At 46.6% G+C, this 47,727-nt stretch carries 43 protein-coding genes (1 of these 43 running past the window's edge); 21 read left to right on the top strand and 22 right to left on the bottom strand.

Annotation, left to right across the window (positions count from 1 at the left end; genetic code table 11):
- Nucleotides 1-130 precede the first annotated feature (130 nt).
- The gene (locus L0659_RS14365) at nt 131-457 is read right to left on the bottom strand and encodes a hypothetical protein (RefSeq protein ID WP_235126829.1); all 327 of its coding nucleotides are present in this window, start codon (nt 455-457) and stop codon (nt 131-133) included.
- A 57-nt stretch (nt 458-514) separates the two neighbouring features.
- Nucleotides 515-685: a hypothetical protein gene (locus L0659_RS14360; RefSeq protein WP_235126828.1), complete on the bottom strand. Its 171-nt coding sequence runs from the start codon at nt 683-685 to the stop codon at nt 515-517.
- 240 nt (nt 686-925) lie between these two features.
- Here L0659_RS14360 and L0659_RS14355 point away from each other — a divergent pair, with 240 nt between their 5' ends.
- The 3 genes from L0659_RS14355 (at nt 926) to L0659_RS14345 (ending at nt 7,111) form a co-directional block, all read left to right on the top strand.
- Nucleotides 926-4,033 (top strand): TonB-dependent receptor, encoded by a 3,108-nt coding sequence (locus L0659_RS14355; protein ID WP_235126827.1) that lies wholly within the window; start codon nt 926-928, stop codon nt 4,031-4,033.
- A 29-nt stretch (nt 4,034-4,062) separates the two neighbouring features.
- A complete protein-coding gene (locus tag L0659_RS14350; RefSeq protein WP_235126826.1) occupies nt 4,063-5,655 on the top strand; it encodes a RagB/SusD family nutrient uptake outer membrane protein in 1,593 nt (530 codons plus the stop codon).
- A 76-nt stretch (nt 5,656-5,731) separates the two neighbouring features.
- A complete protein-coding gene (locus L0659_RS14345; RefSeq protein WP_235126873.1) occupies nt 5,732-7,111 on the top strand; it encodes a sulfatase in 1,380 nt (459 codons plus the stop codon).
- A gap of 98 nt (nt 7,112-7,209) precedes the next feature.
- Here L0659_RS14345 and L0659_RS14340 read toward each other — a convergent pair whose 3' ends face one another.
- Nucleotides 7,210-8,694, bottom strand: coding sequence for an FG-GAP-like repeat-containing protein (locus tag L0659_RS14340; protein WP_235126824.1), 1,485 nt, complete (start codon nt 8,692-8,694; stop codon nt 7,210-7,212).
- Nucleotides 8,695-8,873: 179 nt separating this feature from the next.
- On the opposite strand from L0659_RS14340, the gene L0659_RS14335 reads away from it, so the two are divergent.
- Both L0659_RS14335 and L0659_RS14330 read left to right on the top strand, forming a co-directional pair.
- Nucleotides 8,874-10,127: a sodium:proton antiporter gene (locus tag L0659_RS14335; protein WP_235126822.1), complete on the top strand. Its 1,254-nt coding sequence runs from the start codon at nt 8,874-8,876 to the stop codon at nt 10,125-10,127.
- Between the two features lie 103 nt (nt 10,128-10,230).
- On the top strand, nt 10,231-10,824 hold the full coding sequence (locus tag L0659_RS14330) for a pentapeptide repeat-containing protein (RefSeq protein WP_235126820.1): 594 nt from the start codon (nt 10,231-10,233) through the stop codon (nt 10,822-10,824).
- 78 nt (nt 10,825-10,902) lie between these two features.
- Here the strand turns inward: L0659_RS14330 and L0659_RS14325 are convergent, their stop codons facing one another.
- A complete protein-coding gene (locus L0659_RS14325) occupies nt 10,903-12,147 on the bottom strand; it encodes a hypothetical protein (RefSeq protein WP_235126819.1) in 1,245 nt (414 codons plus the stop codon).
- A gap of 232 nt (nt 12,148-12,379) precedes the next feature.
- On the opposite strand from L0659_RS14325, the gene L0659_RS14320 reads away from it, so the two are divergent.
- The 3 genes from L0659_RS14320 to msrA all read left to right on the top strand — a co-directional run bounded on the left by L0659_RS14320 (nt 12,380) and on the right by msrA (nt 16,152).
- Nucleotides 12,380-14,833 carry a PAS domain S-box protein gene (locus tag L0659_RS14320; protein ID WP_235126818.1) on the top strand — a complete coding sequence of 818 codons (2,454 nt, stop codon included), beginning with the start codon at nt 12,380-12,382 and terminating at the stop codon, nt 14,831-14,833.
- Nucleotides 14,834-14,923: 90 nt separating this feature from the next.
- A complete protein-coding gene (locus L0659_RS14315) occupies nt 14,924-15,580 on the top strand; it encodes an SRPBCC domain-containing protein (protein ID WP_235126817.1) in 657 nt (218 codons plus the stop codon).
- A gap of 80 nt (nt 15,581-15,660) precedes the next feature.
- A complete protein-coding gene (gene msrA / locus L0659_RS14310) occupies nt 15,661-16,152 on the top strand; it encodes a peptide-methionine (S)-S-oxide reductase MsrA (protein ID WP_235126816.1) in 492 nt (163 codons plus the stop codon).
- Nucleotides 16,153-16,227: 75 nt separating this feature from the next.
- On the opposite strand, the gene L0659_RS14305 is transcribed toward msrA, so the two are convergent.
- Together L0659_RS14305 and L0659_RS14300 are read right to left on the bottom strand one after the other, a co-directional pair.
- The gene (locus tag L0659_RS14305; protein WP_235126815.1) at nt 16,228-16,701 is read right to left on the bottom strand and encodes a hypothetical protein; all 474 of its coding nucleotides are present in this window, start codon (nt 16,699-16,701) and stop codon (nt 16,228-16,230) included.
- Between the two features lie 69 nt (nt 16,702-16,770).
- A complete protein-coding gene (locus L0659_RS14300; protein WP_235126814.1) occupies nt 16,771-18,009 on the bottom strand; it encodes a sorbosone dehydrogenase family protein in 1,239 nt (412 codons plus the stop codon).
- A gap of 187 nt (nt 18,010-18,196) precedes the next feature.
- Between L0659_RS14300 and L0659_RS14295 the strand changes: the two genes are divergently transcribed.
- Both L0659_RS14295 and L0659_RS14290 read left to right on the top strand, forming a co-directional pair.
- Nucleotides 18,197-18,619: an SRPBCC family protein gene (locus L0659_RS14295; protein ID WP_235126813.1), complete on the top strand. Its 423-nt coding sequence runs from the start codon at nt 18,197-18,199 to the stop codon at nt 18,617-18,619.
- Nucleotides 18,620-18,704: 85 nt separating this feature from the next.
- Nucleotides 18,705-19,166 carry a hypothetical protein gene (locus tag L0659_RS14290; protein WP_235126812.1) on the top strand — a complete coding sequence of 154 codons (462 nt, stop codon included), beginning with the start codon at nt 18,705-18,707 and terminating at the stop codon, nt 19,164-19,166.
- 17 nt (nt 19,167-19,183) lie between these two features.
- Here the strand turns inward: L0659_RS14290 and L0659_RS14285 are convergent, their stop codons facing one another.
- On the bottom strand, nt 19,184-19,945 hold the full coding sequence (locus L0659_RS14285) for a helix-turn-helix transcriptional regulator (protein WP_235126811.1): 762 nt from the start codon (nt 19,943-19,945) through the stop codon (nt 19,184-19,186).
- Nucleotides 19,946-20,062: 117 nt separating this feature from the next.
- Here L0659_RS14285 and L0659_RS14280 point away from each other — a divergent pair, with 117 nt between their 5' ends.
- From L0659_RS14280 to L0659_RS14265, 4 genes are read left to right on the top strand one after another with little or no spacing between them, the layout of a single operon-like run.
- Nucleotides 20,063-22,450 carry a TonB-dependent receptor gene (locus L0659_RS14280; RefSeq protein ID WP_235126809.1) on the top strand — a complete coding sequence of 796 codons (2,388 nt, stop codon included), beginning with the start codon at nt 20,063-20,065 and terminating at the stop codon, nt 22,448-22,450.
- Nucleotides 22,451-22,478: 28 nt separating this feature from the next.
- Nucleotides 22,479-23,717 (top strand): hypothetical protein, encoded by a 1,239-nt coding sequence (locus L0659_RS14275; protein ID WP_235126808.1) that lies wholly within the window; start codon nt 22,479-22,481, stop codon nt 23,715-23,717.
- Between the two features lie 26 nt (nt 23,718-23,743).
- Nucleotides 23,744-24,919 (top strand): PepSY domain-containing protein, encoded by a 1,176-nt coding sequence (locus L0659_RS14270; protein WP_235126807.1) that lies wholly within the window; start codon nt 23,744-23,746, stop codon nt 24,917-24,919.
- A gap of 18 nt (nt 24,920-24,937) precedes the next feature.
- Nucleotides 24,938-25,138 (top strand): hypothetical protein, encoded by a 201-nt coding sequence (locus L0659_RS14265; RefSeq protein WP_235126806.1) that lies wholly within the window; start codon nt 24,938-24,940, stop codon nt 25,136-25,138.
- An 8-nt stretch (nt 25,139-25,146) separates the two neighbouring features.
- Here the strand turns inward: L0659_RS14265 and L0659_RS14260 are convergent, their stop codons facing one another.
- Nucleotides 25,147-26,019, bottom strand: a complete 873-nt coding sequence (locus tag L0659_RS14260) for a DUF1080 domain-containing protein (protein WP_235126805.1) — start codon at nt 26,017-26,019, stop codon at nt 25,147-25,149.
- Between the two features lie 116 nt (nt 26,020-26,135).
- Between L0659_RS14260 and L0659_RS14255 the strand changes: the two genes are divergently transcribed.
- Complete coding sequence (locus L0659_RS14255) at nt 26,136-26,972, top strand: helix-turn-helix domain-containing protein (protein ID WP_235126804.1); 837 nt, start codon at nt 26,136-26,138, stop codon at nt 26,970-26,972.
- A 14-nt stretch (nt 26,973-26,986) separates the two neighbouring features.
- On the opposite strand, the gene L0659_RS14250 is transcribed toward L0659_RS14255, so the two are convergent.
- Together L0659_RS14250 and L0659_RS14245 are read right to left on the bottom strand one after the other, a co-directional pair.
- Nucleotides 26,987-28,369, bottom strand: coding sequence for a bifunctional class I SAM-dependent methyltransferase/glycosyltransferase family 2 protein (locus tag L0659_RS14250; protein ID WP_235126803.1), 1,383 nt, complete (start codon nt 28,367-28,369; stop codon nt 26,987-26,989).
- Nucleotides 28,366-29,874 (bottom strand): DUF2079 domain-containing protein, encoded by a 1,509-nt coding sequence (locus tag L0659_RS14245; protein ID WP_235126802.1) that lies wholly within the window; start codon nt 29,872-29,874, stop codon nt 28,366-28,368. Before L0659_RS14245 ends, L0659_RS14250 begins: the two co-directional genes overlap by 4 nt.
- A 106-nt stretch (nt 29,875-29,980) precedes the next feature.
- Between L0659_RS14245 and L0659_RS14240 the strand changes: the two genes are divergently transcribed.
- Both L0659_RS14240 and L0659_RS14235 read left to right on the top strand, forming a co-directional pair.
- Complete coding sequence (locus L0659_RS14240) at nt 29,981-31,531, top strand: alkaline phosphatase family protein (protein ID WP_235126801.1); 1,551 nt, start codon at nt 29,981-29,983, stop codon at nt 31,529-31,531.
- 80 nt (nt 31,532-31,611) lie between these two features.
- Nucleotides 31,612-31,923: a hypothetical protein gene (locus tag L0659_RS14235; protein ID WP_235126800.1), complete on the top strand. Its 312-nt coding sequence runs from the start codon at nt 31,612-31,614 to the stop codon at nt 31,921-31,923.
- Between the two features lie 160 nt (nt 31,924-32,083).
- Here L0659_RS14235 and L0659_RS14230 read toward each other — a convergent pair whose 3' ends face one another.
- From L0659_RS14230 to L0659_RS14200, 7 genes are all read right to left on the bottom strand, one after another.
- Nucleotides 32,084-32,638 carry a YceI family protein gene (locus tag L0659_RS14230; RefSeq protein WP_235126799.1) on the bottom strand — a complete coding sequence of 185 codons (555 nt, stop codon included), beginning with the start codon at nt 32,636-32,638 and terminating at the stop codon, nt 32,084-32,086.
- Nucleotides 32,639-32,785: 147 nt separating this feature from the next.
- Complete coding sequence (locus L0659_RS14225; RefSeq protein ID WP_235126797.1) at nt 32,786-33,463, bottom strand: TrkA family potassium uptake protein; 678 nt, start codon at nt 33,461-33,463, stop codon at nt 32,786-32,788.
- 11 nt (nt 33,464-33,474) lie between these two features.
- Nucleotides 33,475-35,244, bottom strand: a complete 1,770-nt coding sequence (locus L0659_RS14220) for a TrkH family potassium uptake protein (protein ID WP_235126795.1) — start codon at nt 35,242-35,244, stop codon at nt 33,475-33,477.
- Nucleotides 35,245-35,299: 55 nt separating this feature from the next.
- Nucleotides 35,300-37,003 (bottom strand): DUF4832 domain-containing protein, encoded by a 1,704-nt coding sequence (locus L0659_RS14215; protein ID WP_235126793.1) that lies wholly within the window; start codon nt 37,001-37,003, stop codon nt 35,300-35,302.
- A complete protein-coding gene (locus L0659_RS14210) occupies nt 36,966-38,429 on the bottom strand; it encodes an MBOAT family protein (protein WP_235126791.1) in 1,464 nt (487 codons plus the stop codon). The genes L0659_RS14215 and L0659_RS14210 overlap by 38 nt, the downstream gene beginning before the upstream one ends.
- Nucleotides 38,430-38,455: 26 nt before the next feature.
- On the bottom strand, nt 38,456-39,406 hold the full coding sequence (locus L0659_RS14205) for a hypothetical protein (RefSeq protein WP_235126789.1): 951 nt from the start codon (nt 39,404-39,406) through the stop codon (nt 38,456-38,458).
- Nucleotides 39,406-40,428 carry a hypothetical protein gene (locus L0659_RS14200; RefSeq protein WP_235126788.1) on the bottom strand — a complete coding sequence of 341 codons (1,023 nt, stop codon included), beginning with the start codon at nt 40,426-40,428 and terminating at the stop codon, nt 39,406-39,408. Before L0659_RS14200 ends, L0659_RS14205 begins: the two co-directional genes overlap by 1 nt.
- Before the next feature lie 309 nt (nt 40,429-40,737).
- Between L0659_RS14200 and L0659_RS14195 the strand changes: the two genes are divergently transcribed.
- Entirely contained in the window at nt 40,738-41,154 is a 417-nt protein-coding gene (locus tag L0659_RS14195; RefSeq protein ID WP_235126787.1) for a response regulator, read from the top strand.
- 12 nt (nt 41,155-41,166) lie between these two features.
- Here the strand turns inward: L0659_RS14195 and L0659_RS14190 are convergent, their stop codons facing one another.
- From L0659_RS14190 to L0659_RS14175, 4 genes are all read right to left on the bottom strand, one after another.
- Nucleotides 41,167-41,973, bottom strand: a complete 807-nt coding sequence (locus L0659_RS14190) for an ATP-binding protein (protein ID WP_235126786.1) — start codon at nt 41,971-41,973, stop codon at nt 41,167-41,169.
- On the bottom strand, nt 41,967-42,383 hold the full coding sequence (locus tag L0659_RS14185) for a PAS domain-containing protein (protein WP_235126785.1): 417 nt from the start codon (nt 42,381-42,383) through the stop codon (nt 41,967-41,969). Before L0659_RS14185 ends, L0659_RS14190 begins: the two co-directional genes overlap by 7 nt.
- Nucleotides 42,384-42,395: 12 nt before the next feature.
- Nucleotides 42,396-43,190, bottom strand: coding sequence for an alpha/beta fold hydrolase (locus tag L0659_RS14180; protein WP_235126784.1), 795 nt, complete (start codon nt 43,188-43,190; stop codon nt 42,396-42,398).
- A 106-nt stretch (nt 43,191-43,296) separates the two neighbouring features.
- Entirely contained in the window at nt 43,297-44,121 is an 825-nt protein-coding gene (locus tag L0659_RS14175) for a class I SAM-dependent methyltransferase (protein ID WP_255727245.1), read from the bottom strand.
- A gap of 132 nt (nt 44,122-44,253) precedes the next feature.
- On the opposite strand from L0659_RS14175, the gene L0659_RS14170 reads away from it, so the two are divergent.
- On the top strand, nt 44,254-44,943 hold the full coding sequence (locus tag L0659_RS14170; RefSeq protein ID WP_235126782.1) for a hypothetical protein: 690 nt from the start codon (nt 44,254-44,256) through the stop codon (nt 44,941-44,943).
- Between the two features lie 22 nt (nt 44,944-44,965).
- On the opposite strand, the gene L0659_RS14165 is transcribed toward L0659_RS14170, so the two are convergent.
- Entirely contained in the window at nt 44,966-46,072 is a 1,107-nt protein-coding gene (locus tag L0659_RS14165; RefSeq protein WP_310590705.1) for a helix-turn-helix domain-containing protein, read from the bottom strand.
- 19 nt (nt 46,073-46,091) lie between these two features.
- Here L0659_RS14165 and L0659_RS14160 point away from each other — a divergent pair, with 19 nt between their 5' ends.
- Both L0659_RS14160 and L0659_RS14155 read left to right on the top strand, forming a co-directional pair.
- Nucleotides 46,092-46,538, top strand: a complete 447-nt coding sequence (locus tag L0659_RS14160; protein ID WP_235126780.1) for an SRPBCC domain-containing protein — start codon at nt 46,092-46,094, stop codon at nt 46,536-46,538.
- An 85-nt stretch (nt 46,539-46,623) separates the two neighbouring features.
- Nucleotides 46,624-47,727: the beginning of a glycosyltransferase family 4 protein gene (locus L0659_RS14155; protein WP_235126778.1), read on the top strand. Its footprint extends 1,140 nt past the window's final position; only the first 1,104 of its 2,244 coding nucleotides appear in the window; its start codon is at nt 46,624-46,626; the stop codon falls past the right edge of the window.

Genomic DNA, 47,727 nt, shown 5'->3' with positions numbered 1-47,727 from the left:
GCTGCAATTTATGGGGTCTTGCCTCTGGCTCTTTTCGGTAACATCGAAAAGAGCCAGAGGCTCGACCCATTTTTTGGCTGTGGGTTTCAACCCACAGATTCAAAAGAGCTAAAACTCACAATTAAAATATCTAAACAGCAGCACCGACATCGGCCCGGGCCTTATAGGACCGAGCCATAAATTCCTGATCCTTAATCAATTTCAATCCGTTAAGCTCCGGAATAACGATCACACTGACGGCAGGGACCACTCCCCTTTCTATCCAATTGGAAAGCCGCGACGGTTTAATGTTGTATTTTTTGCAATAGTCAGACAATGTCATCCAGTCTCGAAGACGATATTCTTTGTCCATTATAACAAGTTTGCTGTTTGTGAAGTCCATCAACATGGATTCCACATGATCAAGCTTGCTATTCACTTCCGTAAAAACGGTTCCTTTCTGTTTTATCGTTTCCATTTCAGTTTTCAATTTTTGGGACGCAAACATTAAATTTCTATGAGGCACCCCTTGATTTTACATTTTCAAAACATTATTCAAGGTTTCCCGGAGATGTTTGATCCTTTCAATCGTCTGTTGATATTCTCCCGCAGTAACATCCTCGGGAGTATTAATTAGCAGATTTTCAGCTTCGTCAATGATCATTCTAAGCTCCTCAACTAATTTTTCTTTCCTGGTTTTGCTCATTCGTATAGTATGTGTTCAGTGATTTCCTAAATATACAAATTGTGAAACTGTTTCACAATTTGTAAGAAATATTCTAGCTCTATTTTAATTTAAAATGTGATTTTCTTACCAAAAAACCACTCACAGATTTAATTTGTCTATTAAACTAATAGATTATGTATTCTGTCCATTACATTTGTCCTCGAAAATTAAAATATTACAGCCACCAACTTCCTTATTCATCAAAATCCACTGTTTAAAATGTTAAAAAATTTATCAAAATCAATCCTGATTTTCCGGGGATGGGTTTTCTTTTCTGCATTCATTCTGACCGGCTTGCAAGCGCTGGCCCAAAATGTTACCGTGAAAGGGACCGTGACATCCGCCGCTGACAAAACCGGTTTGCCGGGGGTTAACATTGTTGTTAAAAACACCCTTACCGGCACGACTACGGACGCGGAAGGAAAGTATGAGCTCAGCGCTCCGACCGATGCGGTCCTTGTTTTCTCAGGCATCGGGTACGTTACCCAGGAGTCGGCGGTGAAAGGCCGGAGCGTCATTGATCTGCAACTGGCTGCGGACACGAAGCAACTGGACGAACTCGTGGTTGTAGGATATGGAACGCAGAAAAGAAACAGCCTGACCAACTCGGTTTCCACCATTAAAGGTGAAGACGTGGCGCGCAGGCCGGTTTCCAACATTCAGCAATCGTTCCAGGGCTTAATGCCCGGCGTTGCAGTGCAGGATCTGGGTGGATCGCCTGGGAAATCGAATGCGACCATTCGCGTGCGCGGGATCACGACATTCAATATAAACGGCAGCAGCACAAGCGGCTATGACTTAGGCAAGAATGACGCATTGGTGATTGTCGATGGCATTGAGCAACAACTAAGCGACATTAGTCCCGACGACATTGAATCTGTCTCCATATTGAAAGATGCAGCTTCAACAGCGATTTACGGTTCACGCGCGACGAATGGTGTTGTGTTGATCACCACAAAAAGAGCGAAAGGCAGCAAAGTGCAGGTGGATTACCATGGATACTATGCGCTGCAAAAATCGAACAATGTGCCTAAAATGATGGGATTGGAAGCTTATATGCGTGAGCAGGTGGCGGCTTATACCAATGCTGGCTCAGCCGTTCCGGCGCGTTTTACCGAAGAATCGATTCAGGCTTATGTGAACGCGACGGACCGCGAGAAATATCCTTTGCCCAACACCTGGTTTGAAACATTGTTACGCACTGCGCCTCAGCACAATCACGCGTTGTCCATTGCAGGTGGAACCGAAGCTTTGCGTACGCGGTTGAGCGTTCGCTACCAGGATCAGGAAGGGGTGATCAAAAATTTTGGTAACAAAATCGGTGAGTTCAGGCTGAATACGGATTATGATGTTTCCAAAAGGATCCGCGTGAGCGCTGACATTAACTACCGCACAACGAGCACCGAAAACCCAACGACGAACACGGATGCCTCAACTGGCCAGGTGACTGCACCCCTTAACAACTTCTTTCACGGCTCGCTTTGGGCTGTCCCCAAATATCCCGACGGCACTTATGGACTGAGCACGCAGGGAAATAACCCGCTGATGTTCATCGAGATAGGCGGACAATCCAAGCAAAAAACAGATTATCTGGCAGGTTATATCAAAGGTGAATTTGAGCTTGCGGAAGGACTCGTTTTCTCAACCCAGATCGCCGGTCGCGGGCTCTATACGCAGCAGAAAAACTACACGAATTCGTACGTAAACACCGACAAAAACACCAACATTACCAAGACCATCGCAAACAACAGCCTCTACGAAATCCGCAATACGCTTCGGGAATACACGATCAACAACTTGCTGACTTACGAAAAAGCTTTTGGCAGCCATAGCCTGAAAGCATTGGTGGGTTACTCGCAAATCGGCAACACGCAAACATTCCTTTCGGCTTACCGCGAGCGTTTTTACAATAATGGCATTGGGTCTATCGGTCAGGGCGCGAATGACGGGACTAAAACCAACACCGGAAGAGATGCGGAATATGGTTTGAGATCATTTTTTGGCCGGGTTAACTATGATTATGACGGCAAATATTTGCTGGAAGTGAATGGCCGCTACGACGGATCTTCCAAGTTTACGGGCGCGAAGCAATACAGTTTCTTCCCTTCATTCTCCGCAGGATGGCGGATCTCGAAGGAAAAATTCTGGCAGGGACTTGAAAACACGGTAAATGATTTGAAATTCAGGGGATCATGGGGAATTACCGGCAACCAGTCGGTGGATTTGTACAGCTATTATGCTGCGCTTACAGCCAATGGTTACAGCTTCGGTGGCCTGCCGGTGCAGGGTTATCGCCAGAATACTTTGGCGAATACGAACCTGGGATGGGAGTCGACCACGCAGCTTGACATTGGTTTGGACGCAGCATTTTTCCAAAGAAAACTGAATTTGACGGTTGATTATTACAATAAAGAAACCGATGACATTCTGCTTAACCTCGACATTCCGGCAGCCATTGGTTTGACTGCCCCGCCACAAAATGCAGGGTCGGTTCAAAACAAAGGCTGGGAATTTAGTCTGAATTATCGCGGAACGCCAACGACTGGTGGTTTCCGCTATAATGTCGGTGGAAATTTAAGCATTAATGAAAACCTGGTAACGGATTTGAAAGGAACCGGCCCCTACCTGACCGGCTCTGACATTGACCCGCGTTACATTATCAAAAAAGGCCTGCCGATCAACACACTTTGGGGTTACAAAACAGACGGCTTGTTTCAATCCGAACAGGAAATTGCTGAATACAAAGCCACTTATGCGGCTAACACCAAACCCGGTGACGTGAAATATGTGGACCTGAACGGCGACGGGAAGATCGATGCGAATGATATGACTGCCATTGGAAATTCATTCCCGAAATACACATTCGGCCTCAATGCGGATTTTTCATACAAGAATTTTGACCTCAACATTCTTTTCCAGGGCGCAGCAAAAGTGGATTCACGCCTGGCGGGTGCATTGGCTGAAATGGGAAATCAGGAAGGTTTTACGCATGAAATTTATACCAACAATTACTGGACACCCGAACGCACCGATGCCCGTTTCCCGCGTCCTGTTAAATTCGATCTGAGAAATGTGGCAACTTCGGACCGCCTGGTTTTGAATGGTTCCTACCTGCGCCTGAAAAACGTGCAGCTGGCTTACAATGTGCCATCGGTTGTATCTCAGAAAATCCGTTTGAGTAAAATCAGGGTGTACGTTTCGGCGACCAATGTTTTCACCATTTCCAAACTGAATGAATGGAACCTGGATCCGGAAGCTCCGTCCGGCCGCGCGGTTTACTTCCCGCAAACTGCCTTGTATACAGCGGGTTTAAACCTTCAATTCTGATCATTATTCGCAAAGCTGACCTGAAAATTATGAAAACAAATACATTAAAATATATCATTACCGGCTTAATCGCCTCATCCGGCCTGCTGGTTTCCTGCGACAATAACCTGCTCGAAACTTTCCCGAACGACAGGCTGTCAGTGGATGTTTTCTGGACCACTGAAACAGATGCAAAGCTGGCTGTCAATGCGTTGTATACGGATTTGGACAGCACCAACATTATCAGCTGGGACGCATTGACCGAGATCGCGCATACGAACCAGAATTTTGATGTGCAGGCTTACGTGGAGCTGGGCACTTACGACGGAACGAGCTCGAAAATTTACAATGAGTGGAAACGCGCTTACCGGGGCATCCGCGCAACGTCCTATTTCCTCGAAAATGTGGACAGAGTGCCATCCGGCAACACGGCTTTGATCAACCAGCTGAAAGGCGAAGCGAAGGTTTTGCGCGCTTACCAATACATTAAACTGGCTGGCTTATACGGCAATGTTCCGCTGGTAACAACCTCCATCACGATCGATGAATCGAGGGCGCTGGCAAACAAACCGGTGGCTGAAATCTGGGACTTTATTGACAAGGAACTCAACGAAGCGGCTGCATTACTACCAGCTACTTATCCTGCTTCGGACAATGGAAGAGTGACCAAAGGCGCGGCGCTGGGACTGGCTGCGCGAGCGAGCTTGTACGCAGGCCGTCACGAAAAAGCGGCTGCGGAAGCGGATGTGGTGATCAAATCAGGGACATATGAATTGTATAGTTCTTACGAAAAACTATTTACCTACGCCGCAGAGAACAATAAAGAGATTTTGTTTGACAGACAATTTATCAAAGACAATTACCCGATCAATGTGTTCCCGCTTCTGGCACCATACAGCCAGAAAAACAGCCAGAGCACGTATGTGCCTACCAAGGCGCTTGTGGATACGTACGAAACTACTGCCGGAAAGCTCATTACGGATGCCACCAGCGGTTACAATCCAGCAACGCCCTATGTGAACCGCGATCCCCGATTGAAGTTTTCAGTGTTCTTGGAAGGCGATATTCTGCCCAGCGGAATTGCTTTCAAACCCGCGCCCAACAGCGGAACGGCGGATGCGATCGGCAGCACCTACATTGCTTCAACAACCGGTTTCAACATTAAAAAATATGTTTTGGCCGATGATTTCGCGAATCCTGTGAACAGTGGAATCAACATTATCCTGCTGCGTTATGCGGAAGTTTTACTGACTTACGCCGAAGCAAAAATAGAATTGGGACAAATTGATGCGAGCGTTCTTACTGCCCTTAACCTCGTACGAAACGGCAGGGCAGACGTCAAACAGCCTGCTGTAAAAATCGCCGCACAAGCGGAAATGAGAAACATTGTGCGTCGGGAAAGGACTGTGGAACTGGCTTTTGAGGGACAGCATTTGTTTGATATCCGCCGCTGGAAAACAGCCGAAAAAGTAATGCCGGGTCCTGTTTATGGCATCACTTATAAAGATGCAAGCGGTGCTCTCAAAACGGTTGAAGTGGTTGCGGTGAACAAAACATTCGATGCAAGCCGTCATTATTTATGGCCAATTCCGCAAAAAGAGCGAGATTTAAATCCATCATTAACCCAAAACCCCGGCTGGTAATATGCAGTTTAATAAAAAAATAAAATTCATTGGCTTACCCTTTCTTGTTTTGAGTTTGGCTGCGTTCCTTGTGGCCATGGCTCCCAAGCCGGCAGCCAAAACGCCCAACATTGTACTATTCTTTATCGACGATCTGGGTTATGGCGATCTGACCGTGACCGGCGCATTGGGCTACGAAACACCGAACATTGACAAGCTGGCCGCCGAAGGGACGCGTTTTACCAATTTCATGGCTGCCCAGGCCGTTTGCAGTGCTTCCCGCGCGGCTTTGCTTACGGGTTGCTATCCCAATCGCGTCGGCGTTTACGGCGCATTCGGGCCGAAACAAGGACTCGGGCTGAATCCTCAGGAAGAAACCATTGCAGAATTGCTGAAAGCCAATGGTTATGCAACCGGAATTTTTGGCAAATGGCATCTGGGAAGCGATTCGATCTTTTTGCCTAAGCAACAGGGATTCGACGAATATTATGGCGTTCCCTACTCGCACGATATGTGGCCATTGCACCCATGGCAGAAGCAAGCGCAGTATCCGCCGCTGTTCTGGATCGATGGGAACAAGCAAGTGAAGGAGATCAAAGACCTGAACGATGCGAGTGCCCTCACGCCAACGATCACAGAAAAAGCTGTTTCTTTCATTAAGAGAAACAAAAAGAAGCCATTTTTCCTTTATGTGCCACATCCTATGCCGCATGTTCCGCTGGCTGCAAGTGCCAATTTTAAAGGAAAGAGCGAGCGCGGCATTTTCGGCGACGTGCTTAGCGAGCTGGACTGGTCGGTTGGACAAATTATGAATGAGCTGAAAGACCAGGGCCTGGATGACAACACCATCGTGATCTTTACGAGCGACAATGGTCCCTGGCTCAACTACGGCGACCATGCAGGTTCGGCAGGTGGGTTCCGCGAAGGAAAAGGAACATCCTATGAAGGCGGTCAGCGCGTGGCGGCCATGATCCGCTGGCCGGGCGTTGTGCCTGCGGGAAGGATTTCCAATAAGTTGCTGTCCAACATTGATATTCTGCCCACACTGGCCAGGTTAACCGGCGCGAAGCTGCCAAAGGAAAAGATCGACGGCATTGAATTCGTAGATCTGCTGAAAGGTGATGATTCCAAAAAGCCACGCGAAAATTTCCTTTACTACTATCGGAAAAACAACCTGGAAGCGGTTCGGAAAGATAACTGGAAACTGGTGTTTGCGCATCCCGGACGCACTTATGAAGGATCATTACCCGGCCAGAATGGCCAGCCAGGACCCGCACCCGAAGACCATGCCATCCCGCTCGCACTTTACAACCTGACCCGCGATCCGGGCGAACGTTACGATGTTTATTCACAATATCCCGAGATCGTAGCGGAGCTGGAAAAGATCGCCGAAGCCGCTCGCGAAGACCTTGGCGACGATTTGCAGAAACGCCCCGGCAAAAATGCAAGGCCGTTGGGCAAAGTTGAAAGTAAATGAGTTAAGCGTTTGATATTTAAAGCTTACCGGTTTGTTTAGGTTTGACATTTCAGACTTAGGCAAACCGGTAAGTTTTTTTAATGTTGAACATGATGGGATTACCGGATTGTATTTTCCAGAACGATGACCGAAGGCCCGTCCGAAATCCATTTTTTACCTAATCCCGTCTTATCCCCAAGCGGCAGGAAATGCACAAATGAGCCCAGGACCAGGTCAATGTCGCCATCCGCGTCCATATCGCCCGCGTCCATAACCATCCACCGTCCTTTCGGCGCTTCCGGAAATGAATAGTCTTGGAATTTCAGGTTCCCGTTATTTTTCAGGTAAATAAAACTCTCTTCCGGATAGCTCGCATAATCCGCGAAAAAGGAAATTGCCGCAATGTCCGGGTCGCCATCAAGATCATAATCCCGCACCATGGCCTTGTAAGCGCCATTCAATTGATAAAAATACGCCTGCTTAAAATTTAATTTCCCATCATTCAGGAAAATGTAAATGCCGTGGTAATTCTTTAATATCGGCGTTTTATCCGCATTGTCGCCGCAGACGTAAACAATGTCGTCAAATCCATCCTTATTGAAATCCGCGAGCTCCATATGCTGCGAGCCATTGAGCGGCATAAAGGATAGCAAACGCTTTTCCTCAAATTTGCCACCACCCTGATTGATATAGAGAAAAACACCTTCATCGGCCTGCGCCATAAGCGCGTAAATGTCCATTAACCCATCGTTATTCGCATCTTTGATAATGGCTGTAATCGCGCCGGCTTTCTCGCGGAGGATGCGTTTGTCATAACCCCCTCTCCCATTATTTTCAAACCACGCTAGTTGCCCGGATTCATTGCCAAATTCGCAGGCAACGACGTCTTCAAAGCCGTCTTTATTTAAATCATCATAAGCCATTGAAACAGGCCGCTGCAAATTGGAAATGGCAATGTTACCGGATTTAAAGCCTTTTTCCGAGTCGTTCTTAGTCAGTCGTTGCAGCGCACCATCGCGCGCCTCCGTGGGAAATATTCCATTTCCGATCATCGTCAGGTATAACTCCTCTCCTTTTTCGTAAAAGTCAATGGGCGTTGATTCCAGGCGCATGCTGTAATTTTCGCTCAGGTCGGGTTTCAGGAAAGTGAGCACATTGTTTTTGCCTTTCGCATCACTATATACGATGCCGCGGTTGGCGGGCAGGATTTTCACCAGGGAAGTCATGGCCGGCCGGTGCGAGAACGACGTTTCCCTGTATTTAAAATGTTTCAAGCCCATTCGGATCTTACCCGCGCGGATCGGCGGCGCGATGGAATCCGGTGCATTGGTGATAAAATATTGCTCGATCTTTTGCCAGTCAGCATGGGCCAGGATCGGACCCATGCGCTCGTGCATGTCCGGAAGCACCTTTTTCCAGTTTGATTTTCCCAATAATGCAGGCGGCACAAAAGCGTGACAACGGCTGCAATGCATCGCCGCCAACTCCGCACCCGACTGTTTCGAAGCGGGCGGCTCCTTCAATTCAACAGCGTTATTTGGCTTCCTAGCATTGCATGAGAACAGGAAAAACATCAGAAAAAAAAGCAGCAAATATTGTCTCATGATGGCCGGAAGCAAGGTCAGGTTTCGTGGTTGTAAACGTAATAAACAATGTCCAAAAAGTGGTTATGCCCGCCTTCAAAGTGAATATTAGAAAAGCATTAGAGTTTGCCTTAAACCAGTTTTCGAATTGAATTTGCGGTCAATTGTTTGTTATTTTAGATTAATCTAAAAATTATTGCATGGAGTTATACTATTCATTTTCGGCCTTAATTGTCCTTTCGGCTATATTTTCGTACATAAATTCACGATTTCTCAAACTACCGCCATCCATCGGCGTAATGGTTATTGCCCTGCTCGTTTCGCTCGGTCTGATCGCTACGGACACGATTTTCCCAAGGACATTTTTGCGCATTACCACCCTGATCGGCAGCGTGGACCTGACGGAAATCCTGATGGGCGCAATGCTTAATTTCCTGCTTTTCGCCGGTGCAATCCACATTCACTTGGAGGATCTGCGTGAACAGCGGCTTCCTATTATCATTTTCTCGACGGTGAGCGTGCTCATGTCCACTTTCATTATTGGCTTTCTGACATATTACCTGCTGCCCTTCACCGGCATCCAAATTCCCCTCATCCAATGTCTTGTTTTCGGCGCCTTGATCTCCCCTACCGACCCCATTGCGGTCCTGGGAATATTGAAACAGGCCGGCGTTCCCAAATCGATCGAAACCAAAGTTGCCGGCGAATCGCTTTTCAATGATGGAATGGCCGTGGTGATCTTTATACTAATGCTAGCGCTGGCGAGAGGTGAAGAAGTCAACACCACGTTCAGTGGAATTACCATGCTTTTTATAAAGGAAGCATTGGGCGGAATTGCACTGGGTCTGGCGCTCGGTTTTGTGGGTTCCAAAATGATTTACAAAGTTGACGGCTATAATGTACATGTGCTCATAACGCTTGCCATTGTAATGGGTGGGCATTTGGCTGCGCAGGCACTGCATATGTCCGGCCCGCTTGCGATGGTTGCAGCCGGACTTGTTGTAGGGAATTATGGTAAAAACCCTGGCGCAGTTTCCGATATGGAACGCGATTACATTGATAAATTCTGGGAATTGATCGATGAAATCCTGAATGCCATTTTGTTCCTGATTATCGGATTTGAATTATTGCTTATTCCTGACCTGAAACAATATGTCTGGGCCGGAATGATTGCAATTGTAGTCGTATTGTTATCGCGTTTTATTTCCATTTATGTTCCTGTTAAATTGATTCCGTTCAGGAAAAAGTTTGGCAAGAAATCGATTGCTATCCTGGTTTGGGGTGGCTTGCGGGGAGGTGTTTCCATTGCCCTGGCACTTTCGATCGACAAGGATTTGAATAAAGATATTTTCCTGGCCATCACATACTTTGTTGTGCTGTTCTCCATTATCGTTCAGGGACTTACAGTTGGAAAATTAACCCGAAGATTCCCGGAAGAGGAGGAATTTGCCTGATTAATCCAGACCATTTCATCATTAAAACTAAAATAAAATTAGGGGAAACCCACAGTTAAGTGTCTTGATTTCAAAAGCCATGTCATATTTCAATTCCTTCGATATGAACCTATCTATTGACCCATCCATCCACCAGAATGCCCACTTTGAAAATGTATTTATTGCCGAAGAAGATTTAGAAGAACGCGTCTGGATTAATTGCGAATTTTTGCGCTGTAATTTCCACGGCAGCGACCTGAGCGGCAACAATTTTATTGAATGTAATTTTACCGATTGTGATTTTTCACAAACAACCATAAAAGGCACAGGTTTCCGGGAAGTTGTGTTTTCAAATTGTAAAATAAATGATGTAAACTTCTCCGTTTGCAATCCGTTTATTTTCTCTTTTTCTTTTGACCAATGTGTATTGGATCGTGCGAATTTCGTTGAAACCAATTTAAATAAAACGATTTTCAAAAATTGCTCTTTGATCGGCACCAATTTCGAACAAGCAGATCTGACGGAAGCGACTTTTGAAAATTGCGATCTGCATGGAGCTGTATTTTTTGACTCGATTCTGGAAAAAACCGATTTCCGTACTGCTCATAACTTCAATATTGATCCGGCATCAAACAGATTAAAACAATCCAAATTCTCCGGCTCTAACCTGACAGGATTATTGCAGAGATATAAACTGGATATTGAGTTCGACCAGTAAATTCTCCTTTCTAACAAGTGTTTTTAGTCATAAGAAAAGCCAGGGATGAAGAACCACCTTTTTCATCCCTGGCTTTTCTTATTTAAACCCAAAAATCAATGGGAAAACAAATGTTACAATAATGGTCCAAACGAAATAGACAGGCAAATAGTAGCCGATTGTTTGTCCCACTTCCGTAATGTCCGTTTTTTGGGTCAGCACTTTGTAGATTTGAGCTGTAACAAGCACCAAATTGATCAGGATCAGCACATTACTTCCCAGCACCGCAGCCCTGTTAGGCGTGATCCCCCACTCCGATATGCGGAACAAAATGGCGGATAGCGCGATGCCATTGACTATGATCGTAACAACAGAAAGCAAAAGAAGCACCCAAACCTCCGCCTGACTTTTCGATATCCGGGTGGTTTCGGCGACTGAGAAGAAAATAATCGCCATAACGCCGATTAGCAATGCGTTGAAGATCAGCAGAAACTCCCTGTCATTATAAGGATCTTTTCCTGAATACACCATCGCAATCAGGTAAACAACCAGCATCACCAGCACGAGCGGACTGAAAATTTTGGCGATGACCGGGGAGACTTTGCCAACCAGTTGGGGATTGGTCTGTGTAAGATAAGTGCCAACAATGGGCGCCGCAGCCAGCCCGAAAACACCAATGTACTGGAAATAAAATTCCTCAATGCGAAACCCGATCAGCGCGAACAGGTTAATGGTAATCGCCGTCAGGATGCCGCCGGAGATAAAAATCAGGCCGGTCATGACGACCACATCGCCGTTATATTTTAAAAATCCAAGTCGCATCTCTCCAACATTGCTCCGGTCACCGACAAACGCAAAGCTTAACACAGACCAGAGAAAAAGCACCAGGTGAATGCATGAGAGGGTCAGTGTATCGCTGGTTTTGCTATCGGGCAAAAGATTGATATAGACCAATCCCGAGAACATCGCCCCTGCCAGCATGGCAACGCTGCCTAAACCCATCTTATTTTTCCTGGCGAAATAGATCATCAGCGCGGGAAAAACCACAAATCCAATGTTTCTGGAATAAAAGAAATCTTCATTTACAGCAAATAGGGCGGGTATTTTAGCGATAAGCCCGGCAAACAACGATGCAATAACGACAAACAACAAATCCTTGCTGCTGCCCCAGGAAATTTCTTCATTTGAAAAATTCAGCCGCTCGTGCCAGAAACGCGCGAGGACATTATCCTGCAATTCGGGATACAAGGTTTTGAACGTGCGCCTGAATGCTGGCTTGTCAGCGCGGTATAAGCTTTCGAGCTGGCCGGGGTTGTCGAGATTCAACAGAATTTGATCTTTCATGAGCGATGGATAATTTACTGTAAACTAAAAGTACTTTGCGTTACAAAGTAAATCAAATAAAAATATATTTTTCAAAACATCAGCGGATTTTTTTGTTGTGTAGGTGTATAGTGCCTCTCCGGTGCACAATCTTGGCATAGTGTTTTTGTAACCACAATTCAATAACCCTTTTCTGCCGGACGATAGGTCTGGGGAACCGGGCACTCACTATCTTGCTTTTAAATCCCAAATCATGGCAGGCCAGGCTAATTCATTTGATACCGATAATACATTAGAAATACAACGTCTAAATCTCGCCCTGGAGTCCGCTGGCATAGGCACGTGGGAACTTGACTTTCAGACTAATAAGATCAGGATTTGCCACAGGACAAAAAATCTTTTCAGGCTCCACAGCAGCGATATCATTGACCTCCAACTGCTTCTGGATCAGATCCATCCGGATGACATAGCCGCATTACACAACGAGATTTCCAACGCACTGCACCAGCCTGCGCCGCATTCATTTTCGATAAAACTGCGCACTGTTGTCAACGGCTTACAGAGCCCCCGCTGGGTGCTATGCAAGGCGCAATCGCATGCAGCTGCAAATAATATTACCAGGCTTCTGGGGAGTTTTATTGACATTACCGATGATGTGGACGACGCGACTGCTAAAACCCAGGCGCAGAAAGCATTGGATGAAAAAGAGGCGACCTTGCGCACCGTGATCGAATCGGCGCCGGCGGCGATTGGTTTGTTCGTGGGGCGGGACCTGATCGTGGAAATGCCTAACCAGGCTTTCATCGATATTGTAGGAAAGGGACCTGACATCGTGGGGCTGCCCCTGCGTGAAGTAATGCCGGAACTTGAAAACCAGGCTTTCCTTCAAATCCTGGATGATGTTTATACGACCGGCGTTACATTTCAAACCTTTGGGACGCAGGTAAATATCGTTCAGCAGGGTGTGATGACATATAATAAGTATGACATTACTTACTCGCCTGTTTACGACCGCGATGGCAATGTATATGCGATTCTGGACATTGCCATAGACGTCACGAACCGCGTCAACCTGGAAGAACGCATCCGGCAAAGCCAGATGCAGCTGCTCGAACTGTTTGAGCAATCGCCGGTCGGGATTGCGATTATAGACAAGGATAATCTGACTTTTACGATGGCAAACCCGTTCTATGGAAAACTCGTAGGCAGAGATCCTCAGGACATTATCGGCAAACCGCTCATGGAAGCCATTCCTGAAATTGAAGGACAGGGTTTTGATGCCCTTCTGCAAGGCGTTATTGATACGGGTGTGCCGTTTGTATCCAAAGAGCAGTCGGTGGATATTGCGCTCGACGGGGTTATTCAGACCATTTATGTGGACCTGGCTTACCAGCCTCAGCGTGACAACGCGGGTAACATTACCGGTGTGTTCGTTGTGGCCACAGACCTCACGAAGCAGGTGATCAGCCGGAAAAAAATTGAGGAAACGGAAACCTTCCTGCGCGGCGCCATCGAACTTGCCGAGCTGGGCACCTACTCCATTGATCTTGCAACGGGCATTTTTGATTGTTCCGACCGTTTGAAACAATGGTTTGGTGTAGGCACAGAGGCCGAGATCACTTTTGACAAAATGTATGCGGGTATTTCCAAAGAGGACCTGCCGGCAGTTGTTGAAGCAGTTAACCATGCATTTGCGCCGGGTTCAGATGGACATTTCGATATGGAATATGCCATGGTTGCTGAAAGAACGGGCGTGGGCAGGGTCCTTCACGCACAAGGCAGGGTGCTTTATGATGAAACCGGTAAGCCGGTAACCATGATCGGCACCGCACAGGATGTGACGATACAGCGGGAGATCAAGCTCACGCTCGAATCCCAGGTGCAGCAGCGGACGGAACAGCTGGAAGTGATGAACGAAGAGCTTGCCGCTCTGAATGAGGAATACAGGGCAACCAATGACGAACTTTCGGATTCCAATCATATGCTTCAACAGTCCAATGTGAATTTGCAGCAATTCGCTTATGTGGCTTCGCATGATTTGCAGGAACCGCTGCGTAAGATCCAGTCCTTTTCCGATTTGCTGGCAAAACGTTACTCTGAAAGCCTGGGCGATGGCCTAACCTACTTGCAGCGTATGCAAAGTTCGGCCAAACGGATGTCTGACCTGATCGAAGACCTGCTTTCGTTCTCACGCATCACTGCCCACAATGAGGTCATTGAAAAAGTATCTCTTAATAAGGTTATATATGAGGTTTTGAATGATCTGGAACTGGTTATCACAGAAACATCCGCTCAGATCAGCGTGCAGGACCTTCCGATTATCGAAGGCGATAAAATGCAGCTGAACCAGCTGTTCCTTAACCTCATCAGCAATGCACTGAAATTCAGAAAACCGAATGTGATACCGGTGATACAGATTACCGGAAAGACCATTACCAACGCCAATTTGCCCGCTTCTGCGAAAGTGATACGCACTTCACATTTATACCACCAAATAGATGTTTCTGATAACGGGATCGGTTTTGAGCAGCAATATGCGGACAGGATATTTCAACTTTTCCAGCGCCTTCACGGCAGGAGCCAGTACTCAGGCACTGGGATCGGGCTGGCAATTTGTGAACGCGTGGCGGCCAATCATGGCGGCGGCATTACGGTTACCAGCGACGAAGGTGCGGGCGCAACATTCAGTATTTTCCTGCCAGCCTGACCCATGTGCTCCTAACCGGGCACAGTTATTATAAAGTACGACTACTTGCCGCGCTTATGCCGGTTACAACAAACTAAAAAATGAAAGATTATGGATTCGGAGCAAAAAACACATGTAATTGAAATTGAGCGACAATTTAATGTAAATGTAGAGGAGCTTTTCAAAGCGTGGACTGAGGCTGAACATTTAAAACAATGGTGGCATCCCATGGGCGCTTCACTTGTTGATGTCAAAAATGAATTGAAAGAAGGCGGCGCAGTGGAATACCATGTCGGCGATTCGGGCTTGGAAATTACGGGCACCTACAGTGAAGTGGTTCCGAATGAAAAGCTGGTGTATTCATGGGTCTGGAATATGAGTGATGAAGGATCTGAAAGCGGTTATACATTGAATGTTACCTTCTCCGCCGAGGGAGATGGCAGTAAGTTAAAAGTTGTGCAGGAAGGATTTTCCGGACCGGAATTTTTGAAACCGCATGAAGATGGCTGGGAAAAAGGGCTGGACGATTTGGAATCCTACCTCACCTCAGGCACAGGAAATACACCATCCGGCACGCAGAATCCAGGCACTGAAAACCCGCAAAGCGAAAGTTCTGAAAGCGGAAGTCCGGAACACGAGCGTTCACAAAACAGCATTTCCGGTCAGGACCCGACCGAACAGGATAATGTTAAAAGTGCAGAAAACATGACCGACCGTTCCGGCGGCTATAATGAAGATCCGGATCAGGTAAAAGTAGGCGGAGGATGATCTAATCTTGTCGAAAAACTGTTCTGTATTGAAAAGCGCAGAATTGTTACTGTGCATTTGCTACATTAAAATCAGAATATATGAGTACTGAAAAAGCCATTTTGGCAGGTGGTTGCTTCTGGGGAGTAGAAGAACTTATCAGACAACAGCCAGGCGTTATTTCAACGGTTGTAGGATACACGGGCGGCGATGTCCCCAATGCTACTTACCGGAATCATGGAACGCATGCGGAAGGGATTGAGATTGTATTTGATCCCGCAAAGCTAACTTACCGTGCGCTTCTGGAATATTTTTTCCTGATCCACGATCCGACGACGAGAAACCGTCAGGGAAATGATATCGGGACTTCCTATCGTTCAGCTATTTTTTACCTGGACGATACTCAGCGCGAAGTTGCAGAAACATTGATCGCCGAAATGGAAGCATCCGGCGTATGGCCAGGAAAAATAGTCACAGAAGTGGTTCCTGCGGGTGATTTCTGGAACGCAGAAGAGGAACATCAGGATTACCTGCAAAAGCATCCCGGCGGATATACCTGCCACTTTGAAAGACCGAGTTGGAAATTGAATTAAAAACGATTGGGTATATAAAGAGAATGGCCTTGAATCAGTGAATTCAAGGCCATTCTTTTTAGTATGATGTTTATTTCAAATCGGCAGAATGCTGCCCTTTGAATCTTCCAGATCTCCTACTTTCTGTATCACAAACGCCGCTACCAGGCCTCCCAGCAAATACCAGGCAACCGTCATCACTTTTGTTTCAGTGGTTTTGGTGACAGGTTTGTCGCTTAATCCTAATTTTTGAGTAAGTCCGACAGCACCCAACCCGGCAAAAAGGCCATAACCTGCTCCACGCAGCATTAAATGTTCTTTGGAGCCCTTTCCTATCATGGCATAATACATGGCGTTGCTAGCCAGGTCTGCTGCTAATGTAGTGCCAAACAGCGCGTTTCCCGTCGGGGCCGAGGCTCCTACTGCATGAAGCGATTTGGTTAATGCTTCTTCACCGACTTTATCGATCCTGGGAGCTTTCGAGGAAACCCTTTTGGCAACCTCGTGAATGATATTGAGGACTACGGCACCCGCCAGTCCACCGGCAAGACTTCTGATTTCAGGTTTCATGTTCATTATCGTTGTTGATCAATCAATAGATTATTAAAAATTGTTCCAAAGGTTCGGACCAGCCCTTTTTTATTGGTACGAAACTCTGTAAATAACACCGTTCGTATCATCGGAAAACAACAGTGAACCGTCTTTGTGAACCGTAACACCCACCAAACGACCAAAATGCGCTTTGTTGTTGTTCACAATAAACCCTGTCACGAAATCATCGAACCTCACAGGCTTGCCATCCTCAAAGTGCATCCTGACGATCTTGTATCCTACGGGCTCGCTCCTGTTCCATGAACCACGCATGGCAACAAAAGCATCATTTTTGTACTCACCCGGAAACATTGAGCCGGAATAAAATGCCATTGCCATAGGCGCAGAATGTGCCTGGTAAGTCAACGCGGGGAGTGTCGTTTTTTGCAGATATTGCTGGTAAGTAGTATCTCCCTTTGGGCGGTCGCCCGGATTGTACTTGCCCTCTCCGTAGATGTATGGCCAGCCATAATCAGCGCCCTGTGTAATTTGGTTCACCTCTTCTTTTTGCTCATTATCCCCAAGCCAGTCAATGCCGTGATCCATTCCCCAAAGCACATTGGTTTCGGGATGCCAGCCATAACCGATCGTATTACGAAGGCCTTTTGCAAATATTTTGCGATTAGACCCATCTTCTTCCGCCCGGAGCATCGTTCCATTTTCGGGGTTCGGTTCCGGGCAGGAGTTACACGTGCTGCCTACTGAAATATACATTTTGTTATCCGGGCCAAAACCGATCGTGCGATTCGGGTGCTGGCCACCATCTGGCAGATCGTCGATCAGGATTTTTGGAATTCCCAGCGTCCCGTCACCATTCACATCCGCCACATACAATTCATTCACTGCTATAATGTACATTTTGCCGTTATGCAGTGAAAGTCCGTGTGCCTGTTTAATGGTAGCAACCGTTTTTACCCCATCCGAGACCCCATCGTTGTTGGCATCTGTGAGCAGCATCACAATCCCCGCCTCACGGTCGGATGCGTAAATGTGTCCGGCACCATCCGACACCAATATTCTCGGCTTGCCAACTCCTTCTGCAAATTTGTTGATCTTGAAACCTGCCGGAACACGGAGCTGGGCAATGTTTGCATCGGTCGCACCTTGTACAGCGGGATAAAAAACGTAACCTTCTATTTGTGTGGAAGTAGGTTCTTCGTCGGTTTCGGGGATGACCGAATCCCACAAGCTATCGCCGTCTTTGCAGCTGATAACCAGCGACGCGAGCAACATTGTAAGGACGGTCCCGAGTTTGAATGCTTTTGGAAATGAATAATTTTTCCTCATGATTTTAAAGTTTTGAGTTGATGAACGGCTTTCTGCGATGGGGTAAACAATTATCGTACCCGACGAACCCACACCAGCAATTAGTTGACGCAACCCACCCGCATTTTTGTCATAATCGGCACCTGCCTGTTTCAAGGATTTGTTTCAACTTTGTAACATACTAATTCACCAGAAAACCAAGACGATTATGGAAACCTCAGCTCAGAAGATCACCGTTGAAACAACCGTTCATGCGCCTGTCGCGACAGTTTGGGAACAGTTCAATGCGCCGGAACACATTACGCAATGGTGCTTCGCGTCGGACGACTGGCATGCGCCGTCTGCTGATAACGATATCCGGACAGGCGGCAAGTTCAGGACAACCATGGCTGCCAAAGACGGCAGTTTCAGCTTCGATTTCGGGGGGATTTATTCCAATGTAATTCCGGAAAGTGTGATCGAGTATGCTATGGAAGATGGCAGACAGGTGCAGGTAACATTCACGGATCATGGCGACAGCACCACAGTAACCGAGATTTTCGACGCTGAACAAACCAATCCGGCCGAAATGCAGAAGGACGGCTGGCAGGCGATTCTCAACAATTTCAAGAAACACGTGGAAGGAAATTGATTTTGTTTTGCCAGGCCAATAATGTATTCAGGATCAAAGATTTTTGGAACAATTATTGTAAGTCTCTGCAAAACATTCATTCATTATGGAAAACGTGAAAGCGATTGTTAAGCAGGTAATAAAAATCTGGCGTCTTTACAAAACGCAGCAGAAAATGTTGACCGTGACCATGGGGCAGGAAATTCCGTTTTCGCTAAGAAAGTTGCTGAGCCAGGATTATATGGTGTGTTCCCTGTTCAAAAAGGAAATGGCCAACTTTTATGATGCGCTCAAATGCCACATGCGGGATGCCTGTATTCTGGATTCAGACAGTAAAACGATTAACATTGAAAACCCACAAGGACATTTTGATCTGGCGCTTGCCGAAATCATTGGTGTGCATCATAAAATCATAGCTGAATACGATGTACTGCTGGCCCTGGCAGAAAATTCAGACCTTAATACATCAACATTAAAGCAGCACCGGAAGCAAATGGCATTGATGATCGATGAAATAGAAGCTCAGTCAAACGGAGCACCGGCAGGAGAAGAGACCATGTTGCTGTAAAGCAGGATGGTCTTTGGCTATCCTCTTAACTCTTTGGGCAAAAAACCGTATTTGCGTTTGAATGCCGCGGTGAAATGCTGCGGGTTTTTATATCCCGCCAATGCGGCAATTTCGGCGATGGAAGCTGCATGGCTCTGGTCCTGTATCCTTTGCCGGGCTTCTTCGAGGCGGATATCAGTGATAAACCCGAAAATTGTCGTCCCGAACAATTCCTTAAATCCTTCCTGCAATTTGGTGCGGTTGATGCCTGCGGTCTTGGAAAGTTCTTCAATCGAATACGGATTGTGAATGTTGTCCAGCAACATCGCCCTTACTTCGTTCAGCTTATCCATGTCCAGCTTCTTTAAAACCCTTTTGCCGGACGGTAATGCATTGATCTGTGTAATCTGCAATGTGAGCAGCTCAATGACTTTAGCTTCAATAAATAACCTTTTCAATGTGCCTGAAAAGCTGCATTCAATAATTTGCACCAGGATCTGCTTCATAGCGCTGGTAATCGGGAAACTGCGGTTACCCATGACGGCGGGAAGGTTCTTGTCAATGTTCTTGCCAAAATCACGCAGAATTTCGAGATCCTGATGGAGAATGCGTCTCAGGAAATTCAGGGAAAATTCAACGTCAATGCTTTTTAGATCAGACTGTTCTAACTGATTGGACTTTCTGTGCGGTCCCGGATAAAATAGCAGGGAATGTGAACCGCAGTTTTCAAAACGCATTTGTAAATAGGGAACATCACTTTCCGAGGTGTGTATAAGATCACTTTCCAAAACAATTTTCATCCGAAACTCCTGCTTTTAGCGTCATTAAAAGTGCATATGGCGTTAACCGCCCGAGGTTAGCCAACCGTAGCTTTGCATCTATTTTTAAACAGTCTTAATTAACAAATTTATACAGAGTTGACAAGATCTCTCCTAGTCCATTCACTTTTATTTACAATACTGCTTTTTACGCAGTTACCAGCGGCTGGCCAGGGAACCATTGTTATTTCAGGAATTGTACAGGACAGCCAGGGAAATTTCCTTCCGGGCGCTTCTGTGACTGTGTTGAATACGGATAAAGGGACGCTTACCGACAGTGTTGGCGCGTTTCGCATGACATTGCCTCCTATGGATTCTTACACCATTGAAATTCAGCATGTCGGCTTCAAAAAACTAACGCGCAACCTTGCCCGCAAGGGCGCCAGGAAGAGCATCACATTTACTTTGCTGGACGACCAAACCCAGCTGTCGGAGGTGCAGGTTATGGGGCAATCGGAAACCCAGCAGGCAAAGCTGCGACCGATTAAGGCTGAAATCATTAATACAAAGGCCGTTCAGCAACAACCTTCTTCATTGGTTGAGCTCATGAACCGTTCGGCGGGAATACGCATCCGGCAAACGGGAGGATTAGGGTCCAATTCAGGCCTGATGATGAACGGGTTCCAGGACCGGGCGATCAAAAATTTCCGCGATGGCATTCCGCTGGACTATCTGGGCGCAGGTTACAACATTTCGCTCGTGCCGGTAAATATGCTCGAACGCGTGGAAGTGTACAAAGGTGTTTTGCCGACCGCATTAGGCGCCGACGCGCTGGGCGGTGCTGTGAATATGGTAACCAAAAAATCGCTTTACCGCTATGCGGAAGCCTCCTATGAGATTGCTTCGTTTAACACCCACCGTGCATCGTTAAACGCGTTGTATAGCGATACGACCAAGCATTTTTTTATCGGTGCTGATGCATTTCTGAATCGGTCGGATAACAATTATAAGGTTGATGTGACTGTAACCGATCAGGAAACGGCAGCACGGACGCCAGCGACGGTGCGCTTATTTCACAACCAGTTTACCAATTACTACACAGAAGGTTACGCAGGGCTCACCAACCTGCCCTGGGCCGATGAGCTTCGCGTGGGTCTGACGTGGTTTCACATTAACAGGCAAAATCAATATGGCGCAACGATGTCGCAGCCGTTTGGCGCGTCTGTGAGCAGGCAGCATTCGGTCATTCCCACGCTTCGTTATCGCAAAAAATTCGGCCGGCTTGGCATTGACCAGTTCCTGACGGCGAGCAACATTCATACGGCGCAAGTGGACACGGCAAGAGGCACTTACGACTGGTATGGCAGGTTTATTCCCAGCCCTTCACGCCTGGGTGAAATCTCGATGCTAGGCAGTTTGTCAAACATTAAATTCTCCTATTTTACTTCAAGAACCCATTTGAGCTATCAGGTCGCGGAAAATCATCTTGCTGAGTTTAATGTGGTTTCCACGAACATTGGACGCACGGGAACAGATCCCATGGGATTGAAATTGCCTCAGACCGGCCAGGATATTTTATCGCTTCCGGCAAAATATTATAAAGTGATCGGAGCAGCCGGCGTTCAGTCCGTTTTTATGAACGGGAAGCTCACCAACAACCTGATCGCGAAATTCTATCATTATAACTCATCCACCATTAACGTTGACATTTACGGGTCCGCCCTGGGCGCGCACAGGTCTACTTCCGAGAATAGCTTCGGCATTGCGGAAGCGTTGAAACTCGCATTGACCGACAACACTTTTTTGCGGTTTTCGGCGGAGGCGGCTACGCGCTTGCCCGAGCAGGATGAAATGTTTGGTGACGGAAATTTCCATCGTTCCAACTTCCTTTTAACACCCGAAAAAAGCACCAACCTGAATCTGGGTTTCCGGACGGAAAGAAGGAATGCTTACAGCCTGGAAGTCAACACATTTTACCGCATTACCAAAGACCTTATCCTGAAAGTTCCTGTCGATTTTTTGTTTACCCAAAATCAAAATGTTGAAAATGTTAAGGGAATTGGCCTCGAAGCCGATTTGAATGTGTCGCTGAACCGCTGGCTGCGCGCGAACGGTAATTTTACCTACCAGGATTTCCGTCTGTTCGACACGCAAAACCGCCAGACCGAAAAGGCCCGCCTACGCAATACACCTTACTTCTTTGCCAACCTGGGGCTGAACAGCACCCTTAATCACATTGGCAGCAACGGGAAGGTCCACTTGTATTACTACTTCACTTTCGTGCGGGAATATTATCTGAATTATGTGCCCAAAAATCTGGAACCGGACGGTTTCCTGGGATTGTGGGGCAAAGCGAAATTTGATGCACCCAACATTATCCCGAACCAGGGCTTACACTCGGCGGGGTTTACCTATCATCCGGGCGGAGACCGCTTTTCAATTGGTTTCCAGGCCAAAAACTTCCTGAATGCGCGCATTTACGACAATTTCCGCATTCAGAATGCCGGACGCAGCTTACACCTGAAACTTAATTATACCCTCAAATAAATTTTAGTTTTTTATCAAATCCAATGTTATGAAAACCCCTTTATTCAAGTATCTGTTCTACTTTTTCGCTGCCTCCACATTCATCGGCTGCTCATCCGATGATGACATCGACAGCCCGAACCCGGAAGAAAAAGACAAGTTTATATTGATGACCACCACATCCCGTTTTGAGTCCGGCTTTATCACGCCGGTGGAAGGACTTCCGTCGGGAAGCATTCAAAACAACAACTCTAAAACGTTGCAGGTGGCGAGTGCATTTGGTTTCCGCACTTTCAAAAACTGGCTTTTCAACCGCTCCAATGCGGCTGGTGACGAAGGTTTGCAGAAATACACAGTTAACGCAGACGGCAGCCTGAAAGACGAAGGCTTCATCGCTGGTTCTTCCCAATATCTGGTTGTAAACGAAACGTCAGGATACTATCTGGACGTGACGCGAGGAACGCTCAAATTACAGAAATTCAATCCGACAACCATGTTGCGGACGGGTGAAGTGGATTTGTCGGTAGTGAAGAAAGAAGGCGTTGAATATCAGGTTGTAGGCCAGCATACCATAGCTGCGAAAGAAGGGAAATTATTTGTTGGGATCACCTATGGCACGAAGGCGAACGCAGGTTATGGAGACGACGTTTTCAATGCGGTTGAATTTGCAGTAATAGACCTGGCAACAGACAAATATGAAAAGACGATCAAATATGATGGTTTGAAAAGCATTGGATGGGGCTCTTCGGGCAACAAAATGTGGTCGATCGGCGATGACGGCGCATTGTATCTTTACAGCACCGGATTAGGAAACTCAGCATTCTCCAACTCATCCATTATCCGTATCAAAAAAGGAGAAACCGATTTCGACAAAACCTGGGTGTTCTCCACAAAAGAGCTGAAAGCAGGAAACTCCATTGCAACTGCGTTGGTAAAAGGCGGAAAATTGTATTTTGAAATGACCACTGTTCCATTGAAACCCGACTACTCTAACCTTACCGCAAGTATTTTTGAATACTATACTTACGATATGACTTCAAAACAAGTGACCAAAATTGAAGGGTTGCCACTACACGATTACGCATATGCCAATGAGCAGGCTATCACCGAAATAGATGGCAAAGTTTACCTGTGGGTCAGAAACGGAACGGTTACTACCAGCGGCACCACCACCGTAACAACCGTAAATGAAGACGGCTATTACGTTGTAGACGGCAATAAAGCGACTTCGGTTTTCAAGGTTGCGCATGACGGAACAATCCAGGGTTTCGCAAAACTGAGTGAATAAATCATCCACCATAAGCATTTATTATTATGAGTTCTGTCAAAAAAATCCAGACCTGGTTCCAGATCCACAAATGGACGAGCCTGATATGTACGGCATTTTTACTGATGCTTTGTATTACCGGACTTCCCCTGATCTTTCACGAAGAAATCGAGGAGCTGGAAGGCAAACCGCACATGGCCAAACAAGTGCCCGCCGGGACGCCTAAGGCCAGTCTGGACAACCTGGCAGAAAGTGCATTGGCACATTATCCCAAAAAAGTGATCCGTTACGTCTACTGGGATGAGCATGAACAGAATACGACCGCATTCAGCCTCTCCGATTCCATCAATGCCGATCCGAATAATTACACAACGGTGATCGTGGATGACCATACGGCTGAGGTTCTGGAAACACCCAATTACCAGGAAGGTTTCATGTATATCATGTTCCAGATGCACGTAGACATGTTTATGGGCATCGGCGGCAAATTGTTTTTAGGCGTCATGGGCCTGCTTTTCATTGCAGCCATTGTATCTGGCATTATGCTTTACGGTCCGATCATGAAAAGGTTTGATTTCGGAATGATCCGCACCGAGCGCTCCACCCGGCTCAAATGGCTCGACCTGCATAATTTACTGGGTGTGGTAACCATTGTATGGGGTGTGGTTGTAGGTTTTACGGGTGTCATTAACACTGCTTCGGAAATTGTCCTGGGACTGTGGCAGGCAGGACAGCTTTCCGAAATGACTGCGCCCTACAAAAACGCCGGACCGCTTACAGGTAAACTGAGCTCTGTGGATCAGGCTGTTACATTGACAAAACAAGCTGCTCCGGGCATGGAACCTTCCCTGATCGCCTATCCGGGCACGCCGTTTTCAAGCAAGCACCATTATGCCGTTTTTGTAAAAGGAAATACACCATTGACGAAGCGCATCATCAAACCTGCTTTGATCGATGCAAAAAAAGGTGTACTCACGGATCTTCGTGATATGCCCTGGTTTGTGAATGCTTTGTTCATATCTCAGCCGTTGCATTTTGGCGATTACGGCGGCTTGCCGCTTAAAATTATCTGGGCGCTGTTCGATATCGCCACGATCGTAATCCTGGGCAGCGGGTTATACTTGTGGTTTGCCCGCAATAAAGCCACAAGGGCGCATATCAAGCGACTGGACAAGAATGATGAAGAAATCCTGACAGTCCAGGCGCATAGTGAAAATGTTTAACATCAAATCCACCAGGTCATGGTAAAAAGTATTTTCTGGAAAGTCTGGGGACTTCCTATCCTTATCGGAATTTTGTCGGCAATCGGACTTGTATCCGCGCTGACCGGGGACGGTTTTTTTGATCTGCTGTCATGGCTTACGCTGGGCATCCCGGTGATCCTGGCAGTTTGGTATTTGATGAAACCAAAGAAAAACCAAACCATAGCCCGGGCCAGATAAGCATTGGTTTAAAATAAGCTTGCGTATTGTTTGGGCATTGCGGTTAGTTCTTTGATAAGAATGTCACGATAAAATACTTCTGCGGCTTCACTTTGCAATTGAATCTTTCCGCTGATCATCGGCACATTCTTTCCGTCGGGTGTAATGTAGCGCGAGTTATTGAGCACCATAACCACGTGACCGTTAACAATATGCAAGCTTTTCCCTTCAAAACAAATCAATTCAAGCGTGGTCCATTCACCAGCCGGGCTTTCGTGGTTTTCCGATCGCATGCAATAATAATCCCCGCCCGTTTTGAATGTTCCGAACGGCTGTTTATGGTCTGCAACCCGGTTCATCACGCCTTCGGATGGAAATGACCGTATATCAATCGCTGAATTCGCCTGGCACCAGAAATCCCCCATATGCCCTTCCATGATCTGAAATTCCTGCGAGAGCATCCACGAACGCCAGTATTCCGCACCCGCTTCGCCATTGGAATGATACAAGATTCCAGAGTCACGGAGCTTGTCTTTCCGGGGCTCGTATTTGTTTTCACCCCATTTCATTTGCAGTTTGAGGTGGTAGTTTTTGTATGATTTTTTGGTAAATACACAGCCGTAAGTTTCGCCGCTCACGTGCAACACAGGAGAACCGGAAGCATTATTTACAGAGAAAACCTTACCATTATCTTTATTATAGCCAATGGGCGAAATGGGTTTTCCATTCGCATCTGTTGGTATTTTTCCATTATAACCGGGTTTGTGGTTATAACTCAGATAATTTTCCCATTGCGAAAGATCTTTGTCCAGCAGTGGCGTCCATTCGTCCGCGTTACGCATGGAAAACAGTGTACAAATCGCGATAATTGCTGTTAATGTGAGTAGTCGAAGTTTTATCATTGGATTCAGTCTGGCCGGTTACATGGTTTTACGGACACAAATTTAGAAATGCCATTCCCGTTCCAATTGTAAAAATCCATTGTTAATTGGTATGTTTATGCTGTTCTTCAAACCGCATGAAACGATACGTCCTTCATACACCATTCAGCATTTACCATTTCGAGGCCGACACCTGGACACACTCTGTCCATAAGCATACGTATTTCGAGATCATTTTCATCCTGAAAGGAGTCGGGGTTCACCATATCAATGGCAATGCATTCCAATACAGCGAAGGAGATGTTTTTTTGCTGGGCCCCGAAGATTTCCACCATTTCGACATTCAGGAACCGACGGAATTCAGCTTTGTCCGCTTCAACGAGTCCATTCACAAGCAGTTACCAGGCGACAAAGACCGTCCCTGGCAGCCGGTGATCAGGACATTGCTCAACACTTCCTCACAAAGCCGCGGATCCATTGTGACGGATAAGCAGGAAAAGCAGAAGCTGCATCACTTGCTGACGGTCCTGGAAGCGGAATCGGCCAACGACCAGTCGCAGTATTTTGAGATCATCCGCGATAGCCTGATGCGCAGCATGCTGATTATCCTGGCGCGTAACCTGTTCAGTCAGACGCAGGGCAAGCCTGTGATGAAGGATTCAATAGAAGCGATTTTAATGTATATCCGGCAGCACATTTACCGGCCTGAGGACCTGACCATTGAGCATCTGGCCGAAACCTTTCATTATGCGCCTGCCTATATAAGCCTGTTTTTCAAAAAACAAACCGGCGAATCTTTGAAACAATACATTATCAAGCACAAGATCAAACTCATTGAAGCACGTCTCCTTTACAGCCAGCTAACCCTGAGTGAAATTGCTGACGAATTCAGCTATACGGACGAAAGCCATCTTTGTAAACAATTCCGGAAATACACTGGCGCCACGCCAACCGCGTTCCGGATGCGGATGTGAAGCACTGCGTATGGTCAGGTAAACTTGATTTTTTTCACGGCAAATGCGGTCATGCGCAGCAGCAGCCATCCATGTTTGAAACGTGAAATATTGGTTTCACCATAAGTGCGCGCCCGGTAGCGGATGGGGATCTCGACAAATTTGAGATTCAGTTTGGCAGAACCAAAGATGAGGTCAAAGTCGCCAAAAGGATCAAAATCGCCGAAGTAGGACCTGTTAGCGGCTAATTTCAGATAGTTTTCCCTTGAAATCACTTTCGTACCACATAATGTATCCTTTAAATTTTGGCCCAAAAGCCATGAAAATGCCAGGCTGAAAAATTTATTACCCAGCAGGTTCAGGAAACGCATGGCTTGTTTTTCCATCGGATACACGAGCCGCGAGCCGTTGATATACTCCCCTTTCCCCGAAGCGATTGCATTAAAAAACTTCGGCAGCTCTTCCGGCGCCACGGTCATATCGGCATCCAGGATCATCAGAATATCCCCGGTCGCCATGCTGTAACCTTTCCGCACGGCATCGCCTTTGCCCTTCCCCGCTTGTTGTGCCCATTGAATGTCCCTATGCTCCTTATACTGAGCGCCCAGCCGCTGAATCTCCTCCCAGGTTTGGTCAGTGGAGTTGCCTTCAATAAAAATGAGTTCCGTATGGCGGCCCATTGTGGGTGTGCGCTGAATGAGCGCTTCAATGTTGCCTTTCTCGTTACGTGCAGGGATGATCACGCTTACGCTCATTTCACTCGCAGGTTTCAGAGCGACGCGGTTGCTCCTGGCGACAAGGCAGGTGATCAATCCTAAGGCATTGATTAACGGCAAGTTGGCAACATAACGGTTCAGAAATGCAGATAGTAAAGGAATGTATTTGGGGAAGATCATCTTCTTATCGTGACCGATCAGCTCAAAATCCGACAGGTTGAGAAGGGAGACAATGTCACTGATATCGAGCCAGTTCTGGCGTTTTTGAGGCATTTTCAAACTTAGCTTTTCGGCTAAATTTAATATTGGCCGCCAAATGAAGTTGGTGGATGTAATGATCAGGCGCGTCTGCGGTGTGAAGGCCTTGTGAATTTCTTCAAACACCATCTGCACATCCCTGAAACTTCCGATCGTATCGCTGATGACCACGTAATCGAATGTTTCGTCCAAAGTTAAATGCTCCGCATTCATTTCAAAATAGCGGTTTGCGGGGCGATGGATCCTGGCATAACGGATCATTTCTTCCGAAACGTCGATCCCTACTCCCCGAGACGGGCGGAGCTGTTCCAGAAGATATCCGGTGCCGCAGCCTATTTCCAGCACCGAGCTTCCTTCGGGTATAATGAATTTTAAATGCGACACCAGAGACCGGTGGTAATAGGCATTTTTCCGGATCCATTTTTCTCTTTCTTCCCCTGTCATTTGAAGTTCTGTTTGTACCAGCCCGGATCGGCCAGAATTAAGAGTTGCTTATTTGGGACCGTCTGGTAATCACTTCCCGGAAAAGTGCGGTATGCGCCGCGTTTGACTAAATCCTTTTCATAAATATAAAGCACAGGTTTGCCCAGAACATGAAGTGGAAACGCTCCATTATTCTCCCAGAAACTAGGGTAAACATTTTCAAAATAGCGCAGGTGCTGAAACGGAACGATCACTTCCGACCCACCAGGCAACTTTTCAGCTAACTGATGAAGTTCTTTTGCAGTGCCATCGGGATAAGGGTTTAGTCCAAAGTGCGTTTGTAACATATAAGATACATTCGCGGCCAGGCGTGCAGGTTTGAATTCGAAGTTGAAATGGTGGGCAACCAGAAACGGAGCAAAAACAAATTGCAGCAGGCAGCCCGCCAGTGTCCAGGACACCGCGTTCCGATCTCTCAAAATACCCGCTTGCGCAAACCGGCAGCTCAAAAACAGGAATGCGCTGAACATAAATGCCCACATGCCGCTAATCCGCGGCGGATAAGAGATTCCCGGATAAATGGTCGGAAAGTAATAAAGTGATTCGGTTGCGAACATCACAAACAAGACCATATAACAACCGCCTAATGACCATATAATGAGTCCCTTATAACCAAACGTACGAAGCCAGGGAATAGAAGGGATAAGAGCCAAACCAAAAGTTAGCAACCCGACCGCGCCGGAGAACAGAACGTAATAAGCGAAAGTCTGGTTGAGCTGCACATTCGAAAATGCCTGGTCGAGACGGCTTGTTTTTGGACCGTTTAAATAGGAAAGCCACCAAATCCCAAGTGCAAACAATCCCAGGCAAACAACCGTTATGATCACATTTCTCTTGTTCAGGATATAACTGAGCCAATGCTTCCCCGGATGCCGCAAAACCAGATCAACCACCGAGCAGAACAGTAAAAGGCAGCAAATGAGCACGATGGCCGATTCTTTAACCAAAAATGTGAGTAGAAGCCAAACCGCGCCCATCCTCCACTTCCGCTGCGCCAGACATAATGCAAGCAGTGCGAGCAGCGGCACAAAATATTGTTCGGGATGCCAGCCAAAATAATCCAAATACATAAAATACGCCATCGGCCCGAAAACATAACACAGCGCCGTAACCCAGGAAGCGCGGCGTTCCAGCACATTAAACCGTGACAGACTTTGATAGTATGTAATGAAAAAGCCGCCGGTAAGGCACACATAGGCCATAAAAAGCCCATATACGCCCATCCATTTTGTAAAAATGCCTGCAATGGGAATGAAATAATAATTATGCTGCAACGCATGATTCCCATAAACAGTATCAAACAGAAACGGGCGACCTTCCAGCCATCCGCGGCTCAATTGCAGGATCACCATTCCATCGGCATACTGCTCCGGGCTGGTCTGGAATTGGAACACTTTGAGTAAAAACCACAAGATACAACCTATAACAGGCAGCATAATGAGAAGCGGATTGGTATATCGGCCCATAGGGATGCTTGAAAGTCGTTTATAAATTTAAGGCTCCGTTACGGAAGGACACATCTTTTTGGAGGAATAAATAATTTTTATGTAATTTTTGTGCAAATGCTTCAAAATGAACGTCAAAAACACAATTGCAGCCTGCGTCTTCCTGTTGGTCTGGGCGCCTTTTTCTACCCATGATGCGCTTGCCCAGAAGCCTGCCGGGCACGCGCAGACCAACAAAAATAAAACGTTGATCGTATTCTTCGACGGCCTTCGGCCTGACTACATTACGCAGGACCAAATGCCGAATTTGTATGCATTCAAACAAAAAGCATCTTTCGGAAAACAGCATCACAGCGTGTTCCCGACGGTTACGCGTGTGAATTCTTCTTCCTATGCAACCGGTTCCTATCCCGGCACGCACGGTTTGCTGGGCAACGCCATCTACTTCCCCAAAGTAAATCCGAACAAGGCAATCGGCACATCTTATCCCGATCTGATGAAGGTGCAGGAATCGGAAGGCAAGTTGCTTACAGCCGTTTCGCTGGGCGAAGTGCTGGATGCGGCCGGGGAACAAATGATGGTTTTCAGCTCGGGGACCACGGGCCAGGCTTTCTTACAAAATCATAAAGTTGGAAAAGGCGCGATCATTAATCCGGACCTGATCCTGCCGGAATCGTTCAAAGCGCAGGTCATGGTAGACATTGGCCCGATGCCCAAAGAAAGCGGCGACGTCTTTATCAAGCACAAATGGATAGCAGATGCATTGCTGCATTATGGATTTAAAAACGACGGCCCGCTCGTGAGTGCAATATGGTTTTCTGATCCCGACGGCGCGGCACACCGCTACGGCATGGGTTCGGAGCAGGCCGTGGCGGCTATTCAATATGTCGACGCGCAGTTTGGCCGCATTCTCGATTCACTTGCAAAAAAGGGTTTGAGAGAAAAAACCAACATTCTCGTTTCCACTGACCATGGGTTCGTTACGCACATTGGAAAACAAAACCTGGGCGATTTTCTGATTTCAGAAGGCTTGAAAAAGGACAAAGATTCTGATGACGTGGTGGTCGCGGAGGGCGCCATTTATGTGAAAGATCACCAGGAAGATGCCATTAATAAGATCGTTGCGGCATTGCATAAGACCGATTGGGTTGGTGCTGTTTTTACCAAACCCAAAAAGAAAGGAGATATGATGGGCTGGGTGAATGGCACACTTTCCTTCGAATCTATCCATTACAACCACCCCACACGCTCTGGCGATATTCTGGTTGCGCCGAATTGGAATGACAATAAAAATGACAAAGGTTTCGCGGGGGCGGATTTTTCGGTGGGCGTTGCAGGTCATGGCGGTTCGAGTCCCTATGAAATCAACATTGCACTCTTTGGCGACGGTCCGGATCTCAAAAACGCATTCACCAGCGAACTCCCTACATCGAACATTGACATTGCGCCCACCGTGCTCGCGCTGTCCGGCTTGAAGGTGCCTTCCGAAATGGACGGCCGGGTGTTGACGGAATATTTCGAAAGCAAACCGGCATCTTACAAAAAAGTAGAAAAGAAAGTCTTCCAAACGGAAGCAAAATATCCATGGGGCACGTATAAATTGAAACTTGAAATGTCCGTTTTAGGGGGTTACAAGTATGTTGATTTTACCAAAACTGAAAGAAGCAGGTCAAATTAATGCCCGAAGTGCGGTTTGAGAATCCCTTATGCCATTGGTACAATTTTTATCGCTTTAAGGGCAAACAACTAATATTTGAAATGGCAAAAACGACAGATTATGAAACCTGGCTGTCCAGTGTGGATTTGAAGGGCGATCAAGATGTATATGATTTGTATAGTTCGGTAACCAACTTTGAGAAATCCGGTAACTTCTACACGTCAAAGGAAGTCACTAATGACGGTTATGAATATCTGGTGCATGCAGAAGGCGTACAAGACAACCTCCATCTGCAATCAGACGATGCCAAATTTACCTTTTTGGAATACCTGAAAGCCAACCATACAGATGCGGCAGACAACGACATTCAGGCGTGGTATCAGATGAGACAAGAGCTGGGCAGAACGGATTAGTACATTTCCGGCTTGAAAACACACTTTCTGACAGCAGCGCACCATGCGCATGATCGTCAGTAACAGATTCGCACCGAGTTACTTGCTCCAACATTTAAGCCGTTGAAGCAAGTAAGTCGCGCGTTTCGATCTTCTCTTAATTGATTGCCAATACATTGCATTACGCTGCAACTGCTTCATTAACAACTTCCTTGGCAAGCTGAATGTTGGCGATAATCTTGATATTCTCGCCCAAAGCCAAACCACCGGTTTCAGTCAGCGCATTGAAAGTTACATTGAAATCCTTCCGGTCAATGGTCCCGGTCACTTCGAATCCCACCTTGGTATTGCCCCAGGGATCCCTTTCAGTTCCACCATATTCCGCTTCCAGCTCCACCTCTTTGGTGATCCCTTTAATGGTAAGGTTACCAGTCAGTGTATATAAATCTCCTTTGATTTTTGTAAATGATGTGGATTGGAAATGAAACTGCGGATATGTTGTGGTTTCGAAAAAATCCGTGTTCCGTAAATGTTCGTCGCGCCCGGGCTGACCGGTATCCACGCTGTCCACATCTATTGTAAATTCAATTGCTGCGTTTTCAAACTGCTCCCCTTCCGTAACCGCACGGCCGCTGAACGATTTGAAGGATCCTGTAACCGTTGAGATCACAAGGTGTTTTACTTTAAACTGCACTTCCGAGTGCATTGGGTCGACATTCCAGATTATTTTTGACATTGCACAAAATGTTATATTGATACTAACCATGATTGATATGGCAGTACAAACATAGGCACTAATGCTATGGAAAGTATAGTACTATTCAAAAGGTTAGCAGTAACCTTTTGAATAGCGGATGGATTTATAATTTGGTCTAAACCAACATTAATGCATCAGCTTTTCAATGTCTTTCAATTCCCCGAAAAGAACCAAAACCTCGTCCTCATGCATGATGGTGCCCGGTGTAGCAATGCCCGAAGCCCTCTTAAATATCTTGGCCAGCCCATTTTCAGACCCTTTCGATAATGTCAGCACCGTTAATACGATCACATTGTAACGGTTGGTGAGATCAGCCTCAGCGAGTGTTTTACCCACATACCGCGCCGGGACGCGAATTTCGATAATGCTGTATTTTTCAGATACTTTGAATGAATCGACAATTCCTGAATTGTCCAGGCGCATGGCCAGCCTTTCTGCTGATTCTTCTTCCGGCAGAATATACTCTTCGATCTGCATCGCTTCAAGGACGGTTTTTTGAAGGTCGGAAACCACCCGGCCGATGATCTTTTTCACGCCGAGTTGTTTAAGCAATGCTGTCGAGAGGAGTGATGCGCGTTCGTCTTCGCCTATGGCCACAATCACCGCGTCTGCGTCTTTAAGCGGCAGCGAGCTCACTGCATTCTTATCCGTGCAATCCATGCAAACCGTATGCGTGATGCGCTCTTTCAGCTGCTCGGCCTTTTGCATGTCGTTATCGACACCAATTGTCTCGTGTCCCAGTTCTGTCAGACGGATAGCCAGTGATTTACCGAAACTTCCCAATCCAAATATGATGTATTTCATTTTTTACCAGTTTAAAAGTTCATCTGCTCGCCGGGAAGCTGATAGTTTGTAGGTCTTGCATTCCGGACAATGGCCACAAGCAATGTAAGCGACCCTACCCTGCCGATAAACATCGTTGCAATGATCACCAACCGGCCTGCATTACTCAATTCCGGCGTCACACCCAGGCTGAGGCCGGTTGTACTATATGCCGAAAATGTTTCGAATGCGAGTGAAAGAAGATTTTTTTCAGGATCTGTGACAGACAGCAAGAAAATGGCCATACCAAGAAAGATCAGGGATAATGAGATGATTCCCAACGCCTTGGATATCGACTCATCCAAAACCTTTCGTCCAAAAACTTCAATCGTACCTTTTCCCCTGGCCAGTGTGGCAATGTTAAGAATAGCGAGCGCAAATGTTGTGACCTTGATCCCGCCTCCAGTAGAACCAGGTGCAGCCCCGATCCACATCAGCAGAAAGATCAGCATCACCGTCGGAAAAGCCAGTTGCCCCATCATAACCGTATTAAAGCCAGCGGAACGTGGGCTGGTGCCGATGAACAGCGCGGTGACGATCTTGCCATAATAAGACTCGTGCGCCAGCAGCGTGTGATCAGATTCTAAAATAAAGACGACTGTAAACCCAAACAGAATGAGGAAAAAGCTGGTATAGGCGATGAGTTTTGAATTAAATGCAATCACACGCGCCCTATGAATGAAATGGCGGCCGTGCCGGATCCGGTGGTACAAATTGAAAGCCCAGCGCCGGATAAATTCATAGGAATTAAAGATGATCCCGAAACCCAGTCCGCCCATGACATAGAGCATAATGAGGGAAAGATGCAGCTCGTAATTAAACCGGAGCGCCGCATTATTCATGCCGTCCGGGACAGTGGAAAAACCAGCATTACAAAAGGCGCTGACTGCATGAAAAACGGTAAAATAAAGCTGCTCAGCCCGGCTCTCGAAATCGCTCGGGTCCAGGCTCAGATAAATGAATATACCGCCCAGGATCTCGAAAAAGAAAGTAACCAGAATGATTTTATATAAAGTAGAAATCACGGAGCTGACCTTGTTCTCACCGATCAGCTCGGTAAACATGAGCTGATTTTTGTATGAAAAACCCCCGGAAAAAAAGTAACCGAAAAAACCCGTAAATGTCATGATCCCCAGCCCGCCGATTTGTACAAGCACAAGCAGAATGGTCTGTCCGAAACGTGTAAATTCGGAAGCAATGTCCACAACGGACAGCCCCGTAATGCAGACCGCGCTGGTCGCCAGAAATAGTGCATCCACAAATGTAAGCTGCTGATGATGTGTAGTTTTCGGAAGCAGCAGCAGCGCAGTGCCGATTAGGATCAATGTCAGAAAGCTCAGTACAAAAAGTAATGTGGGATTAAAATAGAATTTGTCGAAGAACAGCGTCTTTTTGGAAACCTCGATGATCAGTATGGCAAATATGCCTACATACATCCATTCGGGTTTCACAAGTTCTGTCCCATCCTGGCCGGAAAAATGGTAACTGTCGGCGATGATAACGGCAATGAAGTAAAATAGCAGCACCGCCTCTCCTATCCGGGAAATGATCGATGATCTACTTTTAAATGCAGTGAAAGTTTTGGCACACAATGCCAGGGCGAAAAAGAAGAAGCACCATTCCAATATCCGGTTGGTAAGCTGCTCGATCTCAGGATCCCGGTTATATCCCACATGAAACACGACCACCATTGAACAAACGATACTCATCGCGATCATGATGTGGTCCAGTGTTTTCCGGAAATATATTATTTTTTCATTCATCCATGCGCCCTATTTGCAACAAACATAAAGCTATTTAGCACATGTTTAAAGCTGCTTAAAGCGAAACATTTTTGGAAATCATCACCGAGCGCGGCTTTTCGTCATCGAGCCAGCATAATGTGGCTGTGTATGATCCGGGCTTCATTTTGGCCGGGATTTCTGCATCAAATTCACCAGCCACCGATTTGCCGCCTTTCCAAGACGGCCGGTCATCTTTAAGCGCCACGAGATAAAACCGGTTGGAATTTGCATTTTCCGTAAGGCCCAGATACACATCCTTGCCAGGCACTTCGCCCCCAACATTCATGACTCTGATCGCCTTAACCCGGTGAATGTAAGTTTTGTATCTCGGCAGATCCCCATATTCCGTCACCTCTATCCCCAGATCGCTTCCCGAAGCAGCAGCAGCTTTCCAATTATTGATCACGTTCTTTCCGAAGTATTCAGGAAAATTGTAGTTCTCATAAAATGCGGGGTCAGGATCAGGCAGGTTGTAATACTGGTGCAGGAAGACCCTGTTCCTCGTATAATTGTAGCTATCCGCTTTCAGCCCTGCATCGCTGAAATTTACGGCCCGGTCGTATTTTTTATAGCTGTAAACGCTCAGCACCAATGCAATGCTTATCGCGGCAATCTTGAAAAACACGGCTTTTCGGAAAGGCGCGTTTTTAACCAAAAACAAATAAAAGAGAATGGCCACGCTTACGGAGTAAACCTGAAATCGCGGCGCGATCATGTTTCCGACGCCTTCTGCATATCGTCCGATCATGATCATGGCCATGCTGCCAAGCATTCTTAAAAAGCAGATCTCCGTCAGATCCAGGCTGAATATTTCGGCAAATGAAAAACGATAACGATCCTGTATGCGTGGGAAAAATTTTAATGCAATGAAAGTAATGAGAATGCCTGAACCCAGGATCGTTGAGAGCACTATGCCGTGGGTGTCGGAAATAAATCTGGCGAAAGAACCCGTGACGACAACAAAAGCGTGCGCCATAAGCGGCAGGCTGCTCACTGAAAAGCCGATCTGGCTGGCAGAAGAAAGCTTGAAATCAGTAAAATATATGGCGAGATAAACGGCTGTAAGAACCAGAAAAATCAAACTATGTTTCCAGCGTCTCTGCGTCATCAGCCAGAATATACAAACGGGCATTACGCTGATGCCGTCGAGGTTGGTCAGCGTGGCAGCAATGGCGATGGGGAATGCAAAAAGCCATGAAGCCTTTTTCTCCGGCTGTAAAAAATACAGGCACAATATGGAAAATGCAATGGAAAGCGTGTGCTGGAAAGCGGTAAGACTCCACAAATGAACGTAATAAACCAATGGAGAGAAAAGCATTAAAACCACCGGCAAAAAAAGCGTAATCCCCTTATTGGCAGATCTGTAAACGAGGTAAAAAGCGTAACCTAAGAGGATCAGGTTGAAATAGCCTAAAAGGATCGTCAGCCTGAAATCCAGCGTGCCGCTCAGCAGATAGCTAAGAATAATCCCCAAACGCGGAAAGGTAGACCTGTGGTCGTTTTGCTGCCTTACCAGCGTAGTAAATGGATTGGTATCCCCCTTTTTCAAAACATTTATGGAATCTACGAGCTCCATATCGTCCATAAACGGCACATTAAGCGCATGTTTGAAGATAAAGACTGCGAACGCAATGACCGGAACGGCCATGAGCAGATAAATTAGGAATTGCTTCTGTTTTACCGGGATCACGGTCAGATATCTAGAATTGGAAATATATAAATTGAGGCGTGTTATCAAAAACACCAAGATATAAAATAGCTAGCACGAAGATGGAATAGAAGCTCCAACGAACCCACAGAGGCTGGTGGGAAAGTGAAAGTCTGATGCTTGTTTTCTTCTGAAAATGATGAACCGCTTCCATGAAGACGATGAGCGCAATGGCTGTAAAAAACGCTCTCCGTTTTTGCCCGAGACAAATATTTTCCATAAAATACTGCGTGCTGAAAAACTCCTGGACCGACGGCCAACCTCTTCCCAAACTTTTGACAAGATTCCACATTATATCCGTATTATAATAATCGGCGCGGAAAAAGATCCAGGCAAACGTAACCAGGACAAAAGTAGTCAGCACCTGAAAACCGTTAAAAAGCCGGGGAAACCGGTCCGCTCCGGCTAACGATAGCATCTGTGTCCTCGGCTTTTGGGTCAGCAATGCAAAGATCAGATAAAAGCCATGCAGCGCCCCCCATATGATATAGTTCCAGTTGGCCCCATGCCAGAGCCCGCTGACAAGAAAGACAATGAAAAGATTCAGCAAAGCCCTTGTTCTCCCGACACGGTTGCCGCCCAAGGGAATGTAGAGATAATCCCGGAACCAGGTGGAAAGGGAAATGTGCCATCTGCGCCAGAATTCGGAGATACTTTTTGAGGAATACGGACGGTCAAAATTCTTCATCAGCGTGAATCCCATCACCTGGGCGGACCCGATGGCAATGTCGGAATACCCGGAAAAATCGCAGAAGATCTGGAATGAAAAGAAGACCGCCGCGACCACCAGCGAAGGGCCGGAATACTGCGTCGGGTAATCAAAAACCTGGTTGACGAAAATAGCCAGGCGATCCGCAATGACCACTTTTTTGAACATTCCCCATGCCATCAGCAGCAACCCGCTTTTTACCCGCTCATAATCAAACTGATGTTTGGTATAAAACTGGTGCAGAATGTTCTGGGGACGCTCAATAGGCCCTGCTACCAGCTGGGGATAGAACATTACATAAAGGGAATAGATCCCGAAATGCCGTTCGGCCTTCTGGTTTCCACGGTATACTTCAAAAGTATAGCTCATGGCCTGGAAAGTGTGGAATGACAAACCTACGGGCAGCAATATATTCAGTAAGGGCGTGTCTGTATTGAATGTTGTATTGAGTTCGGCGACGAAAAAATTGTAATATTTAAAGACCGCGAGTACGCCGACGTTTGCAAAAATGCTCAGGATTAAATACCGTTTCTTTTTTTCTGCTTTTGATTCTTCGATTAAAATGCCTGCATAATAGTCGATCACGATGGTAAAGGCCAGGATCAGGATGTAGATCGGCCTGAATGCCATGTAAAAATAGCAGCTTGCAGCAAGCAGCAACATCCAGCGATACCGATGTTCCAGCAGGAAATAGAGGATCGTTACAACAGGGAAGAAAATTAAAAATTCAATCGAGTTGAATAGCATTATAATCTCTTATTGACTTGAATTAATTATTTACCCAGACGAAGCAAAGCACCTGCGACCTTTTCCGTATGCGCATCCCGGGCCTTTCCTTTTAAATGATACACCGTGTCAAAACACAAACTGTCCGGATACACCGATTGCTCGGGCGCCGATAAAATCGTTGCTTTCAAATCCTTTCGATACCGCTCGTCGAGCTTCTCGACAGCCGCAACGGAATTTTTATAAAAGCTTTCCGCAATCGTGGGATAAAGGAAATAGGCCTTTGCCCCTTTCTGTACGAACTGTTCTGTGAAGGCATTCATTGATTCGGCTTGCCCTTCATATGGAAAAAGGCTCGTCGTGTTTGCGCCCGCGTTCACCGTTCGGGTAATGTTGTTGAGATGGCTGATGATATCACCCTGCCGGGTAAATGCCTTGCGGAAATAAATGGAATATGGATCTTCAACCGTTGGGCTCTGGAGAATGATCTCAATGCTTAACGGTGCTTGCAGACGATGCAAAAACTGTGCTTTAAGTTTTTCTGTCAACCCCTGCTTGTAAGTTACAAAGTGCTTATCCTCAGGCACAAAATCCACGACCGAAAGCTGCGATTCGACATCGCCTTTTGGAAAAACATCGTATTCAAAAGACATCATGACAATGTCACCCTTCTTGATGTAGCCCAGCGCATCCGACAAAATAAAGTCCATGCCCAATGGTGCCAGCAGCGCCATATTGACCACTGGCATTCCCGTCATTTTACTCAGCATTTCGGAATTGATGCCAAAAGCCAGGTTGGAGCCTCCTACCAAAACGATTTTAGGCGAAGAGATGGACTTTGCATAATCGTGTTTGTCCAACAGCGCAGCAGTGAATGCATTTTTGGCATAAAAGGCTGTGATGACACGATAAGTTAATTCAATAAAACTGAGTACAATCAGGGCTAAGATGACAGATCTGAACAGAATTTTCAAGCCACGGTCCAAAGTGCTCTGCATTATTTTTTAACTAAATTTTTAAAATATCCGTATGTATGGATCACAGACAGCCATGCTTTTCTCTTTAATGTATCAACAAAATTTGCCCGCGCCACATACCCGGAGAACCGGATCGGTCCGTAAGTTTTCTCGATGTATTCCTTTGCATTCTCCTCGGATCGGTGATACAGGTTACGGTTGTCATTCGCCTGCGTACCGCTGCTGGTGCTGTCGAAAGGAGCATGTTTGGTATAATCTTCCAAAGTTATATGCTCAAACCGGTATCCTTTTTGGTATACATCGTGAGACCACAGCGTTGCCGTGTCCGTCCCGCCCCAGTTACCTCCGTAGCAGCCAATATTACCATTCGGAACCGTTTCCTTCTGGTAACTTTCTACATTGATCATCGCACAGTATTCGTTCAGCCGGCATTCCGGTAAAATATGCACCCGGCCGCCCTTGATTACATTCTTCTGTATCTGCTGACGCGGTGTAGCATAGGCCTCGGTAAGTTCCATGGCTTCCTCGTAGGAAGGCACATAGTCCTGGAATATAAACGGATTGCATTTATTACCCCAATCCCTTCCCGCCGGGCAACTCCAGCATTGGCCTATGGAACCCATCCCGATCAAATTCTCAGGCCCGGACATCATTTTTTCCAGCATCACCCCGATCATGTCGTCGTGGAAAAGCATATCGTTGTGCATGATACACATATACTTTTTGTCCGTGGTTTCCAATGCGTACTGATACATAATGCTTTGTCTCCACCGCGCATCGGTTTTTGCCCTTTCGAGATCCATCACACCCAGGCCAAGATGGTGATGCGGATATTGGATAACGAGGCGTACATTAGGGTCATTCCGGAAGTAATCAATAACCTTAAAGATCCCGATGTAATCTTCATGTGGCTGTTTGCGTTCGCGGGATATATATATCTTGTCGATGTACTGTCCACTATGCTGGATGAGCGACTTAATTGTCACAATGGTTTGATAGGGTTTGCCGTAGAAAGCAATGCCGACATCAACTTGGGGTCTCATAAATCTGATTTTGGAATTTAATACGTAAGAGTTGCCATGCTTAAAGGGCAGCCTGAATTTTGAGCGAAAATAGGAAAAAAAAATGCTACGGCCTTCATACCTGTCCCCGGCAAGTGACATATTGGGATTTGTTCATGCCATCTATTGCTCAATATATCACCTGATCCCGTCGCGTCAAATCTGAATTTTATTAGTAGCTTTGCTTACTAGCGCATATTCTGGCAATTTGTTTTCGGGTTGTTTAAATGCTGTTGTTTTACCTCTCTTTTGTGTTAGCCAGGATGTGAATTGGTATTAAAAAAGATGCAAATGGTCAATGACAAAAGAATAATTTATCTGGTAGACGACGACGATGATGACCGGATGATTATCAGGCAGGCAGTACATCAACTGATGGATTCAGTCAATATTATCGAATTCAGCAGTGGTTATGACTTCCTGGCCAACCTGGTTGGCCAATGGCCTTCGGATCAGACATTGGTTCTGATGGACATTAATATGCCGCGCATGAGCGGTCTTGAAGTGATTAAGGCCATGCAGTCCGATCCGGCCAGCAAGTTCGTCCCCGTCCTGGCGATCTCAACAGCCACAGACAAAACCCTGATCGACAAGGTAATAGCAAGCGGGGCTTATGGCTATTTTGAAAAGCCCGTTACTTACGAGCAGATCGGTGAGCTGGCCACCAATATAAAAGATTTCTATACCAGACATTACGCTGCCAGCTGAGATACCGGAATGTTAATTCGTGTATTCAGGGATTTGTTTCAGGGGCAAAATAATGATAATGCTCGTCCCTTCTCCTGCGCGCGACTTCACTTTCATCGTTCCATAATGGCTTGATATCACCTGTTTGCACAAAGCAAGACCAACCCCCAGTCCCGGTGTCGCTGTATTAAGCTTATTCAGCAAACCAAAAACATAGTCATCAAACCGACTCTCAAACCCAACTCCGTTATCATTGAATTCGATCTTGATATGGTCCGTGTATTTGTACTTTGAGAGATGGTTTCGATAGATATTTTCTTCGGAAATAACAGCGGTTACCTCCACCATCAATTCGCGGTCAGGAGATTTGTTTTCAACCGCATTTTTTAATAGCTCATAAAAAACCCGTTTTATCTGCGTTTCCCGGCCATCAAAGTCGGACATTTCACCAATCCTGAGATCCAGATTAGCAAAGTTCTGATCGCTCATTACCTGATCACGTGCCTCCATGATGAGTTTTGCAGGTTTCAGCAATGTGACCGGATCGGCCGCATTACTTACCTGCACAAAGTCCAGCATGGAGCGCATCATAAATCTCAGCCGGGTGATTGATTTTCTTATTACAGTGAGGTGCCTGAAATCCTCGGTATTTTCCGGGATATCGACCTTACGCATGAAGGTGTCAAAGAAAAGATTGATTTTACGAATGGGTTCCTGCATATCGTGCATGAATATTTTTCCCATTTGCAAATATTCCTGACTACGCTCGCGTAAGACGGAAATTTTTCTATCCAGCTCAAACTGGTTTGATTCCAGCTCATCTTTGAGCCTGTTTAACATGCATTTTCGTCCAGCGCCTTCTGTTGGACACGGTTGATTTCAAGCAGCTGCTCTTCATACTTGCGCCGCTCCCACACCGGCACAAACACGCAAACGTAGCAGACGGGATCAGCCTCAGCCTGTGTTTTAGCATTGACCATCACCGGGATAGGGCTGCCGCTGCTGGGTTTCAGGGTAAGAAATATCTCACTAGCCGCACCATTTAATTTGAGTAAAGGAAAAAAATGGGTCTGGTGGAAGATCCGGCTTGATATGGTAAGGATTTTCTCAATGCTTTGCCCCAGGAGTAAATCCGGCTGGTAACCAAGCATGGAACATAGCGTACGGTTTACAAATGTCATCGTCCCCACTTCATCGAAAACGACGCAGCCGCAGGGTAAGTCCTGTAAAATGTGCTCAGCTTGTTCCAAAAGGAAATAGATTTATAAATCAAGAAACTCCTTCATCAGCTTCACCGTCTCCTCCGGAGCGCTCAGGTGCGGGCAGTGCCCTGTTGCCTGCATGAGCCTGTAAACGCTTGTACTCATTTGCCGGTGCAGGAACTCACCGACCTGCACGGGTGCGATGATATCCTGTGAGCACTGCAGGATCAGGACCGGGTGTGTCACATTGGGTAAATCCCTTCGGTTGTCAGATAAGAAAGTAACCTGCGCAAATTGCTTTGCTATAATCGGGTCCGTCGAGCAGAAGCTTTCTGTTAGCTCTGCCCCTAGTTCGGGACGTTCGTCATTTTGCATGATAGCAGGCGCCAGGAAATTGGCCCAGCCAATGTAATTTTTTTCCATTGTCCCCAGAAGCTCTTCTATATCCTGGTGCTGAAAACCACCGGTGTACTCATGATCATCGATATACCGGGCAGACGGTCCGATCAAAATCAAGCTTTCAAAACAGTCTGGTTCTTTGATTGATGCCAGCACCCCGATCATGCTGCTAACCGAATGGCCGACAAAAACACACTTTTTCAAACCAAGTTCCAGGCAAATGTCAATGACGTCCTGGGCATAACCATTGAGGTTACCGTAACGTTCGTAATTATACGTGCTCACGTCCGAATTACCGCTTCCAACATAGTCGAACAGCACAATTTTATAATCCTGTTCGAATGCCGGCCAGATGTAGCGCCACATGTTCTGACCACATCCGAAGCCATGCGCAAAGACCATGGCTTGCTCACCCTGGCCAAATACCCTGACGTTATTTCGTTTAATTACACTCATATTTAGCCTAAAACCCAAATATAGGCTTTAAGCCTCAGAATAGTTAGGTCTGTTCATCAAATTGCAGAATCAAGATGTGAACAGACCTAAGGAATAAAATTAATCATTAACGCAGAACCGTCACTTTAAGAAATGTGGCGGGGATGGAAGTTGAGTTGCTGTCGGGACTTTGGTTCTGGCTTTCGAATAAACTTTCCAGCTCACGCTGAAGATCTTCTTCTTTACCATTTTTTTCGGCTGCTTCAAAAGCATTCATCGTCGGGCCGTAGAATTTCCTGAATGTTTCCAGAAAAACTGCTGGAGAATAAGGTGCCTGGAATGTGAATGTCTCCCTTTCGAATGAAATGTTCCCGGGCGATGCGCCAGCTGCCACGAAACGCTCTGTAACATTGTTTTCAACACCCCAGAGCATCGGGCTGACGAAACCCTCCGGCGGTGCCGGCGTGTAGGCAGAGCTTACTCTGAGTATTTGAGCGACCAGTGTCGGATCGCCCGGGATCCAGTTACCCATTACGATTTTCCCGCCCGGACGGGTCACACGGAACATTTCCTTCGCCACATCGAAAGGCTGAGGCGCAAACATCGCCCCGAAAATGCTGACAACCACATCGAACGTTGCGTCCGGAATGTCATGCAGATCAATGGCGTCGCCTTCCCGAAATGTAATGTTGGTCAAACCTTCCGCTTTTGCCCGGGCGTTGCCCGCTTCCACCAGATTTCTCGCAATGTCGACGCCCTGAACATTAGCGCCGAGCTTGGCTGCGGGGATAGCCGTAGTGCCATCGCCGCAACCCAGATCCAGAACATCAGCGCCTGCTGTAATCCCTAATTTCGCGACCAGCGCGGAACCGCTGTCCCGCATGGTTGCAGCCAGACGGGTAAAATCACCCTTTTCCCAAAGTGCTTTGTTTGCATTCATTTTAGTTTCCATTTTAGTTAACAGATAATTGTTTACCGTAAAATAAGAATGTCCGCCGTAACCTTCGGGGACGCTTGACTAAATGTAAACAGTTGATTATCATTATTATAACGTATCTCAACAAAACGACTAAACGGTAACGTTATGAAAGCAAAATCGACTATCGGCAAAGCAATCTCTATTGGTACTGTATGCGTTTTCGGCATCGTGCTATCGTGTACGGATCACGAAATCCCGGAAATCCCGAATTTTCCCGAATCTGAATGTATGCTGGCAACCAATGCCGCAGTTTCCCGTGCTTACCCCTGCGAGTTCAAGATTGAAAAACTGACATTTTATGACAAAGACGGCGCAGTGATCGGCGAGGTTACGCCAATAACGAGTGAAATCACATTACCAAGGTCAGCAGCCAAGGAAGATTCCAATCCATCTGCCACGGCCGTAAATCAGGTCGGCTTGTTGACATATGACGTAACAGCTACAGTCAAGCGGATCGCGACGCCATCATTTCCGGTTGTAGCGGGATATCAATTGCGTTACACACGGCATACATCTGGTGTGCTTGCGCTAACCACGCCAGGCGAAAGCTATCAGACAGGCACATCTGTTCCGCTCGCCATCCCGCTTGGTGGAACGGCGGAACAGCCCTTTGAGCTATCCTATCTTTACAGGCTCGACGATTCAGGTTCCGGAATAAAACCAGTTACTTTCAATGGCCTAACTGCCTTTCTGATCTACAACGACGCCACCGCCGAAGAGCTCGACGGACACCCTAGCGCCATCGGCAATGTTGCAGAAGCGTATATCAAAATCATCACGAAATCGGGAGAATAAGTGATTTGAATAACCCACTATCCTAATAAGCCCTGCTGTTGTATTTTGAACGGTATTCCAGCGGGGAAACCCCCGTAATTTTCCTAAACACCTCCCGAAACGCTTTCATGTCCGAATATCCCGTTTCATACATTACTTCCTTGATGTTTTTGGAATTGGTTTCGAAAGATTTTTTGGCTGCCTCCATCTTTACGCGCTGGGCATACTCGGTTGGCGTGTTGCCCGTTGCTTTGATAAATCGCCGGTCGAAGTTTCTCCTGCCTACGGCAAACCTGGATGCCAGCTCGGTAACGGAAATCTTATTTTCAACATGCTCTTCAATATAGGCTTGCGCTTGCCGGACGACATCGTCATCGTGCGATTTCTGACCGGCAAAAATGATAAAAGATGACTGGGCTTCCCGGTCTATATCAATCTGAAAAACTTTGGAGCAAAAAATGGCCGTTTGTCTGTCAAAATACTTTTCAACCAGATAGATGATCAGGTTAAGGAATGAATAGGCCCCGCCATTAGTATAAATCCCGTTTTCGTCGGTGATCAGCCTGTCTACCTGAACATTAACCTGCGGAAAGCGCGTCCTGAATGTTTCGGCAAACGCCCAATGCGTAGAGCAGGATTTCCCGTTTATCAAACCCGATGAAGCGAGCAAAAAAGCGCCAGTGCAAATGCTCGCAATCTCAGCGCCGCCCCTATACTGCTCTTTCATCCATTGAATCAAAGCCCCGTTCTTTTCAACGGCCTGCTGAAATTGGTGGTTCAGAGACGGAATGATGATGAGATTTGTTTTTGAAACAGCCGAAATATGAACGTGCGGCCTGACGGAGAACAAACCATCGTGAAAATCTACCTGGCTGGATAACCCTGCCAACTGGATCTGATATAATTCCCGGTTATGTAATTCCTTATAATAGACATTTGCCCTTTTGAAAATTTTATAAGCACCAACAATACTGCTTAAATTATTCTCTCCGTCAGGAACAAGGATCGTGATCTTCTTCATCTTTTTGAATGCAAGATAGAAATACACATTGTCCAAATCAACCCGTCGTATTGTCCATTTTACACTGTTATAATATCCTGACAAGCAGATACTTTTGGGGAGCTGAAAGCCAGCAAATACATTTACCATAACCAAAACCCCCAGTATTATGCCAGATATCTTACACAGAGTCGGGATCCGATCACAGTCTATGCAACCTGTTTATCATGCCTTGACAACCCAGGCAGGACTTGCCGGTTGGTGGACGAGTAACACGCAGGGAGAAGGAGACCAGGTGGGCAACATTATTGAATTCAGATTTGGCGCGGGTGGCTTCGATATGAAGGTCGCCGCGCTCGAGGAACCTAACACGGTGTTATGGGAACTGGCAGATGGACCACCGGAATGGATGGGGACCACTATCAGCTTTGAATTAAGGCAAGAGGATCAATACGTTATCCTGATTTTTAAGCACGCCAATTGGAAAGAGCCGGTGGAATTCATGCATCATTGCAGTACAAAATGGGCGGTTTTTCTGCTGAGCTTAAAATCTCTGATCGAAGAAGGAGAGGGCAAGCCGGATCCGCGGGATATCAAAATCGACAACTGGAATTAAACATAGCCATTTGAGCACGTATGGGCCGCCAGGGCAACAATGCGGGATAATAAGGTTAACTTAGAGGAAATCAACTCCGCACTTTATGAAGATTTCGTTTATAGGCACCTTCCCGCCCAGGGAATGCGGAATTGGGACTTTTACAAAAAATTTGTTTGATGCAGTCGTAGCTGCACCGGGCATTGATGGCCCGAATAAAGCAATAGTCGTTGCTATTGATGACAATGGACAACATTATGACTATCCCAAAGAAGTAAAACTCACAATCCGGCAAGAGGAACAGGGCGACTACCTGGAAGCAGCCAGTTTCATCAACATCAGCGGAGCCGATATATGCGTGCTCCAACATGAATTCGGCATTTTTGGCGGCCAGAATGGCATTTATATCCTGCCGTTACTTTACCGCCTCAAAATCCCTCTGATCGTCACATTGCACACGGTGCTAAAAAATCCGTCGTATAACGAACGGGCGGTAATGATCGAGATCTGCAAAATAGCGCAATGCGTGGTGGTCATGAGCAAGACGGCCGTAGATATGCTCATGGAAGAATACGGCGTGGCCGAAAGCAAGATCAGGCAGATCGCTCACGGCGTCCCAGATATCCAGTTTGACCAGCTGGCGGCTAAAAAGGAATTTAAACTTTCGTCCAAACATGTGCTGCTTACCTTCGGGTTTATCGGCAGAAATAAAGGCATTGAAATCGCGCTGAAAGCCCTACCGGCTGTGGTTGCCCGCTATCCGCAGCTCGTTTACATTGTGTTAGGAAAAACACACCCGAATGTAATCCGTCACGCCGGCGAAGAATATCGTATCTATTTATTAGGGCTGGTCAAAAAGCTGGGCATAGAAAAGCACGTGATTTTCATGAACGAGTTTGTGGATCAGACGGAGCTCTTTAAATATCTTTCGGCTTCTGACATTTACATTACACCTTATACCAATGAGGCGCAGATCACAAGCGGAACACTATCCTATGCCATTGGCGCAGGCTCCGCAGTCATTTCGACGCCTTACTGGCACGCTGCCGAGCTGCTTTCCGAAGGCCGGGGCAGGCTGTTCCCCTTCAACGATGTGCAGGCGCTGAGCGATATTTTCCTGGATCTGCTGGACAACCCGGACACGATGAAGGAATTGCGTAACAATGCGTATAACTATGGAAGGGAGATCACCTGGCCCAAGATAGGTGCC

Source organism: Dyadobacter sp. CY347 (assembly GCF_021502655.1).
In the GTDB taxonomy this organism is placed as follows: domain Bacteria; phylum Bacteroidota; class Bacteroidia; order Cytophagales; family Spirosomataceae; genus Dyadobacter.
The sequence above is the reverse complement of the archived record's forward strand: the minus strand, read 5'-3'. Positions and strand labels throughout refer to the sequence as shown.

Bases quoted from the DNA above. Each gene is read 5' to 3' on its own strand.
- L0659_RS14365 (WP_235126829.1), bottom strand. From the start codon at position 457: ATGGAAACGATAAAACAGAAAGGAACCGTTTTTACGGAAGTGAATAGC.
- L0659_RS14360 (WP_235126828.1), bottom strand. From the start codon at position 685: ATGAGCAAAACCAGGAAAGAAAAATTAGTTGAGGAGCTTAGAATGATC.
- L0659_RS14355 (WP_235126827.1), top strand. From the start codon at position 926: ATGTTAAAAAATTTATCAAAATCAATCCTGATTTTCCGGGGATGGGTT.
- L0659_RS14350 (WP_235126826.1), top strand. From the start codon at position 4,063: ATGAAAACAAATACATTAAAATATATCATTACCGGCTTAATCGCCTCA.
- L0659_RS14345 (WP_235126873.1), top strand. From the start codon at position 5,732: ATGGCTCCCAAGCCGGCAGCCAAAACGCCCAACATTGTACTATTCTTT.
- L0659_RS14340 (WP_235126824.1), bottom strand. From the start codon at position 8,694: ATGAGACAATATTTGCTGCTTTTTTTTCTGATGTTTTTCCTGTTCTCA.
- L0659_RS14335 (WP_235126822.1), top strand. From the start codon at position 8,874: ATGGAGTTATACTATTCATTTTCGGCCTTAATTGTCCTTTCGGCTATA.
- L0659_RS14330 (WP_235126820.1), top strand. From the start codon at position 10,231: ATGAACCTATCTATTGACCCATCCATCCACCAGAATGCCCACTTTGAA.
- L0659_RS14325 (WP_235126819.1), bottom strand. From the start codon at position 12,147: ATGAAAGATCAAATTCTGTTGAATCTCGACAACCCCGGCCAGCTCGAA.
- L0659_RS14320 (WP_235126818.1), top strand. From the start codon at position 12,380: ATGGCAGGCCAGGCTAATTCATTTGATACCGATAATACATTAGAAATA.
- L0659_RS14315 (WP_235126817.1), top strand. From the start codon at position 14,924: ATGGATTCGGAGCAAAAAACACATGTAATTGAAATTGAGCGACAATTT.
- msrA (WP_235126816.1), top strand. From the start codon at position 15,661: ATGAGTACTGAAAAAGCCATTTTGGCAGGTGGTTGCTTCTGGGGAGTA.
- L0659_RS14305 (WP_235126815.1), bottom strand. From the start codon at position 16,701: ATGAAACCTGAAATCAGAAGTCTTGCCGGTGGACTGGCGGGTGCCGTA.
- L0659_RS14300 (WP_235126814.1), bottom strand. From the start codon at position 18,009: ATGAGGAAAAATTATTCATTTCCAAAAGCATTCAAACTCGGGACCGTC.
- L0659_RS14295 (WP_235126813.1), top strand. From the start codon at position 18,197: ATGGAAACCTCAGCTCAGAAGATCACCGTTGAAACAACCGTTCATGCG.
- L0659_RS14290 (WP_235126812.1), top strand. From the start codon at position 18,705: ATGGAAAACGTGAAAGCGATTGTTAAGCAGGTAATAAAAATCTGGCGT.
- L0659_RS14285 (WP_235126811.1), bottom strand. From the start codon at position 19,945: ATGAAAATTGTTTTGGAAAGTGATCTTATACACACCTCGGAAAGTGAT.
- L0659_RS14275 (WP_235126808.1), top strand. From the start codon at position 22,479: ATGAAAACCCCTTTATTCAAGTATCTGTTCTACTTTTTCGCTGCCTCC.
- L0659_RS14270 (WP_235126807.1), top strand. From the start codon at position 23,744: ATGAGTTCTGTCAAAAAAATCCAGACCTGGTTCCAGATCCACAAATGG.
- L0659_RS14265 (WP_235126806.1), top strand. From the start codon at position 24,938: ATGGTAAAAAGTATTTTCTGGAAAGTCTGGGGACTTCCTATCCTTATC.
- L0659_RS14260 (WP_235126805.1), bottom strand. From the start codon at position 26,019: ATGATAAAACTTCGACTACTCACATTAACAGCAATTATCGCGATTTGT.
- L0659_RS14255 (WP_235126804.1), top strand. From the start codon at position 26,136: ATGAAACGATACGTCCTTCATACACCATTCAGCATTTACCATTTCGAG.
- L0659_RS14250 (WP_235126803.1), bottom strand. From the start codon at position 28,369: ATGACAGGGGAAGAAAGAGAAAAATGGATCCGGAAAAATGCCTATTAC.
- L0659_RS14245 (WP_235126802.1), bottom strand. From the start codon at position 29,874: ATGGGCCGATATACCAATCCGCTTCTCATTATGCTGCCTGTTATAGGT.
- L0659_RS14240 (WP_235126801.1), top strand. From the start codon at position 29,981: ATGAACGTCAAAAACACAATTGCAGCCTGCGTCTTCCTGTTGGTCTGG.
- L0659_RS14235 (WP_235126800.1), top strand. From the start codon at position 31,612: ATGGCAAAAACGACAGATTATGAAACCTGGCTGTCCAGTGTGGATTTG.
- L0659_RS14230 (WP_235126799.1), bottom strand. From the start codon at position 32,638: ATGTCAAAAATAATCTGGAATGTCGACCCAATGCACTCGGAAGTGCAG.
- L0659_RS14225 (WP_235126797.1), bottom strand. From the start codon at position 33,463: ATGAAATACATCATATTTGGATTGGGAAGTTTCGGTAAATCACTGGCT.
- L0659_RS14220 (WP_235126795.1), bottom strand. From the start codon at position 35,244: ATGAATGAAAAAATAATATATTTCCGGAAAACACTGGACCACATCATG.
- L0659_RS14210 (WP_235126791.1), bottom strand. From the start codon at position 38,429: ATGCTATTCAACTCGATTGAATTTTTAATTTTCTTCCCTGTTGTAACG.
- L0659_RS14205 (WP_235126789.1), bottom strand. From the start codon at position 39,406: ATGCAGAGCACTTTGGACCGTGGCTTGAAAATTCTGTTCAGATCTGTC.
- L0659_RS14200 (WP_235126788.1), bottom strand. From the start codon at position 40,428: ATGAGACCCCAAGTTGATGTCGGCATTGCTTTCTACGGCAAACCCTAT.
- L0659_RS14195 (WP_235126787.1), top strand. From the start codon at position 40,738: ATGGTCAATGACAAAAGAATAATTTATCTGGTAGACGACGACGATGAT.
- L0659_RS14190 (WP_235126786.1), bottom strand. From the start codon at position 41,973: ATGTTAAACAGGCTCAAAGATGAGCTGGAATCAAACCAGTTTGAGCTG.
- L0659_RS14180 (WP_235126784.1), bottom strand. From the start codon at position 43,190: ATGAGTGTAATTAAACGAAATAACGTCAGGGTATTTGGCCAGGGTGAG.
- L0659_RS14175 (WP_255727245.1), bottom strand. From the start codon at position 44,121: ATGGAAACTAAAATGAATGCAAACAAAGCACTTTGGGAAAAGGGTGAT.
- L0659_RS14170 (WP_235126782.1), top strand. From the start codon at position 44,254: ATGAAAGCAAAATCGACTATCGGCAAAGCAATCTCTATTGGTACTGTA.
- L0659_RS14165 (WP_310590705.1), bottom strand. From the start codon at position 46,072: ATGGTAAATGTATTTGCTGGCTTTCAGCTCCCCAAAAGTATCTGCTTG.
- L0659_RS14160 (WP_235126780.1), top strand. From the start codon at position 46,092: ATGCCAGATATCTTACACAGAGTCGGGATCCGATCACAGTCTATGCAA.